The sequence below is a fragment of the Sphingomonas sp. CCH10-B3 genome (assembly GCF_001556185.1).
GTDB lineage: Bacteria > Pseudomonadota > Alphaproteobacteria > Sphingomonadales > Sphingomonadaceae > Sphingomonas > Sphingomonas aquatica.
On record NZ_LSIJ01000001.1, the window covers coordinates 110,667 to 151,399 of the forward strand.

Genomic DNA, 40,733 nt, shown 5'->3' on the forward strand with positions numbered 1-40,733 from the left:
TGCGGCGCCGGTGCCCGCCCTCGCGCAGCAGGCGGGGCTGCAAATCACGGTCCTGCGGGAAGCCGGCGGCACCCCGGTCGTCGGCGCTGATGTGACCGTCGAAAACCCGGACATCGGCGTGTCGCGTAGCGCCGTAACCGACGCGAACGGCCAGATCCGGCTCGACGGACTGGCGACGGGCGGCCGATACCGGATCAGCGTTGCCGCCGGTGCCGACCATGCAGCGCAATCGACCGACGGGATCGTGTTAAGGTCTGATTTCGTTCGCGGAATCACCTTGTCGGTGGCCGCCGGAGGCGAAGTTGTCGTCACCGGGAACCGGGCAGTGACCGGCATCAATACCGTCAACGCCGAAATTTCGTCGTCGCTGCCCGCTGAAACTTTGAAGGCATTGCCGATCGAGGCCCGCGATGTGATCACCGCGCTCGTCCGGCTGCCCAATGTCGTCGCCTCGACGGGATTCTTCCCTGAAGCGCCCGTCGTGTCGATCAACGGCGCCAACGGGCTGTTCACCAATTATCTGATCGACGGGCTCGACAATAACGAGAATTTCCTGGGCGGCCTGAAATTTCCGGTGCCCTTGGGCTTTACGCGCGAAGTCACGGTGCTCGCCAACAGTTATTCGGTGGCGTTCGGGCGCACCGCCAACGGCATTGTCAATTACACGACGCCGTCGGGCAGCAACGATCTGCACGGGGAGGTCTATACGCTGATCCGGCCGGGCCGCCCGATCGATGCGCCATCGGCGTTCCCGCGCCGGGACCTGACCGGCAATCCGGTTGGCGAGAGTTTCCAGCGCTATCAAGGCGGCGGGTCGATCAGCGGCGCGCTCGCGAAGGACAAGACCTTCTTCTACGCCAATTTCGAATACACCCGCGACATCAGTACCAATGTGATCGACGCCCCCGTCCTGGGCGCCGTGGGCAACATCACCGGGACCAATGAATTCTATTTAGGATCGATCCGGATCGACCACCGCCTGTCCGATGACTGGACGGTCGCGCTGCGCGGCAATTTCGGCAATGTTTCGGTCGACCGCCCCGGCGGATCGCTCGGCGGGGGCAACGTCACTTTTCCCTCGGCCGGGTCCAACGAGGATCGCAAGTCGACTCTGGTCGCCGTATCGGCAACCCACTCGGGCGATGTGTGGACTTATGAAGGCGCGTTGCAGTTCAGCCGCTTTCGCTGGGATTACGGCCGCGCGAAAAATGGTCCCGGGCCGCAGGTTACAATCCGCGACCAGACCGGCCTGACCGTAGGCGTGGTCGGCCATCCAGGCTTTGTCTTCAACGATCTCGAAGAAACGTGGCAGACCCGGCAAAAGCTGCAGCGCCGCTTTGGCGCGCACCGGGTTTCGGTGGGTGCTGATCTGATCCATTCGGAATTCGGGCTGTTGGGGGGCGGCAACGTCGATGGCAATTTCACGGTCGAGCTGACCCCGGCGCAGATCACCGCGCTGCGGTCGCGCAATCTCGGGACGACGCTCGGCGCGGCCGATGTGCTCGCGCTCAACCCGCGCGTGATCGATTATTCGGTCGAACTGCGCCCGCAAAGCTTTGGTACCGGCCAGACCCTGGGCGCCCTTTATGTCGAGGACGAATGGCAGCTCGGCTCGAAGCTGACGGCGACGCTCGGCTTGCGCTGGGATTATGACTCGCTGACTGCCGCTGGCGGGCGGGGCGGCGACACCGACAATATCGCGCCGCGCCTCGCGCTCAACTACAAGCCCAATGCGCGCTCGGCGATCCGGTTCGGTGCAGGGCTCTTCTATGGCAAGATTCCCTATACGGTGATCTCGGACGCGCTGCAGCGCAACACAACGTCCGCTGCGCTTCAGGGCCAGCTCGGGCAATTGCAGCAGCGCGGTATCATCCCGGCAGGCGTTGCGCTCGCGCCACTGACGTTCGACGGCAACCTGACGGTTTCGCCCGTCTGCGCCTCCGTGAATGCCTGCCCTTCCGCCAGCGCCGTACAGGGATTGCGAGACACAGCGACGATCAATGAGGTCCGGATCCTCAACCCCAATGGCTATGACAGCCCGTACAGCCTGCAATTCAGCGTCGGCTATCAATATCAGGCGAGCAGCACGCTTTCGATCGCGGTCGATCTGATCTACAACCGGTCCTACAATCTGGTCCGGCTGCGCGACCTGAACGCGCCCGCGCCCTTCACGCCGAACCTCGCCAATCTGACTGCCGCCAATATCGCGACGCTGCGTGCGCTTCCCGACAATGCTGCCCGGATCGCGCTTGCTTCGTCGCTCGGGCTGGTCCGTACTCAGGCTGCTGCCGATGCAACTCGCCCGGTCGCGCTCGTCCCCGGTGGCGGCCGCCAGATCACTGTGTCCGAAACCGGCGGCCGGTCGACCTACGCGGCGCTGAACGTTCAGGTGAACAAGCTGCGTGGTGACGACATCTATGCTTTCCGCTTGTCCTATACGCTGTCGCGGCTAACCAACGACACTGACGATCTGAACTTTCGGGCATCGAACGCAAATGATTTTGCGGCTGATTTCGGCGCGTCGGCGAATGACCGGCGACACGTGATTTCGGCCGTTGGCTCGCTTTATCCGGTAAAGGGACTGACGCTGACGGCGGCGGGACTGTTCCAGTCCGGCCAGCCCGTCAATTTCATTCCCGACGCCAGCATCTTCGGGACGCAGGACCTGAACGGCGACGGGCAGAGCTTTGGTGAAGCGTTTGTCGGCAATTCGGATCGCTACCCCGGCGTGGGACGCAATACCGGGCGGCTGCCCTGGTCGACCCAGGTCGATATCGGCGCACGTTATGCGCTCGATTTGCCCGTCGGCGCGATCGAATTCAGCCTTGACGTCTTCAACCTGTTCAATGCCAACAACCTGTCGGGCTTTGCGAATGCCGCCAGTACGTCCAATCAGGTGCAGTTTGGCGGCGGCGCGCCGTTCGTGCAACGCAATGCCGGGACACCGCGCCAGTTCCAGTTCGGGGCGTCGTGGAAATTCTGATGGGATGATGAGGTGGTCGATTCGCTCGCGCAATTTCAGGGACTGATCGGCATCACCCTGCTGATCGGGCTTGCGTGGGCGCTGTCGGAGGATCGTGCCGCGCGGCCGAGCTGGCGCTGGATTGCAGGCGCGCTTGCCCTGCAAATCGGGACGGCGCTCGTGGTGGTGCGAGTGCCGCTGATCTGGGCAGCGATCGGCCTCGCCAATTCAGCAGTGTCGGCAGTCGAGGCCGCAACCAAGGTCGGGTCGAGCTATATGTTCGGCTATTTGGGCGGTGCACCGCTTCCGTTCGCGTTGGCTGATGGTGCCGCGCCGCCAGTCGTCGTCGCGTTTCAGATACTGCCGCTGGTCATCGTGTTTTCGGCGCTGTCCGCACTGCTTTGGCACTGGCGGGTGCTGAACATGATTGTCCGCGCCTTGTCCTGGGCGTTGCAGCGCACGCTGGGGGTCAGCGGCGTCGTCGGGCTTGGTGCGGGCGCGACGGTGTTTCTGGGCGTCGTTGAATCGCCGCTCGTGCTGCGCGGCTATTTCGCACGGATGAGCCGATCAGAACTGTTTGCGGTGATGACGCTGACGATGGCGACGATTTCGGGCGCGATTCTGGTCCTCTATGCCCAAACGCTTGCGAAAGCGGTGCCGAATGCGGTCAGCCACATGATTGCCGCCTCGCTGATCTCATTGCCTGCCGCGCTGTTGATTGCTCGATTGATGGTGCCGGGAACAGGCAGGACAGCCGAGGACAAGGACGCACCGGTCCTTCGCTATGACAGCAGCATCGACGCGATCCTGCGCGGCACGATGGACGGATTGCAGCTGTTTCTCGCCGTGATCGCGGTCATCATCGTTGCCTTCGCCCTGGTGTCGCTGGTCGATCAGATGTTGAGCGCGCTCCCTCTGGTTCAGGGCGCGCCGATCACTTTGCGGCGTGCGCTCGGCTGGCTGCTCGCACCATTGATGTGGGCGCTGGGCATTCCCTGGGATCAGGCGGGAGTCGCCGGCGGGTTGATGGGCACCAAGACGATCCTCAACGAATATGTCGCCTATCTCGATCTCGCCGCGCTGCCCGCTGGTAGCTTTGATCCGCGCAGCAAGCTGATCATCACCTATGCGCTGTGCGGCGTGGCAAATCTGGCGAGCATTGGCCTGCTGGTTTCGACCATCGGCACATTATGCCCCGAACGTCGTGCCGAGGTATCGGCGCTCGGGTTCAAATCGTGGATTGCAGGCAATTTCGCCTCGGCCATGACCGGGGCCGTGATCGGCCTTGTGACCTTTCGTTGAGCCCATGTTCGACGCGCGCCTTCGTCCGTTGATCGATCCGCCGCTGAATGCCATGGGGCGTTGGCTGGCGCGCGCCGGGGTTTCCGCCAACCAGGTCACGCTGGCGGGGTTGACGGTCGGGCTTGGCGGTGCAGTCGCGGTTGCCGGACGGCATTTCTGGCTGGGGCTGGCGCTGATCGTCCTCAGTCGGCTGCTCGACGGGCTCGATGGTGCAGTCGCGCGCGCGCGCGGCAAGAGCGACTTTGGCGGCTATCTCGACATTGTCTGCGATTTTGCGTTTTACGTCGCGGTACCGGTGGGATTTGGCTTTGCCGATCCTGCCAACCTGCCCTCCGCGCTCGTGCTGGTTGCGTGCTTTACCGTGACAGGCATCAGTTTCCTCGCCTTCGCTGTCCTTGCAGCTCAACATGGGCTGGAGACGACGGCGCACGGCGAAAAGAGCTTTTTCTACAACACCGGTCTCGCCGAAGGCGGCGAGACGATCGCATTTTTTTTGGCCATGTGCCTGTGGCCGGGCGGCTTCCAGCTGCTTGCCGCGGCGTTCGCAGTGCTGTGCGTGTTGACGGTGGTGCAGCGCAGCCTTGCCGCGCGGCATGTGCTGAAGGGCACGCCATGACGACCCCGGTCCGGGTCGTGCTGTTCGCGCGCTTCCCGACCCCGGGTCGTGTCAAGACGCGATTATTGTCGGTGCTGGCCCCCGACGCGGCCGCGACGCTGCATGCGCGGCTCGTCGAGCGGACATTGGCGATGATGCGCACCAGCGGGCTGCCGTTCGAGGTACAGATAACCGGCGCGAGCGCTTCACACTTCGCGCAATGGCTGGGCAGCGAGACGCCGCTTGTCGACCAGGGCGATGGCGACCTCGGCGAACGGATGGGGCGAGTGATCCCGCCCGCCATCATCATCGGCGCCGATATTCCCGATTTGCGAGCCGAACATCTCCACGCCGCGGCGGCGGCGGTGGTCGCGGGACGCATCGCGCTGGGGCCGGCCGAGGATGGCGGCTATTATCTGATCGGTCTACCGCACCGCGCCGATTTTCTGTTCGACGAGATGCCATGGGGCACCAACCGGGTCCTTGCCGAAACCTTGGCGCGGCTGGGCGAGCAGGCGATCGCGCCCATGTTGCTCCCCGAACTGGCGGACCTTGATCGGCCCGAGGATGTGGCGCGCTGGCCGCAGTTATCGGGGCTGTGAGCGCCCGTCCGGCCAAGCGGGGCGTGCCGATCCTTCTTGCGATCGGCACCGTTGGAGCACCTGCGGTCGCGCTCAAATAACCGCCTTGCGCGCCTTTCCGCGTGCCGGGCTGAGCGCCGCGCGGGCGATCATTGCAAGGATGTAATAGCTCGCCAGCACCACGCCGCGCACCGTTCCCGAGACTTTCGATTTGCCGATCCGCGCGCGATAATCGACCGGGACCTCGATGATTCTAAGGCCGTGCTGGACCGCGCGGATCTGCATTTCCACGGTCCAGCCATAGGTCTGCTCGCGCAGCGCGAGCGTGCGCAATGCCTCAGCCCGGATGGCGCGGAAGGGTCCTAGATCGGTATAGCGGAAACCCCAGATTGCCGCGATCAGCCAGCAGGCGAGCGCATTGCCGAAAATCTGCTGCGGTGTGAGCGCGCGCGCGGTGCGCTTGCCGCGGGTGCGCGATCCAATGACCATGTCGGCGCGCCCGGCGACGATCGGATCGATCAGGCTCGGCATCTGCTCCGGATAATCGCTGTTGTCGCCGTCCAGAAAAACGATGATGTCGGCGCTCAGCCGCTCGGCCTCGGCAATCGCTGCCAGACAAGCACGGCCATAGCCCGCCTGCGGCACATCCACCGTTCGCGCGCCATACGCCCGCGCAACCGCGGCGCTGCCGTCGGTTGAGCCATTATCGGCGACGATGACATGGTCGATGCGATCCGGGATTGCGCCCAGTACATGCGGCAGCGCCTGCGCTTCGTTGCGGGCCGGGATCACGACGGCGATGATGGGGGCGGTCATGCGGGTCGTCTCCGGCCTGCCTCGACCGCGAGCGCAAGCCAGACCGGTCCGGCCGAGAGCAACGGCGCGATCCAAGGCCAGTCGGCGGGATTGCCCCGCACCTGAAACCAGAAATCGAGATAATAGGCGGGGGCAGCGGCGAGCAGCATCAGCACCGGCAATCGCGGCTGCACCACTGCAAAAGGCGCTAGCCACAGCGCGTACCACGGATAACCGGTCGGCCCGAGCAGGATGAGCAGCAGGATCGCGGTGCTCGCCGCCCGGACCCGGTCGAGTGGCACGGCATGGTCGCGCCGCCACGCCACGGCGACCCAGCCGATCACCATGGCCGCTACCAGCAAGCGTGCCAGCGCGGACGGATCGGATGTCGCCAGGCCAAAGGCCGCAACCAAAGCGGGAAAAACCAGTGCATTGCGCTGCCAGTCGGCAGCGTAGCGGGTCAGCCCTGAATTGCTCGACGCCGAAATCAGCTGGGGCGACACCAGCACCAGCGCCAGCACCCCGGTCATGATCCCGATGACGATTGCTGCGCGGTTGCGCCGCAGCAGGGCCGGGACAATCAGCAACGGCCAGAATTTTACCGCGGCCGCGCCCGCCATGAATAGCGCCATCAATCGGGTTCGCCCGGCAATGACCATCCACAAAGCGCCGCCAAGGAACGGCAGCAGCAGCGCGTCCATGTGCGCGCTGTTTGCAAATTCCTTGAGCGCCAGCGGGTGCCACCAATAGAGCGCGGACCAGCACAGCGGCAGTTTTCCAGCCCGGAGTGCGCCCAGCAACAGCCCGAACGTGAGCATTTCAGCCGCCAGGACGATGATTTTCCAGCCCGTGAGCTGCCACGGTGTTAGCAAGTAACCGGCGGCAAAGCCGAGTTGCGCCAGCGGCGGATAGATCGTCGCGATGTGCGGATTGTTTACCCGCAGCAGGGTTTTGTGACCGGCCCGCGACAGCGCTTCATAGCCCTTGGGTGGCGGCGTTGCTTCAAGGCCGACGATGGCCAGCAGGCGATCGATGCCCGGCGCGGAAACAAAGCGGGCGGGCGGATAAGTGAACGGATTCTTGCCTGCCGCCGTGACGGCGCCGTCCCATTGATAGCGGTAATAATCGTCCTCAAGGATCGGCGTGGACGGAATCAGCATGATCCGGGCCATCAGCCCGACCACAAAGATCAGCGCGATCGCGCGGCCCGCGTGCATATCGCCTGCGCGGGCGTTCGCGAACCGTAGCGCCCACCCCAAAAAGGCGATCGACGCGATCCCCATGCCGATCGCAAACGTCAGGATCGGGCGATCAGCGAGCCGTATGTCCCAGACAAAGCGCGGCGCCATCGCCGCCAGGAACAGAGTGGTTCCGATCGGCAGCAGCGCACCGCCGATCAAAATGGCCGGGGCAAATCGCGCGCTGCTGGCCGTCACACGCGATCAGGAGCCTGCGGCCGCGCCGCTGCCGCCGCTGATGCCACCGAAAGCGGTGCGATCGGCGAAGCTGCGTTCGGCAAAGCTGTTAAGGCTCAATCTAGGGTCGACCGACAGTCGCGTGGCCATCATCAGCTTTTGCCCCAGTTTGGGCGTCGCCAGACCGCGAATATGCGCGAGCACGGCGTCGTCATTGCCCCCTAGCCGATCGCGATAGCCGATCAAGAATTGCGGCACCTTCGCGGCATCGGCATCGGCCTTGATCGCACCCGATCGATTGATGAAGGCACGCGCAGCCGCATCGAGCGCGGCGTTGACGGTGGCCCCGCGATAGGCCTTGGTCGGGAACGCGGGCGCTTCGTGGACGGGCAGCGCGAGACCATAGATGACATTGGGATTGGCAGCCGAACGCTTCAGGATCAGCGCATCGATATCGCCGATCGAAAGGTCGACACCGCTGATCTTGACAGCCTTGGTCGTGTAAAAGGTGCTGCCGGGCGCAAGCAGCTTTTCGGGCTTGGCGCCAGGAAAGGCTTGCGCTGCCGATCGCAGCACCAGCAGCGCGCGCAGATTGAGCCAATAAGCGAGCTGCTCGTCAGAGTTGAGCTGGGTCGGGTCGATTGTTGCAAATCCCGAAACGAGCTGCGTCAGCAACCGCTCGCCATCGCCCTTGATGGCGTCGTAACGCACTTCCGACGTGTTGCTATTGCCGATCACCAGCGAGGCGAGCGCCGAATCGATCACGCGATATTCGATGACCTGCTTGCTGTCGGGGCGAGAGGCTTCGAAACGCTCGAATGCCGATGCATTGGTGGCGACCTGCGCCAGTCCCGAAGACGTCAACGCCCCCAGCGCGAGCGCCGACACGGCACCAGCCACGGCAAGGTAACGACGCACGATCAAACGATTGTTCATGAGACTTTCTCCAGACAGCAGTGCCGATGTTGTCTGGTCTTACGCGGGCGTCGGGTCGAAGGTTACGCAAGCGGCGATGCGCTCACCCTTTTTTCATATCGGCAAGGAATGCGCGGATGCGTTTCGCGTTGACGCCAATGTCGCTTTCGCCGACGCGGCTCACCGAACGCATATCCAGAATGGCGCCGCCCCTTGACGAAAGGTCGGGGCGGATGCGCACGATCACGTCATCCCTGAAACGAAAGAACAACGAGGTGTCGGTCGCCTCGATGATGCCGCTGGCGGCGTCGACCTTGGCGATCGCCCAGCCCCGCGCCTGCACCAGCCGCGTCGCATGGCCCATCGCCGCCGCCGTATCCAGCGGCAAGTGAAGCGTTTGCAGGTCGCCATAAGCCGTACGGTGGATTGCTGCCCATCGCGTGCGCGCGTCCATTCCGGCGAACGCGGGGTCTCCCTCGCCGGGGATGGCAGCAAAATTGTCGGCGCGCTCGGCCAAGGTCGTAAACTGCGGCACGTCGGCCAGGTTGGTGGTGATGTCGTGGATGGGCGGTACGCGCAGCGCGGTCGAAAGCTGGGCCATGAAATAACCGCCGAACACCAGCGCGATTGCCAGCGCGATCACAGTGCTCCAGCGGTTCGCCCTGCCGCTGCGTCGCCCACGCACGAGGGCGACGATGCCGACCAATCCACCCAAGCTGCTGGCGAGGAAGCCGAGTACAAGCAGCAACAGTCCGATCTTGAACCCGAAACTGCCCGATCCCGTGCCGACAGCACCGACAATGGCCGCCAGCAACCCTCCCCCGCTCAGCAGCAGCGCCAACCGCGCCAAGCCGCCCGTGCGGTTGGCGGGGCCCGCTGGTGATAGTGATTCAGCCATGATCCGCCCCCTTGCCCGTGCCACGTCTTAACGGCTGTATCAGCAATTGGTCGATCCGCTGATCGCGACCTGCGCGAAAATCGGCAACCCCGATGGTCATGTCCTGGTGCCCAGCCGCCGGCTGCGCGCGGTAGGTGCCGAACAGCCAGTCCCACCACGGCAGGTTGAACCCGAAATTGCTGCCGCTTTCGCGGGCATCGATCGAATGATGGACGCGGTGCATGTCCGGCGTGACGAGCACCTGCCGCAGCAGCACATCAACCCGCAAGGGCAGGGCGATATTGCTGTGGTTGAACATCGCGGTCGCGTTTAGCAGGACTTCGAAGATCAACACGGCAAGCGGTGACGCCCCGAGGACGACGACGAGGAGGAATTTGAGGAGCAGCGACAGCAGAATCTCCGCCGGGTGGAATCGCAGCGCCGTCGTCACGTCCAGCTCGGGGTCGCTATGATGCATCCGGTGGATCCGCCACAATGACGGCGTTGCATGAAAAGCGAAATGCTGGCCGTAGATTGCGAGATCGAGCATCATCACGGCGATCACGACTTCGACCCAGCCCGGCAGCGCCACCTGGTTGAGCAGACCCCATTCCAGCGCCTCGCCTGAAGCCGCCACGCCGATCAACGCGATCGGAAAGATCAGCCGCGCTACGACGCTGTCGATCACCACCATCGCCATATTGCCGGGCCAGCGACGCCAACGAGCCAAAATACGCGCTCGGCGCGGGACGGCATGTTCGAGTCCGATCATCAGCGCCAGAACCGCGGTGAAGCTGGTCAGTCGGACCGCCAGATAAAAGTCTTCCGGCATGCTCACCATCGGTCAACGGCGGCTGCGTGGCGATCAACGTCGGGCACGCGGCGGACGATAATCGGTTGCCGTCGAAGCGACAAGCAACGTCCGACCCGGGGCGGCGCGAGCTTGGCCGTCGCTGTCGATCGGCGCCTGCAACGGACAGAACTCAGATCGGCGCCTTGGCAGCAGGATTACAATAATCCGGTCGCGAAGCCGCAAGCGCGCAAGATCTACCAGCGTATCGAGATCGTCGAAATCAGACGATAAAGGTCTTTATGCGCACCAATGCGATGAAAGCCAGCTTTGGAAGTCGCTTCGAAAGCTAATTTCGAGCCCTAAACGGCAATCTAACATCGAACCGATGATCAGAAAGTTATGATGCTGTAACCTTCGGCATATTTGATTCGAACGAAGATCGACCTGATTTGATGCGTCAGTACACAATTTTGCACCGAGCCGAGGAGTATACAAAGACATGCGCTGTCCTCCAATCATTGCCGATCAGATCAATTTGCGCGCCGTAAAATATATGGTGTTCGCTGGTCTGCTCGCGCCGACGGTCGCACACGCTGGCCCCTGGACGCTGAAGCAAGGCAAAACATACAACAAACCGGCCGTGAATTATTTTGTCGGCGAGTCACTTTTCGGTACCCAGCAAGACGGGTTCGAGCGATTTGAAGATCTGAATTTCACATTCTATAATGAAACCGGGATTACCGACGATCTGTCATTTATTTTGTCCGTTCCGATCAAGGAAATCACCCGCACCGACCGCAATGCCGCCGGCTTCGTAACGGCGCGGCGGACGTCGGGGGTCGGCGATATCGACCTTGGCCTGCGTTACAATTTGTCGAAGGGCCCCACCGTGGTCGCCGTCCAGGGCCTCGTCAAACTGCCCTATGCCTATAATGCAAACAATCCGCTGCCGCTCGGCAACGGCCAGGAGGATTTCGAAGGACGGCTTCAACTCGGTCGATCGTTCGGCAAGAGCGGCTATGTCGTGGTCGAAGCAGGCTATCGCTTTCGGGTCGGCGCGCCCGCCGATGAGTTCCGCTACCTGCTCGAATATGGCGTGGACCTTGGCAAATCGACTTATGTCCGCACCAAGCTCGACGGGCTGCTCAGCATCCGCAACGACACGCCGCAACTCGCCGTCAACGGCAATCCCACGCTGCCGCTCGCATTCGATCTCGCCAAGCTCGAACTGACCGCCGGTCGCAAGCTCAGCAACAAGGTGGCGGTTGAATTTACGGTCACGCCCAATGTTTATGGCGACAACACGTTGACCGGCACGAACTTTCAGCTGGCGCTTGTCTTCCAGCTATGATCGTGGGCGACGCCGCTGCCATCATTTTCCTGTCCGGGCATTATCTGATCATGATGATGCTGGGGGTGCTTGGCGCGCACAGGCTGTATCTGACCTATCTGCAATGGCGGTCGCCAGCACAGCGCCCAACCCAATGGCGTTTTGACGATTTGCCACGGGTCACCGTCCAGTTGCCGGTCTTCAACGAGCGTCTCGTCATCGCACGGCTGATCGACGCCGCTGTGGCGCTCGATTATCCGCGTGACCAGATCGAAATACAGATCCTCGACGACTCGACGGACGAAACGACCGCAATTGCAGCGGCCAGGGCGGACTATCATCGTGCACGGGGCATCCGCATCGAACACATCATCAGGCCCGATCGACGCGGGTTCAAGGCAGGCGCGCTGGCATATGGACTGGAACGCGCGAACGGCGAGTTTCTGCTGATCCTCGACGCCGACTTCGTTCCCGCTCCAGATTTTCTGCGGGCGCTGATCGATCCGCTCGCCGATCCCGGCGTCGCGATGGTGCAAGCGCGCTGGGCCTATCTCAACCGCGAGAGCAATCTCATCACCCGCGCGCAGGCAGTGCTGCTCGACGCCCATTTCGCGATCGAACAAAGCCGCCGGGCGGCAAGAAACCTCTTTTTCAACTTCAACGGGACCGCGGGCATCTGGCGCAAACAGGCGATCAGCGATGCGGGTGGGTGGCGAGCCGACACGCTGACCGAAGATCTCGATCTCAGCTATCGCGCCCAGTTGGCCGGATGGCGGTTCGTCTATCGTGGCGAAGTGATCTGCCGCAGCGAACTGCCCGCCGACATGAATGCGTTCAAGACGCAGCAGCATCGCTGGACCAAGGGCTCGATCGAAGTGATGTTGCGCCTGATTCCGGCGATCTGGCGCGCCAAGCTGCCGCTGCGAGTCAAAGTCGAGGCAACGGTCCACCTGACCAGCAACCTGTCGTACCTTTTCATTCTGCTGGAATGTCTGGTGCTGTTCGGTCCCGGCGTTGCCTTTCGCGAAGCCTATCACCTCGATGCGCTCCTGTGGATCGATGCGCCGCTGTTTGCGCTCGCCAGTCTCAGCCATCTCAGCTTCTTCCTGTTCGGTCAGCGCGTATTGGGGATCGGCATGCGCGCCCGGTTGCGCGAAATTGCCTTTCTGATCCCGATGCTGATCGGGCTGGCACTCAACAATGGCCGTGCAGTCGTTGAGGCTTTGCTTGGCGTACGCAGCGACTTCGTCCGCACCCCCAAGCATGGCGGCATCGGCAAGGCGGTGGTGGTCCGAGCCAATGCTGCCTATCGCGCCGCGCGTTCGCACTTGGGGGAATGGACCGAAATCGGGCTTGGCGTCGCCTTTGCGATTGGCGGCATCTGGTTGATCCAGCAACAATATTGGCTCAGCGCGCCGTTTGCGATTTTGTTCGCTTTCAGCTTTCTCAGCATTGGTGCCAGCACCATTCAGGCGCGGCTACCGCGTCGCCTGGCAACCGCGTGAAGGCCGTCGCCGGGTTGTCCGGGCGCCCCGAATCGATGACTGCCCAATCATTTGCTGGCCCGTGGGTCACGCGGGTTGCCTGTGGCTGCTTTCTGGTTGCGTGCCTTGCGGTCTATGGCATCGGCTCCACGGTGCCCACCCGGACCGGAACCGCCTATATCGTCGTCCACGCCGCGCTGACCGTGGCCATGCTCGCGGCCTGGGCCGGAGGCGGCGCAGCGCAGGCGCGGTTGATCGCCATCTCGGGCATCGCCGCGCGTTTGATCCTGATCGCCGCGCCGATGCTGAGCAGCAACGATGCCGAACGCTATCTTTGGGATGGCGCGGTCGCGCTGGCGGGATTTGATCCCTATTCGGTGCCGCCGGCCGACCCGATGGTGGCGGACTTGCGTGCGATCTGGGCGACGCCCCCCGAACATGCGGCCTATCCGACGCTCTATCCCCCGGTCGCGCTGGCGGCTTTTGCGGGGTCGGCGCTGGCCGGGCCGGTCTGGGGCGTGTGGGCTTGGAAGCTGCTCGCCAGCATTGCCGGCATCGCGACTGTCCCGCTGGCGCATCGGCTGCTGCGGCGGCACGGGCTTGAGCGCCATCTGGCACTGGTCGCACTGTCGCCGCTGCTTGTCTTGGAAACCGGGGTCGGCGCGCATGTCGACAGCCTGATCGCGCTGGTCATTGTCGCCGCGCTGCTGGCTTTCGACGCCAGGCGGCCCGGCCTTGTTGGCGCACTGCTCGGCTTTGGGGCGTGCATCAAGCTGCTGCCTGCCGCCGCGCTGATCGGGCTCGGGCTGGCGATGGGCTGGCGGGCTGCGTTGCGGATGGGTGCCGCGGCGATCGGCATGGTGGCCGCCATCTACGGTGCGGCGCTGGCGATCGGCTGGCACCCGATCGGCAGCTTGCCCGTGTTTTTCGAAAAGTGGCGCAACGGGTCGCCGTTGTTCACCTTGCTGGAAGCAAAGCTGTCGCCGCCGGGGCTGATCACCGCCTTGGCGATTCTGGCGATTGTCTTGCTGGGCATCGCGCTGCTGCTGGCGCGAACGCGGCCGCTGTTGGCCACTCAGGTTGCGATGGCGACGCCGTTGCTGCTCAGTCCCGTCGCATTCCCCTGGTATCTGATGGCGTTGGTGCCGCTGGCCGCGCTAAGGCCAAGCGTCGCCTTGATCGGCTGGCTAACCTTGTCGCCGCTTGTCTATGAGGTGCGGGACCGCTTCGTCAGCGACGGCGTCTGGATGCCAGCCATCTGGCCGCTGATGCTGATCGGCGCGGGGTGGATAGCTGGCTTGGCAATCGACGCCGCACGCGCACGCTTGCAGCCGTCGGCGCCGGATCGAGAGGCCTGATGCAGTCGATTTATTGGGTCGTGACCTGGGCATGTCACCGCAAATGCCCGCATTGCTATGATGATCGCTTCCGGCCCTATGTCCGCGAGGCGTTGGACCGTGTGATTGCGGAAGGGGCCAAGGCCTACTCACAGATCCTTCGCCACTTGCCGGATACGATGCGCTGGCGGGACAGCGCAGGCCTATCCCATCCGACCAACCTGGTTTTGGCTGGCGGCGAGCTGTTGATCGACGGCGTCCGCGAGCGACTATTCTATCCGTTGCTCGAAGCCATCGCCGATCGTTGGGGCGAAAATGGACCGCGCATTGCGGTCCAGACGACCGGCGACATCCTCACTGACGACATGATTTCTGCGATGCTCGAGCGCGGTGTCGGCTCGATCGCGATCGCCAGCATCGACGATTATCACGTCGGCCATGCCGGCCAGGCGAAGTTCGATTTGATGACACGGGTACGGGCGATGATGGCCCGCCACGGCGTTACCGAAGTCGATCTTGGCCTGGCGCGCGATCGGCCCGTTGCCGATGCCGCACCTTCATTGTCGCCGCCAACGCGGCGTCCACGCCGGGCCGACGGCCCCAGTTTCGTCTTCTTCGGTGCCCAGCCCGATTTGTGGATCGGCGAGCTGTGGCCGCGCGGTCGCGCCTGGATCAACGGCCTGTCGAACGCCGATTACAGCACCAACTTCTGCAAACGCTGGTCGGGGGGCAAAGGCTTTCTCGACATCGGCCTCGCTGGTTCCGAAGTGGCCATCGAGCCCGACGGGTCGCTCTATCCTTGCTGCATCAAGACCAAGGCGCCGATCGGCAACCTGGCCGAAGAACCGCTGACAGATATCCTCGACGATTTGCGCGGCGATCCTGCGTTGCAGGCAATCAATCGAGGCGATCCGGAGGCCATGGGTGTCACCACCGGCTGGACCCGCGAAGATTTCCGCTCGGCTGCCGAGACGATCGATCCGACCGGGCGCGCATTTGCCAATCCCTGCATTGGCTGCGACCGCTTCTTCGCCGATCAGCTAGGCGCCCGGCTTGCCGAGCGCCGCCTGCGGCGGCTTGCCGCCCGACGATCAACGCTTGGCATGCAGGTCGAGCAACCGGACTGTCCGGCAACGACACCTTGACCGCGCGCCCGGTCGCCCGTCGCTTGCCGGCCTAAGTTGATGCCTTGGTTCGTCGGCGCGATTGCGGCCACAGGATCATGGCCAACGGAGGCTGATACCGCGTCCAAAGCCAGACTGAGGCGTTGGAGATCGGCGGGCCAACCGCCTTCGGCAAAGGTGGGGCGGCCTGACCCTGCGCAACTGCTCCCAAAGGAGTCGCTAGGCAGTGGCCGGGCCAGTTCATTGGTCAGAACTGATAGCGGATGCCAAGCTGCGCACGCCAAACCGAGCCGGTGCTGATCCGCTCTTCGGACGTGAGCGGGACATTGCCGTCATCGATATTCGTGATGACATACTGGTTCGTGGCCGTGTCGAAAACGGCGTCATAAAGTGTCTCACGGATCGAATAGCGGTTGATCTGGCCGGCCCGGTTGTCCAACAGATTCAGGAAATTTCGGATGCCGACATCGATGATCCAGCGACCGCGCACAGGGCTCGGGATTTCGATCTGCGCGTTTAGATCGAGCTGATAGGTCGATCCGGCACGAATGCTGTTGCGGGGCAATTGACCACCTTGAAAGCGTTGCAGGTTGAACGCTGAAATGATGTTGGCGAGCTCCTCGTAGCTCGCGCCCGCGCCGTAACGCACCAACGGATCGTTCGGGCCGGTCGGCAGATATGGAACGAGCCGGTCCTGCGCGCGGTCCGACAAGCCGGGCTGGATGGTCTGGAAACCAGCAGTTGCCTGGCCGACGTTGCCGAGTACGAACGACACCGACCGCCCTGCGCGGTAATTGCCGAACATTGAAAAGCGAAACTTCACCCCGCTGTCGAACTTTTTCTCATAGTTGAACGAATGGACCAGATTGTGGGGAATCGATTGGATCGAGGGGGCGGCCGACGGATTGTTGATGTTGTCGAAGGCGCCGGTCTCGAAAACGTCTGAGAGATTGTCGGTGTCATTGGCCGGCGATACGTCGCGGGCGTCGGTGTAGGCATAGCCGACATTCATATCGAGCGTACCCCAACGCTTAAAATCGAAGCGCTTGTCGAGATTGAATGAAACGACGGTCGTGCGACCGCGACTGGTATTGGTGATCGCAATATCCTGCGGCGCCGCCACGCCATCCGACCGGTTGGTCGGTCGCGCCGGACGGGTGTCGAGCGGGGTGCGCACAACCGCGAAACGCGGTACATTCAGGCCGGGCAGCGTGCCGATGGTTTGCAGGCGTATATCCTGGAACTGAATCGCTTTCAGGATCTCGGAGTGGATGATTTCCGCAGAGAAACGCCAGTTGTTGCCCAGAAGAGGCAGATCGAACCGTTGATCGACGGCCAGCTGAAAACGCAGGTTTCGTGGGATTTCGAAATTGGGGTCGAGGAAGAAGGTGCTGCTGTCGGTACCCTCGGTCAATCGTGACTGGCTGGTACCCAGTCCGGCAATGGCCGCAGGCGGCAGCTGCTCGAAATTGGCGAGCGGATTGACGGCGGCACCCTGCACCGTTGTATTGAAGGTCGAGATGCCAGTCTGTTGATAGGTTTCGCCAAAGAACGCCAGCGGTACACCGCCTGCAAACACGCCGACGCCACCACGAACAGTGGTGTTTTGCACTGGCCGGTAATTGAAGGCAAAGCGCGGCTGAAAGACTTCCTTGCCGTCCAGCGTTGCCTGATTGGTAAAGCCATAGCGCGCTCGGAAAAACGGATTGAGCGTCGGCACGTCGCCCGTGCTGAGCCGTTCGTATCGCAGCCCGAACAGAAGTGTCAGATTGTTGGTCGGCTTCCACTCGTCCTGCAGGTAGAAACTGTCCTGAACGAGAGTGAAATTGGTCGCAGCATCCAGCGGGTTTCCGCTGACCGGGCCTGCCACCGTCACGAAGCCCACATTGCGGTTCAGGAATTGCTGGAATGCAGTGCCGGGGCCACCCTGAACGCCAGCGATATTGGGATTGTCGACGCCGTCGGGGTCCTGAAAGACGAACAATCCGCTACCAGCCGGCACGTCGAGGTCAAAAATGCTGCGGTCGTCGCGCTCATAGCCAAAGGACAGCCGGTGATCGCCGAGCTTGTATGATCCGCGAAACAGCAGTTGGAGCCGTTCCGATTCAAATCGTGTATTCTGGTCGTCGTCGTCGATGCCGAGCGATACGGTCAGCCCATTCTGGCCGAAGCTGTTCGCGTTGAAGCCCTGGATCTGGACAAGCCCGATATTGCCGGCCGCTGGAAACAGCGGCTGGGAGACGCGGCGGGTTTTGGTGTAGCCGACGCGCACTTGGGTCGAAAACCGGTCCGACCAGTCTGCAAAATATTGCGCTGACAGCACAACCGGCTGGCTGGCTGTAAACGAGACATAGCTCGACGGCGATGCTAGCCCGCCGGGCGCCGATGAGCCGACCGAGCTTGACTGCGTGTTTTGATAGGTCACTGCCACGCGGTGGCCGTCGGTCACGTTCCAGTCGAGCTTGCCGAGGAACTTGCGCTCGCCATCAGGAAGATTCAGGATGTCGTTGAAGCTGCCAGGATCGAAGCCGTAGGTGTTGATCGATGCCTGTCGGATAGTCTCATACTGGTCGTTGGTGATCAGTTCATTCGGGTCATCGCAGGCGATGCCGGTCGGGCAGGTACCGAGAAGTTCGTTTTGCTTGAACTCTTCGTAGCTGAAGGTGAAGAACAGCTTGTCCTTGATAATGGGTCCGGAAAGCGTGACACCCCAGTTATCCTCCGGCTCACGCTGTGCCACTGTATCGGTCGCAACGACTTGACCGGTTTCGCCGAACACAGGGCGGGACAAAGTGCCCGAGAGGAATCCACCCGTGCGCCGGTAGAATGCACTACCATGAAACTTGTTGTCGCCGGATTTGGTCAGGATGTTTATCTGGCCGCCCTGAAAACCCGAATTCTGCACGTCAAACGGCGCGGTTTCAACCGTCAGGCTGGCAATTGCGTCGAGTGAAATCGGCGATCGGCGCGTCGGCAAGCCTGTAAAATTGTCACCATAGCTGTCGATCTGCGATACACCATCGACCACGATATTGTTGAACCGGGTGTTGAAACCCAGAATCGAAACACCCTGATCGTCATCGGGTTCGGCAAGGTCGACAAAGGCGCGTGGATCGCGGCGAATGACTTCCTGTAGCTTTCGCTCGACGACTTGGGTGTTCTGGATGTCGTTCTCGTCGAAGCGACGTGCCGTGCCATATTGCACTTGGCGGACTGCATTGACGACCACGTCGGCGCTACCTTTGGCGCGCAGCGCCAGCTTGACCTCAACCGGGCTGCCTGCCGTCGCGTAAACGTCGCTTACCGTGTCATCGTCGAGTCCGTCGCCACGCGCGATGACGATGTACGGACCGCCAATACGCAGACCTGTAACGAGGAACCGACCATTGCCATTAACGATCGCGCGCGATCGCGTACCGGACGGCTGGTGAACGATCTCAACTTCCACTCCCGCGGCAGGGTTGCCGTCTTCAAGCACCACGTCGCCGCCGATTTCGCCGAACGTCACCTGCGCATGGGCAGGCGATGCGTTCAGCAAAATGGCGCTGGCGATAGCGCTGCAGCTAAGCAGCAGCGCCGCACGATGGGCGAAGGTGCGTCGAACAGTCATTTTCCGTGTCCCCGTTTAAGATCAAGGCGATTCGCGGGTTCTCCCGCTTCCTCGGCGTCCGTCGCTAAGAAGACGGTGTGACACATCGCTGACTCTGATGGGCAGCGTTTCACGAAATTATGTAATTTTAAATCGAGTGCTGCCGATGGGCGCTGTTAGCTCTGAGTGATCGCCGCAGCCTTGAATAAGCCACGACTGCTGCGCGCATTTATAGGATCGGTCGCTCATTGAGCCAATGCTGCATGATCGAATCGCGAGCATATCGAATTGGCACGCTATCGAGACATTCAAGGACGTGTACTTGAGAAAGTTTGGCCGATTGAATTTTTTTCGTCACATTACTCGGCTGTTAGGTGGTCTCCGCACTGGCCCCCGAGGATGCTTATGAAAACGTTCTGGATTATCGTTAGCGCAATCGCAGCGTCGGTTGCATTGCCAGTCGCGCCCGCAATAGCTTTCGGAGGAGACGGCCACCGCGCCATCTGCGCGCTCGCCTATCGCCACCTGAGCACCCCCGCGCGCGCCGAAATCGATCGGCTGATCGCTCTGGATTCCGACTTTAAGCGCTTCGAAGACAGTTGCTCCTGGGCAGATCGCGTGCGCGGTTCGACTCATCCCGAGACGGCGCCGTTCCACATCCTTGCGCTCGAACCGAACGATCGCATCGTCGATGCTGCCGACTGCTCGACTGACGGGTGTGTGACCAATGCGATAAATCTGCACGGTGAAATTCTTGCTGATCGCATGCGGCCCGACATGATGCGGCTGGAAGCGCTCAAATTCTTTGCGCACTGGGTCGGCGATCTTCATCAGCCGCTCCATGTCAGCATCAAGGGCAATCGCGGCGGCAACGAGATTCTACTGCTTTGGCGTGGCGAGCGGACCAGCAACCTGCATCGCGTCTGGGACAGCGACATCCTGCTTGATCACATGGGTGATCGCTGGCCCCAGACACCGGACGGTGAACGCTGGAAGCTGCTTGTCGATGAGCTCGACCATGAGCTGGCTCTGGGTGACGTGCTGCCGTTTGTGGAAAGTACCCCGCTTGCCTGGGCGCAGGAAAGCCATGACCTAGTCCGCTCTCGCAGCCTGGCCTATGCCGGGGCGAGCGTCGGTCCGGCCTATGTTTTCGGTGATTCCTATTACCAGCGGAACATCCCGATCGTCCGCCAGCGCATCAAGCAGGCGGCGCTGCGCCTCGCCGGGGTGTTGAACCGCATGTTTACGGCGCGCTGATCATGGGACGTGCGGCAGACCTGCCTATCGACATCCGACGCCCGGCGCGGCAATCGCCGTGGCAATGGGGGGATGCAAATCGGCCCTGCGAGGCGTTTCCGATATGGGGCGACCGGATCTACCTCGACCAGATCGGCATCCAGCGGAGCTGCTTGCCCGAGTTTGAGTTGCACCTTGTTGTGCCACGGCACGTAGCGGAATTCTGCGTCAACGATTTCGATGCCGATTTTGCGCTCGACAGCGATCGGCGTCAGTCGGTACGCTTTTCGGCAGGGTCGGCGGGCTTCGCACCCAAAGGGGCTTCGCTGTTTCGCGCATCGACCCATCGTCCTGACCGGCCACGCTTGCACAAGTTCATCGGCATCTCGTTTGATGGCGAGGTGGTTGACAGTCTCTTCAGCGACATCGTGAATACGGCAGCGATCGATTATGCGATCGCGCCGACGCCCGCCATGGTTGATCCGCTGCAGTCGATCGGGGCAGCGATAAATGCGGCATTCGACATGCCGGACGGCGTTGCCGCGCTCACGCTGGAGGCGTTGTCGCACCAGTATATCATGCAAACACTGCTTCGCTGGTCGAACATCGCGCAGCACATCCGCCGACCCAGCTGCGCAGGCAAGCACCCCGGCATCGCTCGCTGCATTGACTATATTCATGCCAATGTCGCCCGGTCGATCAGGCTCAGCGATCTGGCGGTAATTGCCGGCATGGGGATCGATTCGCTGACTCGCCATTTTCGCCAGGCAACCAATCGCACGCCGCATGACTATATTGTCGCACAGCGCGTCGCATTGGCTTGTAAACTGCTCCGCGATGAGGATCGGCTGCCGCTAGATGTCATCGCTCGACACGCGGGGTTCAGTTCTCAATGTCACATGACGACCGCGTTCCGGCGGCAAATTGGCCAGACGCCGGGCCATTGGCTGAAGCAAGCGGGCCGACAAGGCCGATGACGGTCACAAGTTCTCGCGTCGTGCGTCGGCTGCTACCCAAATGCAGCGGGCGTCGAGCGCAGTTTAGGGTTCACATCGAGATATGGGGGCACGAACATGACTGATAATGTGAGAATCGCAAGACTGGCACTGTCACGTCGGGCCATGCTGCGCGGGTTTGGCGCGGCGGCAGTGGCAGCCATGGCCTATCGACCTTGGGCACAGGCATGGGCCGATCCGATTTTCCTGCGCTATCCGTTTCAACTCGGCATCGCATCCGGCGACCCTGCACCGGACGGCTTCGTGCTTTGGACGCGGTTGGCACCGGAGCCGCTCGCGATCGACCATGGGATGCCAGCGCTCGCGGTGCCGGTGGAATGGGAAGTCGCCGAAGACGACAGCTTCCGGATGATCGCGCAGAAGGGAACAGCTCTCGCCCGACCCGAGCTTGGCCATGCCGTTCATGTCGAAGTGGCCGGTTTGAAGCCTGGTCGGCCCTATTGGTATCGGTTCATTGCTGGTCGTGAGCGCAGTGCCGTTGGCCGGGCAATGACGACCCCGGCAATCGGCACGCGGTTGGACCATGTCCGCTTCGCGGTTGCAGGTTGCCAGCATTACGAACAGGGTTTTTTCACTGCTCACCGCTATTTGTCGCGTGAACAGATCGACTTCGTCTTCTGCTACGGCGACTATATCTACGAAGGGCGAGGCGATCGGCTACGCCAGACGCGTGAAGGCCCGGTCGAGCCAATCCGGCGGCACGAAGGTAACGAGATTTACTCGATCATCGATTACCGTCGGCGCTACGCCCAGTATAAGATGGATGCGGATCTGCAGGCAGCGCACGCTGCGGCGCCCTGGCTGGTCGTTTATGACGATCACGAAATCGACAATAACTGGGCCGACGCACTCGATCAGGACGATACCCCGCCAGCGATCTTTGCGCTGCGCCGTCAGATGGCGCTCCAGGCCTATTATGAACATATGCCGCTGCGTGCCGCTTCGTTGCCGATCGGGCCAGCAATGCAGCTTTACCGTCAGATTGCCTTCGGTGAATTGGTCGATATCAACCTGCTCGATACGCGCCAGTACCGGACCGATCAGCCCTGCGGCGATCGCTGGCGGAGCGATTGCCCCGGCGCAACGCGTCCCGACGCGCAAATGCTCGGCGCAAAGCAGGAAGCTTGGCTGGTCGATCGGCTCGCCAAGTCCAAGGCACAATGGAAAACGCTGGCGCAGCAGGTGATGGTCATGGACCTCGATCGCAGCGCGGATCCCGGCATCACCTATAACCTCGATAGCTGGAACGGTTACCGCGTACCGCGCGCACGGTTGCTCAGCGGCATTCAGGAACGGCGAATCGATAATGTCGTGGTTCTGACCGGCGATGAGCACCAGAATTATGCCGGGGAACTTCATCTCGACGGTCGCCAGCCCGGCCCCCGAGCCATAGCGACTGAATTCGTCGCCACATCAATTACATCGGGCGGCGACGGCACCGATATTCGCGCTGACGCGAAATGGGTGCAAGCGAACAATCCGCAGCTCAAATTCAACAACGCACAGCGTGGCTATGTCGTTTGCGATGTCACGCGGGAGCGCTGGCAGAGCGAGTTCCGCGTCCTCGACAAGATTAGCGCGCCCGGCGGTGTGCTAACGACCCGGATAAAGCTGGCGGTGGCGGCCGGCGAGCCAAAGCTGGTTGCGGCGTGACGATGGCTTGCTAAATCCGCAATGAGCCGTTCGGATCGACAGCGGCTGCCCGCCGGTAAAGAGCCGTTAATCCCTGCGGCAGGTTTGGTTTCGGCTGAACAGGCCCCGGAAGGCCGGTGCCGCGATGGCTGGTCCCCCCGAAGCCATCTCCACCGACGGCCAATTGTGGTCACGCCACGATAGAGCGCGGGAGCGAAAGCCAGACGCACGGCGGATGACAGCGTCAAGCGCTGGGAGTCGCGTGCAGTGCCGGGCGGAGGCACTTCCCCGCATGCCGGGGCTTGCCGGAGCCAATCAGACAAAATGCGCTCAATCGTTGCCAGCACTCGTTGTGAGGGATTGATATGATACACTATTACCATTAACGCCCGGAGCACTCAGGGAGAATGATATGAAGAAGGCGTGTTTTGGCAGCAGTTTGATCGCGCTTGCGTTTTCGACCGGGGCAATGGCGCAGACTGCACCGGCCGATGCGAGCAAGGAACGCGAAGGCACCGAAGTCATTGTAACGGCGCTGATCAACACCAGCGAGAGCGACGTGCTGCAGGGCACGTCGGTGCTGAAAGGCGATGAGCTGACGCGCCAGCTTCGTTCGACGATCGGTGAAACGCTGGCGCGCCAGCCCGGCGTGTCGGCGACCAGCTTCGGTCCCAATGCCTCGCGCCCCATCCTCCGCGGTTTTCAGGGCGAGCGAATCCGTGTGCTGACCGACGGAATCGGATCGATCGACGTATCGAATACCAGCGTTGACCATGCCGTCGTCATCGATCCGTTGCTGGCTGAGCGCGTCGAAGTGCTGCGTGGTCCGGCTGCGCTGTTGTTCGGCTCGTCCGCCGTCGGCGGCGTGGTCAACGTTTTCGATCGCCGCATCCCGCGCGCCATCCCCGAAAATGGCTACCGCCTCGACGCGATCGGTACCTATGGCTCGGCGGCGAACGAACGTTCGTTCGCGGGCGCAGGCGATGTCGCGATCGGTGGCAAGCTGGTGCTGCACGCCGACGGCTCCTATTTGAGAACCGACGATCTGCGCACCGGCAGTGGTTTCCTCCTCGCGCGTCAGGCCCGCGCCGCAGCCCTTTCGCAAGTGGGGCTGCCGCAGGTTGTGCCCGATGGTGAGGAGCCGATCGACTTCGCGGCGACCGCCAATCTGCGCAACCGCCTGCCCAACTCGGCCGCCGAGACCTGGACCGCCGGTGTCGGCGCCTCGATCATCACCGATACGGGTAATCTCGGCATCAGCTACAGCCATTATAACAGCCTCTACGGCGTGCCGATCCGCTTTGCGACGCAGGTCGGGCAAGAGCAGGAAGCGCCCCGGCTCGACGTGGTGCAAAATCGCGTCGATCTGCGGGGCGAGGTCCAGACCGGTGGCGACTTCCTCGACCGCATCCGCATTCGCGCGGGCCATGCGACCTATCGCCATTTCGAGCTCGAGCCCGACGGAGCGATCGGCACCGCCTTTTTCAATAACGGGATCGAGGGGCGGCTCGAGCTGGTCCAGGCCAACCGGGGCGGGTGGCGTGGCGCCTCGGGCGTGCAATATTTCAACCGGCAGTTCAATGTGGTGGGCGACGAAGCTTTCCTGCCGCGCAACGAAACCGACCAGATCGGTCTCTTCACCCTCCAGAGCTTCGAGACCGGACGCGTCCGGGTCGAAGGCGGGGTGCGCTACGAGCGCACGACGCTCAGCGCCAAGACGCTATCGGACGACCTCCGCTTCTTCGGCGGCAAGCGGACGTTCGATGCGGTCTCGGGATCGCTGGGCGTTTCCTACGGCGTCACCGATGCCATCCGGATCGGCCTGAACGGGTCGCGCACCGAACGCGCGCCGTCGGGTGAAGAGCTGTTCGCCAACGGCCCGCATGCGGGCACCCAGGCCTATGAACTCGGTAGCCCCAACTTCGCGCTCGAAAAAAGCTGGGGGCTTGAAGCGACGATTCACGCCCATGGCGACGGGTTCAGCTTCGATGCGTCGGCCTATTACAACTGGTTCTCGAATTACATTTCGGAAAATCAGGTCGATCAGTCAGTCTGCGAAACCGCCGCCGCGCCATCGGGCCGCGACGTCGATCTGCCGTGCTTCCAATATCAGCAGGCCGATGCGCGTTACTATGGCTTCGAAGTCGAGGGTTCGGTTCGCGTCGCACGCCTTGGCGGGTACACCATCAACGCCGACATGCTCGCCGACTATGTCCGGGCAGACATTACCAATGGCGGGCCGGTGCCCCGCATTCCGCCGCTCCGCCTGCTCGGCGGTGTCGAAGCGCAGGGAGACAAGCTGTCCGGCCGTATCGAAGTGGAGCATTCGTTCAAGCAGGACCGAGTGACGGTGTTCGAGACGTCAACGGACGCCTTCACGCTGGTCAATGCGTCCATCGCTTTTGCGCCGTTCGGGCGGGACAGTCGCACGACGATTCTGGTCAGCGCGAACAATCTGTTCGACCAAATCGCTCGGCGCCATTCGAGCTTCCTAAAGGATTTCGCACCGCTCGCCGGTCGCGATGTCCGGGTCACGCTCCGGGTCGGCCTGTAACCAGCCAACAGGGGACGGCGGTGGTGAGGAGGCCCCTCACTGCCGCCAACTGATCCTGTCAGTGCGGTCGACGGGGCCGCAAATCAGGATCCGCCTCGGGCGCTCAAACTTCAGCCTACCGCCACCCGGTCAGTCCGGCGCGATCACCAGTCGACAAGTCATTGATGCGGCTGGTGGAGCTGAGGGGAATCGAACCCCTGACCTCTGCAGTGCGATTGCAGCGCTCTCCCATCTGAGCTACAGCCCCGCCGCCGGAGCGGACGCCATTAGCGCCCCCGCGCGAGCGACGCAACTGCCGGATTGGGGCGCGGACGTGCACGCCCAGCCGCCCGTCATTAGCGCCCAATCCCGGAACCATCGCGCCGCCCAAAGCTTGGTTGGTCAGGAGGCAGCTGCGTTCCTGCGGCTGCATTCTGCTTGCCTCAAGGAGAGTGTGATGGGCTATTCCCGCAACGAACAAAATGCCGACCAGCCGGGCGATTTCGACACATCCGACGCGACCGGTCGCTATGGCTATGGCGCCCGGCCCGGCGATCGCTCAAGCGCACGCCGCTACGCCGCCGCCGGCTATTTCGATCAGGATCGCGGCCAGCACGAGAGCAGCTATCAGGACAGCGATTACCGTGATCGGGGCTATCAGGATCGCGGTTATGGCAGCGGCAGCTACGCCTCGGGCCGTGATCGGGGCTATGGCTATGTCGATCGCCACCGCGGGCCAAGTGGCAGCGGGGGCGGCGAGCCGGACTGGCGTGGCGCGTCGGGCTATGGTCCTTATGGCCAGCGTGCCGATCAGGACCAGCGCTATGGGCAGGGCGGCTATGGCCAAGGTGGCTACGACCAGGGCTTCCGCGCGGGCGGTTATGATCAGTCCGATTACGGGCGTGATAATTGGGTGAAGCGGAGCCACGGCGGCGCCAATCAGCATCGCCACGATGATCGCGGTCGGCGCTATGGCGGCAGCGACGTCTATGACCGCGACGAACGCGGCTTCATCGCGCGTGCAGGGGACGAAGTGCGCAGCTGGTTCGGCGATGACGATGCCGCGCGGCGCCGCGATCTCGACCAGCGCTTCGACGCCAGCGACGACCATGACTATTATAGCTGGCGCCGCAGCCAGATCGATGCGCTCGACCGCGACTATGCCGAATATCGCCGCGAGAACCAGGCGAAGTTCCATGGCGAATTCAACAATTGGCGCAACGAGCGCCAGGGGCAGCGCTCGTCGCTGTCGCGTGTCCACGAGCATATGGAAGTCGTCGGGTCGGACGGTGTCCACGTCGGCACGGTCGACAAGGTGCGCGGCGACCGCATCATCCTGACCAAGAATGATGCCAACGCCGACGGCAAGCATCATTCGATTCCGTCGCGCTGGATCGAGACGGTCGATGACAAGGTGACGATCCGCAAGACCGCGCAGGCGGCAATGGATCACTGGCGCGAGGAAGAGCGCGCCAGCGACGACGACAGCCGCAGCGCCTTCGGCTTTTCGGGCAGCTGACCGCTGATCTGCTGAGGGGCCATCAAGGGCTCGGGCGCTTGCCGCCCGGGCCCTTTTTGCGTTGCGCATCGCAACGCTTCACGCCTAGGCTCACAGTTGAAATCATAAATTGAGGAGAGACTGCATGGCTCAGGCTTGGACACTGGCATCGCGCCCCACCGGCACGCCGACGCACGACAATTTCGCGCTGGTCGACCTGCCGTCGGTCGCGCTCGAGCCCGGCCAGCTGCGCATCGCCAACCGCTGGCTGTCGGTCGATCCGTACATGCGCGGGCGGATGAACGACGTGAAAAGCTATACCCCGCCTTTCGCGCTCGGCGAGCCGATGCAGGGCGGCGCGGTCGGCGAAGTCGTCGAAAGCACGGCCGATGGCTATGCGATCGGCGATCTCGTGCTGCACATGGCCGGCTGGCGCGACGAAGCAGTGATCCCGGCGGGGCAGGCGCAGAAGCTGCCGCCACTCGGCGTCGATCCGCAGGCGTTTCTGGGCCAGCTCGGCATGCCCGGCATGACTGCCTATTTCGGCCTGCTCGAGGTCGCAAGCGCCAAGCCCGGCGACGTCGTATTCGTGTCGGCTGCGGCAGGTGCGGTCGGCTCGACCGTCGTCCAGATTGCCAAGGCCAAGGGCATGACGGTGATCGGCTCGGCGGGCGGCGCCGACAAATGCGCCTGGGTCGCCTCGCTCGGCGCCGATGCCGTGATCGATTACAAGGACGGTGCGCCGCTGCTCAAGCAGCTTGCCGCTGTCGCGCCGAACGGCATCGACGTTTATTTCGACAATGTCGGCGGCGAGCATCTCGACGCGGCGCTGGGCCTTGCCAACGAACGCGCGCGCTTTGCGATCTGCGGCATGATCGAGATGTACAACACTGGCGCCCCGACCCAGCTGCGCTTTGCCGCGCGCATCATCGGCGCGCGCATCCGCATCCAGGGCTTCATCGTCAGCGATTACATGAGCCGCGCCGGCGAATTCTACAACGAGATGGGCGGCTGGCTGCAGAGCGGGCAGCTGGTGCGCGAAGAGACGGTGCACGAAGGGCTGGCGGCGATGCCCGATGCTTTCCTTGGCCTGTTCAGCGGTGGCAACAAGGGCAAGATGCTGGTGCGGGTGTGATCAAGGTCTAACCGACCAGCGTCGAAAGCTTCGGGTGCCGCTCGCTCGCGAGCGGGTTGATGATCGTCAACCCGCGCACGACAAAGCCATGGTGCATGTCTTCGGATAACAGCAGCGTGCACCCGGCCTCGATCGCGGCCGTTACGATCAACGAATCCCAGAACTGAAAGCCGTGGTCGACCATCAGGTCGGCTGCTGCGACCACGGTTTGACGTTCGCTCGCTGCCGTGCCGAAGCCGTCGGCAATTTCGAGAACAATAGCCCGCGCTTCAGCTGCGCTCTTCCCCGCACGCGCTAACACGACCATCAGTTCTCCGAGCGTTTGCGCAGGCGCAATCAAGCTCGTCGCGCTGGCGAGATCCGCAATCAGTCTCCGAACAATGTGAATTTTGGCGTCATCTTCGGCAACGCGCCTGACGCCGACAAAATAGGCGAGGATGTTGGTGTCCAGCGCAACGCGCTTCATTGGTATAAATCGTCGCGAGTCCAATTGCCGGCAGTGCAAATGGGCAAAGTTTCGACGAACGCCAACAACCGTTCGATTGCGCGCATTTCGCTTTGGCGATCGATCGGCACAACGCGTGCCACGGCGCGACCCCGCGACATAACGGTAAAGCTTTCGCCATCGGCCACATCGCGCAGCACTTCTGAAAAGCGCTGGTTAGCGTCGCTCGCTGAGATTGCCCGGTCCATGCTGGAGAATTTAGTGCTAAAACCTAAAAAAGCAATCGCTCGATCAAATCCCCTCGCTGAACGTATCGCATTTGCCCGGATCGCCGGTGTCGAGTCCGCGCTTCAGCCATTTCATCCGGTCGGCACTGCTGCCATGCGTGAAGCTGTCGGGCACCACGCGGCCTTGCGCTTCGCGCTGGAGCGTGTCGTCGCCGATCGCATTCGCCGCCGTCAGCCCTTCCTCGATGTCGCCGGGGTCGAGCCGGTCGCGGTTCAGCGCGCCCCACACGCCGGCATAACAATCGGCCTGCAGCTCGAGCCGCACCGACAGCGCATTGCCTTCGCGCTCGCTGGCCCGCGCCTGCGCGCGCTGCACCTTGCCCGACGTGCCGAGCAGGTTCTGGATGTGGTGGCCGAATTCATGCGCCATCACATAATTGGCGGCAAAGTCGCCCTTGGCGCCGAAGCGATTGGCAAGCTCGTCGAAGAAGCTGGTGTCGAGATAGATGCCCTGGTCGCCGGGGCAATAGAATGGCCCCATCGCTGCCTGCGCGGCGCCGCACCCCGACCGGCCCGATCCACCGTAGAATTGCAGCGATGGCGGGTCATAGGGCTGGCCCGCTTGGCGGAACAATGCGCGCCAGGTGCGGTTGGCCGAGCTGAAGGCATCGCAGGCAGCCTTGCTGGCGGCATCGACGCGGCAGGCTTCGGCCGCCCCACCCTGACCAGTGCCGGCGGGCGGGGCGGAGGCAACTGGCCCTGATTCCGGCGCGCCACCCCCGCTCGACAGCAGCGGCAGACCGCCGCCGAAGAAGAACATCAGCGCGAGCAGCACCGCGACGCCGCCGCAGCCGAAACGGCTGAACACGAAGGGGAGCAGCCCGAGCAGCAAGCCGCCACCGCCGCCGCCACCGCCAAACCCGAAGCCGCCCCCCTGGCCGCGCTGGTCGCCCACTTCAATGTCGTTGTCGAAATCGTCGAGCCGCATTGCCGCCCCTTTGTCGTTTACGGGTCTCGTTACGCGGCATGAATGCGCAACTCGGCGCGGCGTTGCAAGCGATCAGACGCGGCTTGGACGCATGCCACCGAACGGGCGTTGATCGGGCCATCGAATGGGGCCAAGGAAGCGGCCATGGCCAAAACCGACTCCGCCCGGCGTCAGCGCCGCGCCAAGGCAATGCCGCTCCCCGACTGCGTCGCACTGGTGCTGCAGGGGGGTGGCGCGCTCGGCAGCTATCAGGCGGGCGTGATCGAAGGGCTGACCGATAGCGAGATCGAAATCGACTGGGTCGCCGGCATTTCGATCGGCGCGGTCAATGCCGCGATCGTTGCGGGTAATCCGCCCGAGCGCCGCGTCGATCGACTACGCGATTTCTGGAACGGGCTGACAAGCGCGCTGCCGAGCTTTCCGATTTTCCCCAACGACCAGCTGCGCGAAGTGCTGCACGAATGGTCGGCGGGCATGGTGATCGCGGGCGGCGTGCCAGGGTTCTTCACGCCGCGCCTGCTGCCGCCGAGTTTTGCGACGCCCGGGACGCTCGCGGCGCTCAGCTATTACGACACGACGCCACTCAAAAAGACGCTCGATGACGTGATCGACTGGGACCTCGTCAACGATGGGCCGGTGCGGCTGTCGGTCGGCGCGGTCGATGTCGAAAGCGGCAATTTCCGCTATTTCGATACCACGACTGACCGGATCGACGCGCGCCACATCATGGCATCGGGCGCGCTACCGCCGGGCTTGCCGCCGGTCGAGATCGACGGGCGTTGGTGGTGGGATGGCGGCCTCGTTTCGAACACCCCGCTCAGCCATGTGCTCGATCACCAGAGCGCACCGCTGCTTGCCTTTCAGGTCGATCTCTTCTCAGCCACCTCGGCGCCGCCCAACACGATCATGGACGTGATGGCGCGCGAGAAGGAAATCCGCTTTTCCAGCCGCACGCGCCAGATTTCCGACGAAGTGATGAAGCTGCGCCGCGAACGTGAAGCGATCAACAAGGTGCTCGCGAAGCTGCCGGAGAATTTGCGCGACGATGCCGATGTCGCGGCACTCAAGGCGATGGCCGCCGAACAGCCGGTCAGCCTCGTCCAGCTGATCTACCGCGCCAATGCGTGGGAAGGCGGCAGCCGTGACTTCGAATTTTCCGCGCGCACCATGCAGGAGCATTGGCTCGCCGGGCTTGAAGCGATCGAGCAGTCGATGCGCGGCGCTGAGCTGGTCGCGCAGAACATCGCCGACGGAACGAGCGCGGCCTTCGATCTTTGTTCGCTCAACGGCCTGAGGCGCAGCAATCCCGTAAAATCCCGACCAATGGAGTAGCCCCATGTTCCTCAAAGGCAAAAGCGCGATCATCACCGGTTCGACTTCGGGCATCGGCCTTGAATATGCCAAGGCGTTCGCGGCCGAGGGCGCGAGCGTTATGATCAACGGGTTCGGCGATGCCGATGCCATCGAAAAGGAACGCGCCGCGCTGGAGGCGACCAGCGGCGCCAAGGCGCTCTACGACGCCGCCGACATGACCAATCCCGATGCAATTGCGGCGATGGTTGCGCGTTGCCACGAAGAGCTCGGCGGGCCGGACATCATCGTCAACAATGCCGGCATCCAGCACGTCAGCCCGATCGAAGATTTCCCGGCCGACAAGTTCGAGGCGATCATCAAGATCAACATGACCTCGGCCTGGTATCTGATCCGCGCCGCCGTACCGCACATGAAGGCCAAGAAATGGGGCCGGATCATTTCGACCGCCTCGGCGCATTCGCTGGTCGCGAGCCCCAACAAGTCGGCCTATGTCATGGCCAAGCACGGCATCGTCGGCCTCACCAAGACCGTGGCACTCGAAGTTGCGACCTTCGGCATCACCGTGAATGCGATCAGCCCGGGCTATGTCTGGACGCCGCTTGTCGAAAAGCAAATTCCCGACACGATGGCGACGCGTGGACTGACCCGCGAGCAAGTGATCAACGATGTCCTGCTCGATGCGCAGCCGACCAAGGAATTCGTCACGTCCGAACAAGTCGCCGCGCTCGCGCTCTACCTGTGTCGGGACGAGGCGAAGTCGATCACTGGTACGAATTTGTCGATCGATGGTGGCTGGACCGCTGCCTGACCGCCAAAACACCTTGGCAACCGGGCTGATGCGTGGTTGTTTACGGCGGGTGGGGACAGTTATTCGGATCAGGACCATAGCGGCGGCGCTGCTGGCAATTGCGCTGGCGGCACCGCCCGCCAGTGCTGGCGATGGCGAGCGGCTCGACTGGCGGCGCATTGCCACGGCGGGTGACCGGTTGCGGCTGCGGACGTGGCGCCAGGCCTGGATCGAGGCGCTTGATCGTGCCCGCAAGGCCAACGCCGACGCGATCATTGCGGGCGGCGCGCTGTTCGATCCCGATCGTGCCTTTGCGGGCGCCGTGCCGCCCGTCGGGCGCTATCGCTGCCGGGTGTTCAAGCTCGGCGCCAAGGGCACGGCAATGGCCGAGTTCACTGCCTATCCCGATTTCGCCTGCCGGATCGGTGCCGACGGCGACACACCGACCTTCTACAAGCTCGAGGGCGCTCAGCGGCCGGCCGGTGTACTGTTCAGCGAAAGCGCTTCGCGCGCGGTGTTTCTGGGCACGCTGGTGCTCGGCGACGAACGCCGCGCGATGCAATATGGCCGCGACGCCTCGCGCGACCTGGTCGGCTATATCGAGCGGGTCGGCGAGCGGCGCTGGCGGCTGGTGCTGCCCTATCCGCGCTTTGAATCGATCCTCGACGTTGTCGAACTGGTGCCCGAACCCGCAAAGCCTGCGCCTCCGGCAGGCTCCGCCGCGACGGTGCTGCCGCGCTAGGTGACGGCTGGCCCGCGATTGCCGACGCCGCGGATCGATGTTATAACTTTTGTATGAACAAGCCGCTCAAGCTCATCAAGATCGGCAACTCGACGGGTGTGATCCTGCCGAAGGAAGTGCTCGCACGACTGCGCGTGTCGCTTGGGGATGAGCTGAGCGTTATCGAAACACCTGAGGGCGTCGCGCTGTCACGGACCGACCCCGAATTTGAGGATCAAATGGCCGTTGCGCGCGAGGTAATGGCGCGCCGCCGCAATGCGCTGCGCGAACTGGCGAAGTGAAATGGCCGATCAGCTCTGGGTCTGGGTCGGCCTGAAGGTCGCGCTGGCAGCGCATGAGGAGCAGCTTGCCGAACATGGCGGCGCTTCGGGCGTCCGCGACGCCAACATGCTCGAAAGTGCAATGGCGCGCCCACTCAACCTCGTGGCATATGGGGAGCCTGACGCGGCCGACTTGGCGGCGAGTTATGCATTCGGCATCGCGCGCAACCATCCCTTTGTCGATGGCAACAAGCGGACGGCAGCTGTGGTCAGCGAAACCTTTCTGGTACTTAACGGCTATGAGTTGACGTGCACCGACGTGGAAATGGTGACGACATTTCTTGCGCTGGCGGCGGGAGAACTGACCGTCGAGGCGCTTGCCGACTGGTTCCGCGCGCACATCCGCGCCGCCTGACACTTCCCATGAAAATGCCCGCCGGAGACTGGCTCCGGCGGGCACCTTTCCTCCCCAGGAAAGCGGGAACCGCGCGTGTTCGCGTCGGCTGGAAGTGTAACCGGCGGATCAGGCCGCTTCGGTCACGAACTGGGCAGCTTCAGTCGACTCGGCGAGCGCGGTGGTCGAGCTTTCGCCACCTGCCACGGCCTGCGCGACAAGATCGAAATAGCCGGTGCCGACTTCGCGCTGGTGGCGCGTCGCGGTGTAGCCATTCACTTCGGCGGCGAATTCGGCCTGCTGCAGCTCGCTGTAGGCGGCCATGCCGCGGTCCTTGTAGCCGCGCGCCAGCTCGAACATGCCGTAGTTGAGCTGATGGAAGCCGGCGAGCGTCACGAACTGGAACTTGTAGCCCATCGCGCCGATTTCGCGCTGGAACCTGGCGATCGTGTCCTTGTCGAGCTTGGCTTCCCAGTTGAAGCTCGGCGAGCAGTTATAGGCGAGCATCTTGTTCGGATACTGCTTCTTGATCGCCTCGGCGAAGCGACGCGCGTCGTCGAGATTGGGATAGCTGGTTTCCCACCACAGCAGGTCGGCATGCTCGGCAAAGGCTAGGCCGCGCTTGATGCAATGATCGACGCCGGTGCCTTCCTTCAGGCGGTAGAAGCCCTCGGCGGTGCGCTCGCCGGTCAGGAATTCATGGTCGCGCTCGTCGATGTCGCTGGTGATCAGCTTGGCGCTTTCGGCATCGGTGCGCGCGCAGATGATCGTCGGCACGCCCGACACGTCGGCGGCGAGCCGCGCGGCGTCGAGATTGCGGATGTGCGCCTGCGTCGGAATCAGCACCTTGCCGCCGAGGTGGCCGCACTTCTTTTCCGACGCCAGCTGGTCTTCATAGTGAACGCCGGCGGCACCCGCCGCGATATAGGCCTTCATGATTTCGAAGCAGTTGAGCGGGCCGCCGAAACCTGCTTCGGCATCGGCGACGATCGGCGCGAACCAGTCGCGGCTCGCACCACCTTCGCTATGCTCGATCTGGTCGGCGCGCTGCAGCGCATTGTTGATCTTGCGCGCGAGCTCCGGCCCGGCATTGGCTGGATAGAGCGACTGATCGGGATACATGGCGCCCGCAGTGTTGGCGTCGGCGGCGACCTGCCAGCCCGACAGGTAAATCGCCTTCAGCCCGGCGCGGACCATCTGCATCGCCTGATTGCCGCTGAGCGCGCCGAGGGCGTTGATGTAATCTTCCGACTTCAGCAGTTCCCACAGCTTGTTCGCGCCTTTGCGCGCCAGCGTGTGCTCGACCAGCACCGAGCCGCGCAGCTTTGCCACATCTTCGGGCGTGTAGGGGCGGGTGATGCCGTCAAAACGGCCGGCGGGGGCGGGAATCAGCTCTTCGAATGTCATTTTTACTGTCCTTGGCAAGATGCACACCGCCCATGGGCTGCATCGATGTGCGCGCTGGTGACGCAATCGGCTGCCGCTGACGAGGGCATTGTGCACGCCATTCGGGTCGTCCTGTGTGCAGCGCGGCATCACTGGTCTGTCATGATGTAATGACTTTACAAAACCCGAGGCGCGCCGCACAACAGGGCATGGCCGACCAGAAGCTGTTTGCGGGCTATGCCGTGCGCCGCGTGCGCCGCCAGTCGGGGCTGACTCAGGCGGCGATGGCCGAAATGCTCGCAATCTCGCCAAGCTATCTCAACCTGCTCGAACGCAACCAGCGCCCATTGTCGGCGACTTTGCTGGTGCGGCTTGCAGAGCAATTCGATTTCGATGCGCGCAGTCTGGCCGCTGGCGAGCCCGGCGGTGGCGAAGCAGCGTTGCGGCGGCGCCTTGCCGATCCGCTGTTCGCCGATCTCGAAGTCGACCGCGCCGAATTGACCGAATGGCTGGCCGCGGCGCCCGGTGGTGCCGAGGCGTTTGCGCGCGCCTATGACCGGCTCGGCAGTGGCGGTGCCTATCAGGGCGGCGAGACCGCCGATCCGGTCGCCGAAGTCCGCCGCGAGATCGAGCGTTGGCGCAATCACTTCGCCGATCTCGATGCCGCGGCCGAAGCGCTCGCCGATGAGCTGCGGCTGGGCGCGGGCGATCTCTACGGCGCGATTGCGGAGCGGCTGCGCGTCAAGCACCAGCTCGCGGTGCGGGTGCTGCCGGTCGAAGTGATGCCCGACATGCTGCGGCGGCTCGACCTGCACGCGCGCCAGTTGCAGATTTCGGAACTGCTCGATCCTGCGTCGCGCGCTTTTGCCGCTGCCTTCCAGCTTGGCCAAATCGAGGCGCGCAGCGAGATCGAGGCGCTGGTCAAGGCAGGCGGCTTCACGGATCGCGCGGCCGAGCGGCTTTATCGGCGCCACCTCTACAGCTATTTCGCGGCGGCGGTGATGATGCCCTATGCCCGCTTCCTGCGCGCATGCGAGGCGACCGGCTATGACATCGAGCTGCTCCAGCGCCGCTTCGGGGCGGGGTTCGAGCAAGTCGCCCACCGGCTGACCACGCTGCAACGGGTCGGCGCGCGCGGGCTCCCCTTCTTCATGCTGCGGATCGACCGCGCGGGGCAGGCATCGAAGCGCTTTTCGGGGGCCAGCGCGGCGCCGCTCGCCGAGGCCGAGGCGCGTTGTCCGCTGTGGCGCCTGCACATGGCGTTCGAGCGGCCGGGAGCGCTGACCGTCCATCTTGTCGCGCTGGAGGATGGCAGCCGCTGGTTCACGATGGCGCGCACCGTCACGCCGCAAGGGCGCCGTTACGGCGCAACCGGGGCGGAATTTGTCGTGGGGCTCGGGCTCGCGGCTGATCTCGCTGCGCCGCTCGCCGCCGCGCGTGGTGTCGACCTGGCGGGGGAGGCGACTCCGATCGGTCTCGGCTGTCGCCAATGCCTGCGCGCCGACTGCCCGCAGCGATCGGCACCGCCCGCCGGGCGCGCACTGATCGTCGTCGAGCGCGAACGCGGCTTGTCGTCGATCCGCTTTGCCGCCGATTGAGTCGAACGCTATGCTCGTGGCGCCATCGGGGAGACAGGCGTTGGAAAAATCGGTTGCGAGCTTTCGGTCGAGTACATGGCGTTGGCTGCTGGGGAGCCTAGCCGGCTGGGGGACGCTGCTGCTGTGCCTGGTCGGCGTCGGGCTGGTCATCGTCGCGTGGCGCTGGCTGAGCAATATCGCCGTGCATTACGAGCTCACCGATCAGCGGCTGATCATCCGGCGCGGCATCATCAACAAGACCACCGACGAGATCGAACTCTATCGGATCAAGGACACGACGATCGCCTATTCGATCGTCAATCAGCTGACCGACATCGGCAACATCACGATCCGGTCGAGCGACGCGACGACCGCAGGCGGCGAGCTGATACTGCGCGACATCCCGCACGGCCGCGCAATCCGCGAGGATATCCGCCGCCTGACCGATGCCGCGCGTCAGTTGCGCCGGGTCCGCGAGGTCGACGTCGAGGAGCATTGAGCGACAGGGTCGCCGCATAATGGGTAGGCTACGCCGGTTTCGCTTGCGGAACTGTCATTAAAATGAAATATTATAGTCACCGAACTGAAACATCGGCACGTGTCGCTGTGGTTCGGGGAGACTATGATGATGATGAAGTGGACCTATCTGGCCTTGATTGCCGCAGCCGCGCTCGGGGATGCTAGCCTCGTGCATGCGGCAGAAAGCAATTCGAATGGATCCGAAGAAATCCGGCGCGGCGATTACGCTGCTGCCGAAGCGCTGATCGACCGGCAGCGCAAGCTGTTCACTTGGGACAGCGACCTCACGCTCAATCTGGCGACCGTCTATCGCCACACCAATCGCGCCGACGCGGCCCGCGCGCTTTATCAGCGCATCCTGCAATTGCCGGACGAGGAAATCGAGATCGGCAACCACGTCACGACGACGCATGCGCTCGCGCGACGCGAGCTTGCCCGAATGGCAGTCGCAACGCTGCGCTAGGCGCCCGCGACGGTCAGGCGTTCGAGCTGATCATGCGTCAGCTCGAGCGTCATCGCGCCGAGCAGTTCCTCGATCTGGGCGACGCTCGTCGCACTCGCGATCGGCGCGGTGACGCCGGGTTGGGCAGCGAGCCACGCCAGCGCGATCTGCGCGAGCGTCGCGCCGGTTTCTACCGCCACCGAGTCCATCGCGTCGAGCACGGCCTTGCCCTTGCCTTCGAGCAACGGCGTCATCCGCCCGCCGCGCACGCTTTTGCCGAGATCGTCGGCGCTGCGATACTTGCCAGTCAGGAACCCCGAGGCGAGGCCATAATAGGGTACGGCGCCGATGTTGTGAGCGACGCAATAATCCTGCAGCTCGCCTTCGAACTTGTGGCGGCTGACGAGATTATATTCGGGCTGGAGCACGTGATAGCTTGGCAGGTGATGCGCCATCGCGACGTCATGCGCCGATTTCAGCCGCGCGGCGTGGAAGTTGGATGCGCCGAGCGCGCGGACCTTGCCCGCCTCGACCAGCCGGGCAAAGGCGCCGAGCACATCCGCCTGCGGCACATCCTCATCGTCCTGATGCGCGAAATAAAGGTCGATCGTCTCGACGCCGAGCCGCTTGAGCGACGCATCGCAGGCGGCCGCGATCCGCGCGGGCGCGAGCTTGGCGCCGCCTTCGCCGGGCAGCATCCCGACCTTGGTCGCGATCTGCACGGCATCGCGCTTGCCGCTGGTGCGCAGCCACTCGCCGATCACGCTTTCGGACTCGCCGCCCTGATGCCCCGGCGCCCAGGCCGAATAGACGTCCGCTGTGTCGATCATCGTCCCGCCGCCCGCGACGAACGCGTCGAGCACGGCAAAGCTCGCGGCCTTGTCCGCCGTCCAGCCGAACACATTGCCGCCGAGCACCAGCGGCGCGATGTCGAGATCGGTGCTGCCCAGGCGACGTTTCATGGCTTGGTGCTTTCGGCTTGATTGGTCAGGACGGCATTGGCCGAGACGCTGTCTTCATCGAGCATCGCCGCGGCGTCATTGAGCTGGCTCGCTTCGGTTGCGCTCGCGCCGCCGGGGTCGCCGCCCGCCGATCCGCAGCCGGCGAGCAACACCAGGGGCAGGATCAGGCCGACCGCCTTCATCGATCGACCGCGTTGTTGGCGTCGCGCAAGGACTGGCTCGCCTTTTCCTTGCCCTTTTCGGTGGCGTCGTCGATCGAGTTGCCGACCGAATCCGTGGCATTGTCCATGCCGCCCAGCGCGCGGTCACCGGCCGCATCGACATCCGCTGCGGCTTCGCTCATCGCCGCATTGGCGTCGGCCGTGATCGCGTCGGCGGCCTCGGCGGTTTCGTTCTGCGCCTTGGGGCTGCACGCGGCGAGGCCGATGGCGACGGGCAACGCGAGCAGCAGGGCGGGCAGGCGGGCGATTTTCATTGACGGGTCCCTTGGAGCAATTGTCGATCGCGGCATAACGTTCAAAGGCTAGTCCCGGGTCCCGGCGCACGCAATGGCCGCTGCCGCGGTGATCGCCGTTGCATTCATATAAAGATATCTTTATATCGTGATCCGATGCTGCTCGCGCTCGAAATCTTCCGTGCCCTTGCCGATGCGACCCGGCTACGCATTCTTGCGCTCATCCAGACAATGGAGCTGTCGGTCGGCGAACTGGCGCAAGTGCTGGGGCAAAGCCAGCCGCGCGTGTCGCGCCATGTCAAGATCCTGTGCGACGCCGGGCTTGCCGAACGCCGCAAGGAAGGCAGCTGGGTGTTCGTCGCGCTCGGCGACCGCGCGCTGGTCGCGCCGGCGCTGGCCGCGCTCGACAGCTGGCGCGCGCGTGAAAGCGATCATTGGGCAGTCGCCGACGCTGCGCGGCTCGCCGCCGTCCGCGCCGACCGGGCAGCGGCGGCGAACGCCTGGTTCGAGGCCAATGCCGGGCAATGGGATGCGATCCGCTCGCTGCACATCGCCGAAAGCGACGTCGAGGCGGCAATGCGGACGTTGCTGGGCGACGCGCCGATCGCGACCCTGATCGACATCGGCACCGGCACCGGACGGATGCTCGAACTGTTCGCGCCGCAAGCCAAGAGCGCGCTCGGCATCGACCGGTCGTCGGAAATGCTGCGGCTGGCGCGTGCCAAGCTCGCCGAGCGCGGCCTTGCCAACGCCGAACTTCGCCAGGCCGATCTTTATGCGCTGCCGATGGCCGATGGCGGCGCCGATGCCGCGATCATCCACCATGTGCTCCATTTCGCGCAGCAGCCGGGTGCCGCGATTGCTGAGGCGGCGCGCGTGCTTGCCCCCAGCGGGCGGCTGTTGATCGCCGATTTCGCCCCGCACGAGCGCGAAGAATTCCGCAGCCGCGACGGCCACACCCGGCTGGGCTTTTCGGACGAGCAGATCCTCGGCTGGTTCGGCGCGGTGGGGCTTGCGCCGGTGCGCACCGAAACGCTCGAAGGCGGCGAACTCACGGTCAAACTCTGGCTCGGTCGCAAGGCCGGCAGCCCGCTCAAAGAGGCAATTGCAGCATGAACCTTTCGATACCCCAGCTCGAGGAAGCGCGGCGGGCGCTCGACGCGCCCTTGTTCGCCGACCTGGCGGGCGATGCCGAAGTGAGCTTCGAATTCTTCCCGCCCAAGACCGAGAAGATGGAAGAAGCGCTGTGGGAGACGGTCAAGACGCTCGAACCGTTCGGGCCGCGCTTCGTCTCGGTGACTTACGGCGCGGGCGGCACGACGCGCGAGCGCACGCACGCGACGGTCGCGCGCATCCAGCGCGAAACACCGATCGCGGCCGCCGCGCACCTGACCTGCGTCGAAGCGTCAAAGGCCGAGATTGCCGAGATCGCGCATGCCTATTGGGAAGCGGGCGTGCGGCATATCGTGGCGCTGCGCGGTGACGCGCCCGGCGCCGACGCCTTCGTCCCGCACCCCGATGGCTATACCAATGCCGCCGATCTGACGGCGGGGCTGAAGCAGCTTTATCCGTTCGAGATTTCGGTCGCCGCCTATCCCGAATGCCACCCCAATTCGCGCGACGAGGCCGACGATCTCGACAATCTGAAGCGCAAGCTCGATGCGGGCGCGACCCGCGGGATTACGCAATTCTTCTTCGAACCCGAAACCTTCTTCCGCTTCCGCGACCGCGCGGCCGCCGCCGGGATCAGCGCCGAAATGGTGCCGGGCATCATGCCGGTCACCAATTTTGCCAGCATCAAGCGCATGTCGGCGATGTGCGGCACGCAAGTGCCGCAGTGGCTCGGGCGGTTGTTTGAAGGGCTCGACGATCATCCGACCAGCCGCCAGCTCGTTGCCGCGACGCTCGCCGCTGAGCTGTGCCGCAAGCTTTATGCAGGCGGCGTGCGGCAATTCCACTTCTACACGCTCAACCGCGCCGAGCTGAGCTTTGCGATCTGTCATCTGCTCGGGTTGCGGGCAGTGGCGGCGGGGGTGGCGTAATCATCAAACCCCTCCCCTTTAGGGGAGGGGTTTGATGATTACGCC

General features: G+C 63.5%; 37 protein-coding genes and 1 tRNA gene (1 of these 38 only partly in view). 24 read left to right on the plus strand and 14 right to left on the minus strand.

Annotated elements, in window-relative coordinates; genetic code table 11:
- The 4 genes in view from AX672_RS00580 to AX672_RS00595 are tightly spaced (at most 12 nt apart) and all read left to right on the plus strand, a layout consistent with a single transcriptional unit that may run on beyond the window.
- Positions 1–2,983 carry the 3' portion of a TonB-dependent receptor gene (locus AX672_RS00580; protein WP_066646722.1) on the plus strand. The gene continues 50 nt to the left of window position 1, outside the view, so 2,983 of the gene's 3,033 nt are visible here — the last part of the coding sequence; the start codon falls outside the window, past its left edge; its stop codon occupies positions 2,981–2,983.
- A 12-nt stretch (positions 2,984–2,995) separates the two neighbouring features.
- Entirely contained in the window at positions 2,996–4,264 is a 1,269-nt protein-coding gene (locus tag AX672_RS00585) for a NupC/NupG family nucleoside CNT transporter (protein ID WP_066646728.1), read from the plus strand.
- Between the two features lie 4 nt (positions 4,265–4,268).
- Positions 4,269–4,880: a CDP-alcohol phosphatidyltransferase family protein gene (locus AX672_RS00590; RefSeq protein ID WP_066646731.1), complete on the plus strand. Its 612-nt coding sequence runs from the start codon at positions 4,269–4,271 to the stop codon at positions 4,878–4,880.
- A complete protein-coding gene (locus AX672_RS00595; protein WP_066646733.1) occupies positions 4,877–5,461 on the plus strand; it encodes a TIGR04282 family arsenosugar biosynthesis glycosyltransferase in 585 nt (194 codons plus the stop codon). Before AX672_RS00590 ends, AX672_RS00595 begins: the two co-directional genes overlap by 4 nt.
- Positions 5,462–5,533: 72 nt before the next feature.
- On the opposite strand, the gene AX672_RS00600 is transcribed toward AX672_RS00595, so the two are convergent.
- The 5 genes from AX672_RS00600 to AX672_RS00620 all read right to left on the minus strand — a co-directional run bounded on the left by AX672_RS00600 (position 5,534) and on the right by AX672_RS00620 (position 10,274).
- Positions 5,534–6,256, minus strand: coding sequence for a glycosyltransferase family 2 protein (locus AX672_RS00600; RefSeq protein ID WP_066646735.1), 723 nt, complete (start codon positions 6,254–6,256; stop codon positions 5,534–5,536).
- Positions 6,253–7,671: a hypothetical protein gene (locus tag AX672_RS00605; protein WP_066646743.1), complete on the minus strand. Its 1,419-nt coding sequence runs from the start codon at positions 7,669–7,671 to the stop codon at positions 6,253–6,255. The genes AX672_RS00600 and AX672_RS00605 overlap by 4 nt, the downstream gene beginning before the upstream one ends.
- Before the next feature lie 6 nt (positions 7,672–7,677).
- Positions 7,678–8,586 carry a DUF547 domain-containing protein gene (locus AX672_RS00610; protein ID WP_066646745.1) on the minus strand — a complete coding sequence of 303 codons (909 nt, stop codon included), beginning with the start codon at positions 8,584–8,586 and terminating at the stop codon, positions 7,678–7,680.
- An 82-nt stretch (positions 8,587–8,668) separates the two neighbouring features.
- Complete coding sequence (locus AX672_RS00615; RefSeq protein WP_082730300.1) at positions 8,669–9,463, minus strand: DUF1499 domain-containing protein; 795 nt, start codon at positions 9,461–9,463, stop codon at positions 8,669–8,671.
- Positions 9,456–10,274, minus strand: a complete 819-nt coding sequence (locus AX672_RS00620; protein WP_202189195.1) for a sterol desaturase family protein — start codon at positions 10,272–10,274, stop codon at positions 9,456–9,458. The genes AX672_RS00615 and AX672_RS00620 overlap by 8 nt, the downstream gene beginning before the upstream one ends.
- A gap of 460 nt (positions 10,275–10,734) precedes the next feature.
- Here AX672_RS00620 and AX672_RS00625 point away from each other — a divergent pair, with 460 nt between their 5' ends.
- Genes AX672_RS00625 through AX672_RS00640 form a run of 4 tightly spaced genes read left to right on the plus strand, consistent with a single transcriptional unit; the run spans position 10,735 to position 15,531 of the window.
- Positions 10,735–11,586 (plus strand): hypothetical protein, encoded by an 852-nt coding sequence (locus tag AX672_RS00625; protein ID WP_066646757.1) that lies wholly within the window; start codon positions 10,735–10,737, stop codon positions 11,584–11,586.
- Between the two features lie 2 nt (positions 11,587–11,588).
- Positions 11,589–13,070, plus strand: a complete 1,482-nt coding sequence (locus AX672_RS00630) for a glycosyltransferase (protein ID WP_202189196.1) — start codon at positions 11,589–11,591, stop codon at positions 13,068–13,070.
- 35 nt (positions 13,071–13,105) lie between these two features.
- The gene (locus AX672_RS00635; RefSeq protein ID WP_202189197.1) at positions 13,106–14,407 is read left to right on the plus strand and encodes a glycosyltransferase family 87 protein; all 1,302 of its coding nucleotides are present in this window, start codon (positions 13,106–13,108) and stop codon (positions 14,405–14,407) included.
- Positions 14,407–15,531: an SPASM domain-containing protein gene (locus AX672_RS00640; protein ID WP_066646764.1), complete on the plus strand. Its 1,125-nt coding sequence runs from the start codon at positions 14,407–14,409 to the stop codon at positions 15,529–15,531. Before AX672_RS00635 ends, AX672_RS00640 begins: the two co-directional genes overlap by 1 nt.
- Positions 15,532–15,757: 226 nt before the next feature.
- On the opposite strand, the gene AX672_RS00645 is transcribed toward AX672_RS00640, so the two are convergent.
- Positions 15,758–19,120, minus strand: coding sequence for a TonB-dependent receptor (locus AX672_RS00645; RefSeq protein WP_066646765.1), 3,363 nt, complete (start codon positions 19,118–19,120; stop codon positions 15,758–15,760).
- 267 nt (positions 19,121–19,387) lie between these two features.
- Here AX672_RS00645 and AX672_RS00650 point away from each other — a divergent pair, with 267 nt between their 5' ends.
- From AX672_RS00650 to AX672_RS00665, 4 genes are all read left to right on the plus strand, one after another.
- Positions 19,388–20,356 (plus strand): S1/P1 nuclease, encoded by a 969-nt coding sequence (locus AX672_RS00650; RefSeq protein WP_168727271.1) that lies wholly within the window; start codon positions 19,388–19,390, stop codon positions 20,354–20,356.
- 179 nt (positions 20,357–20,535) lie between these two features.
- The gene (locus tag AX672_RS00655; protein ID WP_202189198.1) at positions 20,536–21,312 is read left to right on the plus strand and encodes a helix-turn-helix domain-containing protein; all 777 of its coding nucleotides are present in this window, start codon (positions 20,536–20,538) and stop codon (positions 21,310–21,312) included.
- 96 nt (positions 21,313–21,408) lie between these two features.
- Positions 21,409–23,004: an alkaline phosphatase D family protein gene (locus AX672_RS00660; RefSeq protein ID WP_066646770.1), complete on the plus strand. Its 1,596-nt coding sequence runs from the start codon at positions 21,409–21,411 to the stop codon at positions 23,002–23,004.
- A gap of 391 nt (positions 23,005–23,395) precedes the next feature.
- A complete protein-coding gene (locus tag AX672_RS00665; protein ID WP_066646773.1) occupies positions 23,396–25,537 on the plus strand; it encodes a TonB-dependent receptor in 2,142 nt (713 codons plus the stop codon).
- A 171-nt stretch (positions 25,538–25,708) separates the two neighbouring features.
- On the opposite strand, the gene AX672_RS00670 is transcribed toward AX672_RS00665, so the two are convergent.
- A tRNA-Ala gene (locus AX672_RS00670) sits at positions 25,709–25,784 on the minus strand.
- Between the two features lie 189 nt (positions 25,785–25,973).
- Between AX672_RS00670 and AX672_RS00675 the strand changes: the two genes are divergently transcribed.
- Both AX672_RS00675 and AX672_RS00680 read left to right on the plus strand, forming a co-directional pair.
- Positions 25,974–27,035, plus strand: a complete 1,062-nt coding sequence (locus tag AX672_RS00675) for a DUF2171 domain-containing protein (RefSeq protein WP_066646775.1) — start codon at positions 25,974–25,976, stop codon at positions 27,033–27,035.
- A 124-nt stretch (positions 27,036–27,159) separates the two neighbouring features.
- Positions 27,160–28,149: an NADP-dependent oxidoreductase gene (locus AX672_RS00680; protein ID WP_066646778.1), complete on the plus strand. Its 990-nt coding sequence runs from the start codon at positions 27,160–27,162 to the stop codon at positions 28,147–28,149.
- A gap of 7 nt (positions 28,150–28,156) precedes the next feature.
- Here the strand turns inward: AX672_RS00680 and AX672_RS00685 are convergent, their stop codons facing one another.
- The 3 genes from AX672_RS00685 to ypfJ are packed head-to-tail and all read right to left on the minus strand — an operon-like array spanning position 28,157 to position 29,809.
- The gene (locus AX672_RS00685; protein ID WP_066646784.1) at positions 28,157–28,615 is read right to left on the minus strand and encodes a PIN domain-containing protein; all 459 of its coding nucleotides are present in this window, start codon (positions 28,613–28,615) and stop codon (positions 28,157–28,159) included.
- Positions 28,612–28,842, minus strand: a complete 231-nt coding sequence (locus AX672_RS19240) for a type II toxin-antitoxin system Phd/YefM family antitoxin (RefSeq protein WP_066646788.1) — start codon at positions 28,840–28,842, stop codon at positions 28,612–28,614. The genes AX672_RS00685 and AX672_RS19240 overlap by 4 nt, the downstream gene beginning before the upstream one ends.
- Before the next feature lie 43 nt (positions 28,843–28,885).
- On the minus strand, positions 28,886–29,809 hold the full coding sequence (gene ypfJ, locus AX672_RS00695; protein ID WP_066646791.1) for a KPN_02809 family neutral zinc metallopeptidase: 924 nt from the start codon (positions 29,807–29,809) through the stop codon (positions 28,886–28,888).
- Between the two features lie 144 nt (positions 29,810–29,953).
- Here ypfJ and AX672_RS00700 point away from each other — a divergent pair, with 144 nt between their 5' ends.
- From AX672_RS00700 to AX672_RS00720, 5 genes are read left to right on the plus strand one after another with little or no spacing between them, the layout of a single operon-like run.
- On the plus strand, positions 29,954–31,141 hold the full coding sequence (locus AX672_RS00700; RefSeq protein WP_066646870.1) for a patatin-like phospholipase family protein: 1,188 nt from the start codon (positions 29,954–29,956) through the stop codon (positions 31,139–31,141).
- A gap of 4 nt (positions 31,142–31,145) precedes the next feature.
- A complete protein-coding gene (locus tag AX672_RS00705; protein WP_066646793.1) occupies positions 31,146–31,931 on the plus strand; it encodes a 3-hydroxybutyrate dehydrogenase in 786 nt (261 codons plus the stop codon).
- Positions 31,932–31,980: 49 nt separating this feature from the next.
- Positions 31,981–32,652: a DUF4893 domain-containing protein gene (locus tag AX672_RS00710; protein WP_231731104.1), complete on the plus strand. Its 672-nt coding sequence runs from the start codon at positions 31,981–31,983 to the stop codon at positions 32,650–32,652.
- A 53-nt stretch (positions 32,653–32,705) separates the two neighbouring features.
- On the plus strand, positions 32,706–32,933 hold the full coding sequence (locus AX672_RS00715; protein ID WP_066646795.1) for an AbrB/MazE/SpoVT family DNA-binding domain-containing protein: 228 nt from the start codon (positions 32,706–32,708) through the stop codon (positions 32,931–32,933).
- A 1-nt stretch (position 32,934) separates the two neighbouring features.
- On the plus strand, positions 32,935–33,327 hold the full coding sequence (locus tag AX672_RS00720) for a type II toxin-antitoxin system death-on-curing family toxin (RefSeq protein WP_066646798.1): 393 nt from the start codon (positions 32,935–32,937) through the stop codon (positions 33,325–33,327).
- 108 nt (positions 33,328–33,435) lie between these two features.
- On the opposite strand, the gene aceA is transcribed toward AX672_RS00720, so the two are convergent.
- A complete protein-coding gene (aceA, locus tag AX672_RS00725; protein WP_066646801.1) occupies positions 33,436–34,713 on the minus strand; it encodes an isocitrate lyase in 1,278 nt (425 codons plus the stop codon).
- 188 nt (positions 34,714–34,901) lie between these two features.
- Between aceA and AX672_RS00730 the strand changes: the two genes are divergently transcribed.
- From AX672_RS00730 to AX672_RS00740, 3 genes are all read left to right on the plus strand, one after another.
- Positions 34,902–36,290, plus strand: a complete 1,389-nt coding sequence (locus AX672_RS00730; RefSeq protein WP_066646805.1) for a helix-turn-helix domain-containing protein — start codon at positions 34,902–34,904, stop codon at positions 36,288–36,290.
- 40 nt (positions 36,291–36,330) lie between these two features.
- Positions 36,331–36,768: a PH domain-containing protein gene (locus AX672_RS00735; RefSeq protein WP_231731105.1), complete on the plus strand. Its 438-nt coding sequence runs from the start codon at positions 36,331–36,333 to the stop codon at positions 36,766–36,768.
- Between the two features lie 126 nt (positions 36,769–36,894).
- Complete coding sequence (locus AX672_RS00740) at positions 36,895–37,251, plus strand: tetratricopeptide repeat protein (RefSeq protein WP_202189199.1); 357 nt, start codon at positions 36,895–36,897, stop codon at positions 37,249–37,251.
- Here AX672_RS00740 and AX672_RS00745 read toward each other — a convergent pair.
- Genes AX672_RS00745 through AX672_RS00755 form a run of 3 tightly spaced genes read right to left on the minus strand, consistent with a single transcriptional unit; the run spans position 37,248 to position 38,667 of the window.
- The gene (locus AX672_RS00745; protein WP_066646820.1) at positions 37,248–38,192 is read right to left on the minus strand and encodes an aldo/keto reductase; all 945 of its coding nucleotides are present in this window, start codon (positions 38,190–38,192) and stop codon (positions 37,248–37,250) included. The two genes, AX672_RS00740 and AX672_RS00745, sit on opposite strands and share 4 nt — an antisense overlap.
- A complete protein-coding gene (locus tag AX672_RS00750) occupies positions 38,189–38,374 on the minus strand; it encodes a hypothetical protein (RefSeq protein ID WP_066646823.1) in 186 nt (61 codons plus the stop codon). Before AX672_RS00750 ends, AX672_RS00745 begins: the two co-directional genes overlap by 4 nt.
- On the minus strand, positions 38,371–38,667 hold the full coding sequence (locus AX672_RS00755; protein WP_168727273.1) for a hypothetical protein: 297 nt from the start codon (positions 38,665–38,667) through the stop codon (positions 38,371–38,373). The genes AX672_RS00750 and AX672_RS00755 overlap by 4 nt, the downstream gene beginning before the upstream one ends.
- A gap of 135 nt (positions 38,668–38,802) precedes the next feature.
- On the opposite strand from AX672_RS00755, the gene AX672_RS00760 reads away from it, so the two are divergent.
- Both AX672_RS00760 and metF read left to right on the plus strand, forming a co-directional pair.
- Positions 38,803–39,762: an ArsR/SmtB family transcription factor gene (locus tag AX672_RS00760; RefSeq protein WP_066646826.1), complete on the plus strand. Its 960-nt coding sequence runs from the start codon at positions 38,803–38,805 to the stop codon at positions 39,760–39,762.
- Positions 39,759–40,688 carry a methylenetetrahydrofolate reductase [NAD(P)H] gene (gene metF, locus AX672_RS00765; RefSeq protein ID WP_066646828.1) on the plus strand — a complete coding sequence of 310 codons (930 nt, stop codon included), beginning with the start codon at positions 39,759–39,761 and terminating at the stop codon, positions 40,686–40,688. The genes AX672_RS00760 and metF overlap by 4 nt, the downstream gene beginning before the upstream one ends.
- Positions 40,689–40,733 lie beyond the last annotated feature (45 nt).

Excerpts from the sequence above, each read along its gene's own strand:
- AX672_RS00620 (WP_202189195.1), bottom strand. The coding sequence starts at position 10,274 with ATGCCGGAAGACTTTTATCTGGCGGTCCGACTGACCAGCTTCACCGCG.
- AX672_RS00740 (WP_202189199.1), top strand. The coding sequence starts at position 36,895 with ATGATGATGAAGTGGACCTATCTGGCCTTGATTGCCGCAGCCGCGCTC.
- AX672_RS00720 (WP_066646798.1), top strand. The coding sequence starts at position 32,935 with ATGGCCGATCAGCTCTGGGTCTGGGTCGGCCTGAAGGTCGCGCTGGCA.
- AX672_RS00700 (WP_066646870.1), top strand. The coding sequence starts at position 29,954 with ATGGCCAAAACCGACTCCGCCCGGCGTCAGCGCCGCGCCAAGGCAATG.
- AX672_RS00635 (WP_202189197.1), top strand. The coding sequence starts at position 13,106 with ATGACTGCCCAATCATTTGCTGGCCCGTGGGTCACGCGGGTTGCCTGT.
- AX672_RS00600 (WP_066646735.1), bottom strand. The coding sequence starts at position 6,256 with ATGACCGCCCCCATCATCGCCGTCGTGATCCCGGCCCGCAACGAAGCG.
- AX672_RS00660 (WP_066646770.1), top strand. The coding sequence starts at position 21,409 with ATGACTGATAATGTGAGAATCGCAAGACTGGCACTGTCACGTCGGGCC.
- AX672_RS00640 (WP_066646764.1), top strand. The coding sequence starts at position 14,407 with ATGCAGTCGATTTATTGGGTCGTGACCTGGGCATGTCACCGCAAATGC.
- AX672_RS00685 (WP_066646784.1), bottom strand. The coding sequence starts at position 28,615 with ATGAAGCGCGTTGCGCTGGACACCAACATCCTCGCCTATTTTGTCGGC.
- AX672_RS19240 (WP_066646788.1), bottom strand. The coding sequence starts at position 28,842 with ATGGACCGGGCAATCTCAGCGAGCGACGCTAACCAGCGCTTTTCAGAA.
- AX672_RS00750 (WP_066646823.1), bottom strand. The coding sequence starts at position 38,374 with ATGAAGGCGGTCGGCCTGATCCTGCCCCTGGTGTTGCTCGCCGGCTGC.
- AX672_RS00705 (WP_066646793.1), top strand. The coding sequence starts at position 31,146 with ATGTTCCTCAAAGGCAAAAGCGCGATCATCACCGGTTCGACTTCGGGC.
- AX672_RS00595 (WP_066646733.1), top strand. The coding sequence starts at position 4,877 with ATGACGACCCCGGTCCGGGTCGTGCTGTTCGCGCGCTTCCCGACCCCG.
- AX672_RS00610 (WP_066646745.1), bottom strand. The coding sequence starts at position 8,586 with ATGAACAATCGTTTGATCGTGCGTCGTTACCTTGCCGTGGCTGGTGCC.
- aceA (WP_066646801.1), bottom strand. The coding sequence starts at position 34,713 with ATGACATTCGAAGAGCTGATTCCCGCCCCCGCCGGCCGTTTTGACGGC.
- AX672_RS00665 (WP_066646773.1), top strand. The coding sequence starts at position 23,396 with ATGAAGAAGGCGTGTTTTGGCAGCAGTTTGATCGCGCTTGCGTTTTCG.
- metF (WP_066646828.1), top strand. The coding sequence starts at position 39,759 with ATGAACCTTTCGATACCCCAGCTCGAGGAAGCGCGGCGGGCGCTCGAC.
- AX672_RS00625 (WP_066646757.1), top strand. The coding sequence starts at position 10,735 with ATGCGCTGTCCTCCAATCATTGCCGATCAGATCAATTTGCGCGCCGTA.
- AX672_RS00760 (WP_066646826.1), top strand. The coding sequence starts at position 38,803 with ATGCTGCTCGCGCTCGAAATCTTCCGTGCCCTTGCCGATGCGACCCGG.
- AX672_RS00715 (WP_066646795.1), top strand. The coding sequence starts at position 32,706 with ATGAACAAGCCGCTCAAGCTCATCAAGATCGGCAACTCGACGGGTGTG.
- AX672_RS00590 (WP_066646731.1), top strand. The coding sequence starts at position 4,269 with ATGTTCGACGCGCGCCTTCGTCCGTTGATCGATCCGCCGCTGAATGCC.
- AX672_RS00680 (WP_066646778.1), top strand. The coding sequence starts at position 27,160 with ATGGCTCAGGCTTGGACACTGGCATCGCGCCCCACCGGCACGCCGACG.
- AX672_RS00675 (WP_066646775.1), top strand. The coding sequence starts at position 25,974 with ATGGGCTATTCCCGCAACGAACAAAATGCCGACCAGCCGGGCGATTTC.
- AX672_RS00745 (WP_066646820.1), bottom strand. The coding sequence starts at position 38,192 with ATGAAACGTCGCCTGGGCAGCACCGATCTCGACATCGCGCCGCTGGTG.
- AX672_RS00645 (WP_066646765.1), bottom strand. The coding sequence starts at position 19,120 with ATGACTGTTCGACGCACCTTCGCCCATCGTGCGGCGCTGCTGCTTAGC.
- AX672_RS00730 (WP_066646805.1), top strand. The coding sequence starts at position 34,902 with ATGGCCGACCAGAAGCTGTTTGCGGGCTATGCCGTGCGCCGCGTGCGC.
- AX672_RS00755 (WP_168727273.1), bottom strand. The coding sequence starts at position 38,667 with ATGAAAATCGCCCGCCTGCCCGCCCTGCTGCTCGCGTTGCCCGTCGCC.
- AX672_RS00615 (WP_082730300.1), bottom strand. The coding sequence starts at position 9,463 with ATGGCTGAATCACTATCACCAGCGGGCCCCGCCAACCGCACGGGCGGC.
- ypfJ (WP_066646791.1), bottom strand. The coding sequence starts at position 29,809 with ATGCGGCTCGACGATTTCGACAACGACATTGAAGTGGGCGACCAGCGC.